Raw genomic sequence first — 45,203 nt, forward strand, 5'->3', positions numbered from 1 at the left:
GACTACGACCGCGTCGTCCTCGAAGAGCGTCTCGTCGGCGAGGAGTTCACCGTCCAGGCGTTCGTCGCGAACGGCCAACTGCGCGTCACGCCGGCGGTGCAGGACCACAAGCGCGCCTACGAGGGCGACGAAGGGCCGAACACCGGCGGGATGGGGAGCTATTCGGACTCCAGCCTCCACCTCCCGTTCATGGACGAGGATGACTACATGGACGCCGTCGACGTGCTCCGGGCGACCGTCGACGCGCTTGAGGGCTACAAAGGTGTTCTCTACGGCCAGTTCATGCTCACCGAGACCGGGCCGCGGGTCGTGGAGTTCAACGCCCGTTTCGGCGACCCCGAGGCGATGAACACGCTGCCGGTGCTCAACACAGACTTCCTCGACGTACTGACCGCCGCACGCGACGAGGAGCCGCTGCCACAACTCTCTTTCCGCCCGATGGCGACCGTCTGCAAGTACGCCGTCCCGGACGGCTACCCGACCGATCCCGACGCCGGTGCGAAGGTGACCATCGACGACGACGTCATCGCGGAAGTCGTGCAGGACCACCGCGAGCAGTCCGGCGACGACGCGGAGACGGCCCCGGAGGCGCTGCTGTTTTACGCCAGCGTCGACGACCGCGAGGACGGCATCTACACGACCACGTCGCGCTCCTACGCCGTCGTCGGCCTGGCCGAAACGATTGGCGACGCAGAGGCCATCGCTGAGGCATCACTCCAACGGGCCGGCACGGAGGGGCTTCGGGTCCGCCACGACATCGGCACGGCCGACCTCGTCCAGCAGCGTATCGACCATATGAACGACATCCGCGGCGGCGCGGACTGAGCGCGTGGTGGCAGCGTCACCGGTCACGCGGCGGCGACCCCCCGGGCGGTGAGCGCCGGTGGCGCTGACCACTGTCGATGTCCGGTCGTCGCTGAACGTCCTCGGTGCCATTTTGCAGTGGTTGGCCGTCCCGCTGACGATTCCTGTTCTGGTCGCCGTCATCTACGGGGAGTCACCAGCCCCGTATCTGGCCACGATAGCGATTACGCTGGGCGTCGGTACGGCGCTCGCTCGCCTCCAGCGCGACCGCATCGAGGACCGCGAGGCGTTTCTGATTGTCTCGCTGACGTGGCTGTCCATCGCTGTCGTCGGCGCGATACCGCTGTACATCGAGGGGACGGGCGTGTTCGCCAGCCCGGTCAACGCCCTGTTCGAGGGGATGAGCGGCATCACCACCACGGGCGCGACGGTCATCCGGGACTTCGACATCCACTCGCAGGCACTGCTGATGTGGCGGCAGGTGCTCCAGTGGCTCGGCGGGCTGGGCGTCCTCCTCCTTGCGACAGCAGTGCTCTCGCGGCTCTCGGTTGCCGGCGCACAGCTCATGGAGACCGAGACGCGGACGGAGAACGTCACGAAGCTCACCCCCGATATCGGCGACACCGCGCGCATCCTCGGCCTGCTGTACCTGGGCCTGACAGCCGCCGCAGCGGCGATTCTATTCGCGCTGAGTGCGAGCGGCCTCGCGCCGGAGATGACGCTTTTCGACGCAGTCGCCCACGCCTTCACGGCCATCGCGACGGCCGGCTTCTCCCCGCGGGCCGAGAGCATCGGCGCGTTCTCGCCGGCCGTCCAGTGGGCGGTGACGCTGTTCATGATTGTCGGCGCGACGAACTTCATCCTGCTGTACGCACTGGTTCGGGGCAATACCGACCGTCTGCGCAACAGCGAGGAGTTCCACTTCTACCTGGGGATTCTCGGGGTCGGTACTCTGCTCATCGGCGGCCTGCTCGTGCTCGACCAGGGATTCACCGGCGGCGTCGGGGCGACGGTTCGCCACGCTGTCTTCCAGACCGCTGCGATAATCACGACGACGGGCTACGCCTCGACAGATTTCAACACCTGGTCGGCCGGCGCGAAGAACGTCCTCTTCGTGATGATGTTCATCGGCGGGATGGCCGGGAGCACCACCTGCTCTATCAAGACGCTACGCTGGCTCATCGTCACCAAGTCTTTCTGGCGGGACCTGAACGTCTCGGCCCACCGTTGGAGTGTCCGCCCGGTCCGACTGGGACGGGAAATCGTCGATGAGGACACCGTCCGCGACGTGTATGCGTACACGCTGGTCGCGCTGGTGTTTTTTATACTCGGTACTGTCCTGCTCGTGGCCGACGGCGAGCGGGCGGGCGCACCGATAACTGAGTTCGAGGCGCTCAGCGCCGCCGCGTCGATGTTCTTCAACATCGGGCCGGCGTTCGGACAGGCCGGCCCCTACGGGACCTACGAGGGCTTTGCCCGGTCGAGCAAGGTGCTGATGATACTGCTGATGTGGGTCGGCCGAATCGAAATCGTCCCCGTGCTGGTACTGCTGACGCCGACGTTCTGGACGCGGTGACTGCCGGCGAGCCGACGGGTTTGATTACCGCGGCCCCGTACACGACGGACGTGAGTGGTCCACGACACGACGGTCTGACCCAGCACCCGACGCCCGGTCCGCACAACTCCCTGTTCCCGTGGCCGGACGCCAAACACCCGCTCCGGGTGATGGTCAACTACGTCGTCATCCTCGTCTGTCGCATCTCGCCGAGCCTCCGGCTGAAGAACTGGCTGCTCTCGCGGCTCGGTGTTACCGTCGGCGACGGCGTCGCCTGGGGTCTGGAGTCGACGCCAGACGTGTTCTGGCCGGAACTCATCACTGTCGAAGACCACGCCATCATCGGCTACGACGCGACGCTGCTGTGTCACGAGTTCCTGCAGGACGAGTACCGCACCGGTGAGGTCGTCGTCGGAGAACGGGCGATGATCGGGGCGGGCGCAATCGTCCTTCCCGGCGTCGAGATTGGGGCGGGCGCACAGGTTGCGGCGAATTCGCTCGTAGCAGACGATGTGCCCCCAGAAACGACCGTCGCCGGCGTCCCGGCCGAACCGCTCGGCGAGGACGACGCGGCGACTGACGGAACGTAACTCCGCTTAGCTCCGGATACGGACGATGCCTGTATTGAACACACGCTTGTTCGGGATGATGTACTCCTCGCCGTCGCTCTCGATACGCGTGACGAGGATATCCACCTCCTGAACGATGCCGCTCTGGTCGCCGATGACGATCTCGTCGCCGATGCTGTATGGCTCTGTCAGCAAGAGGTAGAGACCGGCCGCACCGGCCTGCAGGATGTCTTTCAGCGCCAGCCCGCAGACGAACACCAGCCCGAACGCGTACGCTCCGAGGAGAATGAGCAGGGCGAGGGTCTCGACGCCCAGTTGCCCGAGCGCGATGAGCACTGCCAGATAGAAGATGCTGTACTTGACGAGTTCGGGTAGCACCGTCGCCTCCGGCATCTTGACGCTGCGCAGTCGCTCGGAGACGACGAGCTTGGCCTTATCGCCCGCAATGAGGCCGATGATAACGGCGAACAGGGCGATAAACAGGTCGGGGAGGAACGAGGTGAAGCGAGCCCAGTACAGTTCCGGGTCGGTCAGTTGTGCGATGTTGAGGACGGCGGTGACCGTCGTGATGTAGATGAACAGCGCCGCAAGGTTCGAGACGATGCCGACAGTCGACGTTCCGAGCCCCCTTGCCGTCCGCTCGAATGGTGTGCCCTCCACCGCTTCCGGCACACCGAGTTCGCGCATGAACCGGCGGGACGAGCGCCAGACGAGATAGCCGAGAACGATGCCTACCGCCAGTACCACGAGCGAAAAGACGAACGTCCCCTGGGGCGAGAACACCTGCCGGATGATCGTGGCCCAGTCGAAACCAAACTGCATCCTCAGTACTCCTCGGGGTCGATTTCGAGGACCAGTTCCCCGCCCTTGAACGCCCGTACGAGCCCGTCGCTCTCCGAGAGAACGATAGCCGTCGCCATGGTGTCACGGGTGACCGCGCCGGCCGCCATGTGCCGAGCGCCGAGTCCCTTGGGGATGTCGACCCCTTCCGCGGAGGGTTCGAGGTACCGATACGCGGAGACGATCTTGCCGGCGTCCGAGATGACGAAGGCGCCGTCGAGCCGCGAGAACTCCTTGAGCATCACGTTGACGATGGGGTCGCCGACGTGGACGTGCGATTTCTCGAAGGGGTTGTACGACAGCGGCCGGGACTTGTTCATCACCTTCCCGGCGTCGCCGACGACGAACAGGGCGCCGACGGGCTTGCCCTTCTGGCCTTTCTTCCCCAGTTCGATGGCGACCTCGAAGACGTCGCGGACGACGCTCGCGTCCGCTCTGGAGTTGACGAACATGTCGTACACGCCGGAGGGCGAGAAGTCGTTGGTCTGGACCCGCACGAGCGTGTTCTCGGCCCCATCAAGCACCTCTGTCACGCAGAGCACCTCGTCGCCCTCGTCGACGATGCCCTGCTCCAGTGCGCCCTCGATACCAAAGCGGAGACGGCCTTCGAGGTCAGTGAAATCAATCGGTAGTTCGACGAACGGCTCCGCATCGAGGGTGTTCTCCGGGCCGACGACGACGATTTCCTCGTCAACGTCGTCGAACTCCTCGAAGAACGACGCGTTCGGGGAAAACAGGAACACGGCGTCGACGTCTGCGACCAGGTCTCCGAGCAGGTCGCGCAACTCGTTCATTATCAGAACGACGCTGTCTGTCGAAAAAAAGGTTGCGGGCAGTCAGCCACGCGTCCGACGGTGGGGCACCGCGTCAGATATCCTTCGAGGGTACTGCCAGCAGACGGTCGAACGCGCCGCTCTCTCCGTGGCAGTGGCAGTACGTGCCAACGGTGTTGTATTCCGTGAGCCCGTCGTGTTCGCCGTCGATGCCGTCGCCCCGAACCATGTCGAAGGCGAACGACGCGTCGCTGCCGAGGGTCGCAGCGGAGTAGTGGAACTCGTGTCCGCGGAGTCGTTTCCCGGCGGCAGCCGTAACGGTGTCTGACTGCGCCGCTAGCTCTACGTGGTCGAGCGCCTGATACCGGTCCTGCATCTCGATTTCTGCTGGGAGGACGCAAGCCATCTCGTAGGTGTCGCCGTCGGTCGTCGTCAGCGACTCCGACAGCGCCATCAGGCCGCCGCACTCGCCGTAGACCGGGACGCCGTCGGCGGCACGACGGGCTATCTCGTCGAGTGTGCCGCCGGTTTCGAGCGACTCTCCGTGGAGTTCCGGATAGCCGCCGGGCAGATATATCGCGTCGGCGTCGGGCACCGAGTCACCGGCGACCGGGGAGAACGGCTCGACGGCCGCCTCGGACCGCAGCCGTTCGAGCACCGAGGGATAAGTGAAACAGAACGCGCTGTCCTGTGCGACGGCGACGCGGCGGTCGGCCGCCGAACCGTCACTCTTCGTCTCCGCAGCTGCGACTTCCGGTGGCTCCCGTGCCACGTCGACCAGCTGTTCGATATCGATGGTCTCCGCCGCCGTCGAGAGCGCGTCGCGGTCGAGCCCGGCCTCCGAGCCCATGTGTAGCCCGAGATGGCGGTCCGGAATATCTAGGTCCGACATCGGCGGAATCCGACCGAAGTAGGTGAGGCCCTCGGGGAGCGCGTCCCTGATGCCGTCGGCGTGTCGGCCGCCGTGGGCGCGCTGTGCGAGGATGCCAGCCACCTCGATGTCGACACCGATGCGGTCGGCGTACTGCGCGAACCCCAGCGCCGTCGCGGCGACGCTCTCCATGCCGGCTTTCGCATCGACGACCAGAACGACCGGGAGGTCCAGCCCCTCGGCGACCGCTGCCGTCGACGTCTTGCTCCCGTCGTAGAGGCCCATCACGCCCTCCACGACGCAGATGTCGCCCGCGCCGCGCCAGTAGGTCCGGCGCATCCCGTCCTCGCCCGCGAGCCAGGGGTCGAGCGTTCGCGAGGGCGTGTCGACGAGCGCCTCGTGGTGGCTCGGGTCGATGAAGTCCGGGCCGGCCTTGGCCGGCTGGGACTGATACCCGGCGTCTTCGAGCGCTGTCAGGGTCGCCAGCGTGGCAACGGTCTTGCCGACGCCGGAGCTCGTACCGGCGAGGACGACCCCCTCCATCGTCACGTTCCCTCCTCGGCCGTCGCTGTGGGCGCGTCGCCGATCAGGTCGTCGTAGATGGCCGCGAAGCGGTCGCGAACCTCCGCCATCGGGATGCCGGCGCGGTCGGCGAGCGCCAGCGCGCCGCCCATGCCGACCCCCTCCTTGGCCTCGCCGGCCACGAACCGCTCCATCGCGACGTGATCGCTCTGGTCGAAGCCGGGGTCCGTTACTGTCAGGTCGAGGTCGAGTCGGTCAGCCGACGCCCGCACGTCGGCGCTGTCGTCGTCGGCCACGTAGCTCGTCGTCGCGAGTCCAAGCGGTCCCTCGTAGCCGCCGTGGCGGACCAGCGCGGCGACGGCGACGCACTGACTGCCGCCGGCAAGCGTTACGGCGGTATCGCTCTCGACGGCTCCGGCGGTCAGCCCAGCGAGCGTTGCCAGGACGGGGTCACCCATCCGGCGGACGGCCCGCTTCGGTTCGTTTGCGGCGTCGCCCGGTGACAGCGAACTGGCCTGCAGGCCCTCGGCGACCAGTTTCTCCTTCTGTTCGGTCGGGTTCTCCGGCAGCGACGAGGAGACCATTCCCGGTTCGCCCAGCGCTCGAAAGACCCCGAGGGCTGTCGTCGTCCCGCCGGGAATGGTTTCGCCCAGATACAGTTCGTCGGCCGGGAGTGCCTGCCCGAGCTGTCGGGCGGCCGCGAACGCCCCGTGGGCCGTCGACACCGGGTCCTGCTCCGCGATGTCCTTTCCCGGGCGTGCGCCGACGGAGACTGTCGGCGCGCCCGTTTTCTCGGCCAGTCCGCCGTCGACCACAGTGACGTCAAATCCCAGGACGTCCCGGACGGCTCGTGTCACCAGCGCCGGCGTCGGACAGCCGCTGGGACTGACCGGTGTCACGTCCGTCCGAACTGGCGTGCCGTAGGTCACTAACTCCGCGTCTGCCGCGGGCGTTACCGACATCAGTTCGGGGTCGGCTCCGGCGGCGCTAATCCCCGCCCGACCCGCGGTTTCGGTCGTTCCTGCGACGAGCGCAAAGCGTGTTCCGCCACCGGGTGAAGTCATTGTAGTTGTATTATCACAAGTCAACTTTAATATCTTGGTGCTGGGGCGGCGCATGATTTATACCGCACGGCCGCGGTTCCCCGAACATGGACGATTTTGACGAACTCCTCTCGTCGTTGACCCCGCGCGAGGACAACGAGGCGATCGCTTCCTACCAGAACACGACGGCTGTGGCCTGTCCATCCTGTGAAGAACCGTTCGACGATATGGTCGTCTGCAAGCAGGAGTTCACCTCCCTCAATCTCGATTTCGAGATGGACCTCTGTACGACTATCAACGACGGGAACGTCGTGTTGTTTACCCACAAGTAACTGCCGGGACAAGTGTCATCCCGTTGGTTCTCCGCCAATTCTCTACGCAGTAGTGTGGAATCCGGCAACAGCATCCCACCCTGATATCAACTATGATAATTGCAGCAATGGCTTTTTATACATCTCCCCCCATCTCTCACAATAGGCACCACACTGGTGCCGCACCACCCCACCCCCCACCCCCACATTCCTTACCTTTCCACTTCTGGTGAGGCGTCGGCTTCCACACCGACGGTTTTCGTACCCGATAGCTCATAGTCACCCCCACTACGGTAGTTCCAGGCAGCTCAACTGTCAGATCCGACTTGCCAGTGTGGCACACACGGCGCCGGCTACTCCGCTCACGACGAACCGACGGAAAATGGAAGGGGCGGGAGTCGAACCACGCGGAGCCCTTTGCGGGGTAACCACCAACCGATTCTGGCATGTTGGTCGGTAGCGCTCTACCACTGAGCCACCCTTCCAAGCTATCTATAATACGCTCCTGACAACCAAGTAAGTGATGATTCCGGGTGTTTCCGCGAGCCGACGCCTCCCGCTGGCTGCGCTTGCGCCGGTCTCCATGTCCCCAGCAGCGGCTTCCGGACGGATCGGGTTTCGCGTACGTCACTGTGTCCTGTTGGGGTAACAACAACTTATTTTGCGTTGGCCGGCGACACCCGTGTCTGTGAGCTACACGAAAGTCAACTACACCGACGTGGAACCGGTCGCCGATGCGATGCACTTCCTCCGGGACCCGCTGGACTGTGAGCAGGTCGGCGTCACTGTGCTGGACTGTGACCCCGGCTGGACCGGCAAACCGCACGACCACGCCGACGAGGGCCACGAGGAGGTGTACGTCCTTATCGAGGGAGAAGCGACTGTCGAGGTTGACGGCGAAGATGTGGCCCTCGCTGCTGGCGATGCGATCAGTCTCCCGCCGGAAGCGGAGCGAACGATTCACAACGGCGACACAGAGAGCACGTTCGTCCTCGTCGGCGCACCCTGAAACTCGCAGAAACAGATATCGTCGCCGGTGGTCAGGTCGTCAGTACGACCGGACTTTCGGCTCGTAGGTCTCCTCGTCGCCTTCGAGGATGACGGGCTTGTAGTAGAGTTCGGGGGTACCCTCGTTCCAGGCGAGCATCGTGTGCTTGATCCACTCGTCGTCCTTGCGTTCTTGGTGCTCCGCACGCCAGTGTGCGCCACGGAACTCCTCGCGTGCGAGCGCGCCGAGCGTGATGGCCTCTGCCACGTCGAGGATGTTGCGGGTCTCGATAGTGTGGATGAGGTCCGTGTTGTAGGTCCGGGACGGGTCTTCGACGGCGACGTTCTCGTACTCCTTGCGCGCCGTCCGGAGGTCCTGAAGGGCCTTCTCCAGACCCGCTTCGGTCCGGAACACGTTGACGTTCTCGGTCATCGTCTCCTGCACGTCCGCGCGGACCTCGGCGTGGTTGATGCCGTCGGATTCGATGAGGTTCTCGACGCGCTGGCGCTCCTGCTCGACGGTGCTTTCGAGGACCGCCTTTGGCTCGACAGCCGCCCCGTCGGCGGCGACGTCGTCGCTGCTGGCGTCGATTGCGCCGGGTTCGACCGGCGGCTCCACGTCGCCGGGCTCGCTCTTGGCGGAGGGGCCGGTCTGGATCTCGGCGGTCTTCATGTCCTTGCCGGCGGCGTGGTGGCCGGCGCGGGCTCCGAACACGAGCAGTTCCGGCAGGGCGTTACCCCCGAGCCGGTTCGCGCCGTGTAGCGAGACACACGCCGTCTCGCCGGCCGCGTAGAGGCCGTCGATGCACGTCTCGCCGTTCTCGTCGCACTCGATGCCGCCCATGGCGTAGTGCTGGCCGGGCTTGACCGGCATCGGCTCGTCGAGGCCGTCGACGCCCTCGAAGTCCTCCGCGAGGTGGAGGATGTTCTCCAGGCGGTCGAGAATGCGTTCCTCCCCGAGGTGGCGCATGTCGAGGTCGACGTACTCGTCTTCGACCCCGCGGCCCTCGTTGACCTCGGTCAATTCGGCACGGGCGACCACGTCACGGGAGGCCAGTTCCCCCTCGTTGTTGGCGTAGCCGTGCTCGAACATGAACCGCTCCTCGTCGTCGTTGTAGAGGATCCCACCCTCGCCGCGGACCCCTTCGGAGATGAGGACGCCCGTCGATGGCAGCGTGGTCGGGTGGAACTGGATCATCTCCATGTCCTCCATCGGGACGCCGGCGCGGTAGGCCATCGCACAGCCGTCGCCGGTGTTGGCGACGGCGTTCGTGGTGTGGTCGAAGGCCTGGCCCAGTCCGCCGGTTGCGAGAATCACGCCGTTGTTCGCGCGGAAGCCCTGAATCTCGCCGGACTTGATGTCGTAGGCGACACAGCCGTGACAGACGCGGTCCTCGGGGTCGTCGTGGTCAGTGACCGCGAGCTGGGTCACGTACCACTCGTCGTACACCTCGATGCCGCGCTTGACCGCCTGCTCGTACATCGTGTGCAGCAGGTGGTGACCGGTCTCGGCACCGGCGTACGTCGTCCGCGGATAGGAGAGGCCACCGAACGGCCGCTGGGAGACGCGGCCGTCGTCCTCGCGGGAGAAGGGCATCCCCCAGTGTTCGAGCTGGATGACCTCTTCCGGGGCGTCCTTGGCGAAGGTGTCGATGGCAGGGGCGTCGCCGAGATAGTCTGACCCCTTCATCGTGTCGTACGCGTGGAGGTCCCAGGAGTCCCCTTCCTGAAGGGCGGCGTTGATTCCACCCTCCGCGGCACCAGTGTGGCTCCGAACTGGATGGAGCTTGGTCACGAGGGCCACATCTGCACCCTCTTCGTCCGCTGCAATAGCCGCCCTGAGGCCAGCGCCACCCGCGCCGACCACGATGACATCGTGTTCGTACATTGTGAGAGTGTCTCTTGGCGTGGTTTCGGCTTAGGATTAGCCAAACTTAAGCCTCCCTGTTGCGTTACCGAGTATGGCTCCACTAGTGGGTTGCATCTCGCTCCTGATATCGGGACGTCTTGTCAGGGAGACTGCATTCTTGACCTATCCAATGGAATTATATCACGCGCTGTGAATACTTAGGAACCAACTACTGATACTAGACCCGACGGATAGTCCCACTACGGGCGCTGACCCGTCTCAAACCTGATGCCAGACCAGTATCTCACGTCAACTGATGACTTCGAAGCGGTGTTAGCCGAGGCACCATCAGTACTGACAGTTACTGATGGCGAACTGATAATACGGTTTGTGAGCCCAGCGATCGAACGCGTGTTAGGGTACGATATGGAGTCGCTCGTCGGCACGAACTGGCTGGATCTCGTCCACCCGGAGGACACGGATCGCGTTCTTGCCACGCTTGCGGGCGAACGGGACGACGACGGGGCCGAGTACCGGTTCCGGAACGCCGATGGCGACTGGGTCTGGCTCGAAACCATCGTCTCATCGGACACCGAGACAGACCGCGATTGCCTGGTGTTCACCTCCCGCGACGTCAGCGACCGACCGCGCTTCGAGGCCCGGTTTCACCAGTTCGTCACCCACACCTCCGACGTGCTCACTGTGTTCGACGAGCAAGGCAATGTCGAGTACATCAGTCCGTCCGTGGAACGCGTCCTCGGCTACGACCAAGACGAAATGCAGGACTCGGACCTCTTCGAGTACGTGCATCCGGACGACCTCTCGAACGCCCTCACCGAGTTCGGCCAGATGATAGACGACCCGGGGTATATCGCCGTCATCGAACACCGCTATCGCCACGCAGACGGCGACTGGATCTGGGCGGAGTCCCGCGGCCAGCAGGTCGAGAGCGGCCCGCTGGAAGACCACGTCGTCGTGACGACTCGCGACATCTCCGAGCGGAAACAGCGCGAACAGGAACTCGAGCGACAGAACCAGCGCCTCGAGCGGTTCTCGGACGCGATTAGTCACGACCTACGGAACCCGCTGGACGTCCTCGATGGCTCGCTCGAACTCGCGCGTGAGACAGGGGAAGACGCGCACTTCGAGCGCGCCGAACGGAGCATCGACCGGATGTACACGCTCATCGACGACTTGCTCGTGCTCGCCAAACAGGGCGTCGACCCGGAGGAGATCGAGACAGTCGACCTCAGCACCCTCTCGCAACGGGCCTGGTCGATGGTCGACACACAGGACGCGACGCTGGAAACTGAGGCCGCCGACAGCATCAAAGCCGACGAGGGGGCGATGCTGGAACTACTCGAGAACCTCTTTCGGAACGCTATCGAACACGGTGGCGACGACGTGACTGTCACTGTCGGGACGGAATCGTGGGGGTTCTACGTCACGGACGACGGGACGGGCTTTTCCGACGGCACCGCGGACCTGTTCGAACCCGGCTACTCGACGGCCGATGAGGGGACCGGATTCGGCCTCTGCATCGTCGAACAGATCGTCGACGCACACAACTGGGAGGTCATCGCGACTGACAGCGAAAGCGGCGGTGCGCGATTCGAGTTCATCTGCCGCGATAGCTGAACTGAGTTCTGCGCTCGTGCCTGTGATTCCCTCCAAAACCCATCTCACCCAGTTCCGCGCGCGGGTATAGACCGCTGTAGCTATTCGGCTCGACTCACATTCGCTGCCGCTGTCGGACTCCGAACGCGAACCTGAAAACTAGCCAGTCGAATCGCGTTACCAAAACTTCAGGTTGTTCTTGACCGCTTCCCGCTTGAGCTCCTGGATATGTTCGGTTAGCGGGATGTCCTTCGGACACACTTCGGTACAGGAGAACTGGGTCTGGCAGCGCCAGACGCCGTGTTCCTGTTCGATGATGCGCAGGCGCTCCTGCTTGCGGTTCTCGCCCTCGCGCTCGTCCATCGCGAAGCGGTAGGCCTTGTTGATGGCGGCGGGGCCGAGGTACTCGTTGTCGCCGGCGGCGATGTTACACGAGGACATGCACGCACCACACCAGATACACCGCGTGGACATCTTGACCTTCTCGCGGTTCTCCCGGGTCTGGCGCTGCTCTTCGAGCTTGTCGTCGGGCGTCTCGTCGGCGTCGAAGTACGGCTCAACGGCCTCCATCTGGTCGTAGAAGTGCTCCATGTCGACGACGAGGTCCTTCACGACCTCCTGGTGGGGCAGCGGCTCGATGCGGATGGGGTCGTCAAGCTCCGATATCTGCGTCTTACAGCCGAGGCGCTGTCGCCCGTTGACGAACAGCGCGTCCGAGCCACAGACGGCCTGCCGGCAGGAGTGTCGGAAGGTCAGCGAGGAGTCGTAGTGGTCCCGCGCGTAGATGAGCGCATCGAGGATGGTCATCCCCTTGTGGAACGGCACGCGGAAGTCGTCGAAGCGAGGTTCCTGCTTCCCCTCGACTTCGGGGTCGTAACGGAACACTTTCAGCGTAATCGTGTCCTCGTCGTCGAGCGTCTCCTCTTCGACTTCCCGCTGGGCCTGCTCCTGTGCCTGTCGTTCGTCTCGCTGTGCGCGCCGACGGTCGCCCGGGGATTCGACCTCGGGCTCTGTCTCTTCGTCGGCCTCCGTCTCGGTCTCCTGTTGTTCGATTTGCGTACTCATAGTTCAGACGAGGGTTGTCATGGCCAGCGACACGCGGGTCCCCTGCACGATGAGCAGGATGCCGGCGATGCCGAGCAGGTACTTGACTGCGTTCTTCCGGGAGCCGGTGAGCCCCTGGTTGACCAGCGCGTTGTACACGCCGTTGACGCCGTGGAACGTGGCGGTGACGAGGAACAGCCACATCGTGATGAGATACCAGGGTCGGTTCATTCGGGCCTGCGTACCCAGGAAGGTGAGGTCGGCGGCGTGGTTCACGAAGTGCAACAGCATGAAGTGGAACGCGAGCACGCCGACGAGGAACACTGCCGTCAGCCGCTGGAACAGCCAGCGACGCCCGCCACGGTCGAAGGAGGAGTAGTGTTCAGCCATCAGGCTAGCTTCCCCCCGAGGAACGTCGGCACGCTGGCGACGACGATAGCGCCCGTCAACAGGAGCGACGCGTAGAAGCTCTTGTCTTGCGATTCCAGCCCCACACCCAGGTCAACCATCAGCAATCGGATGCCGTTGAGGATGTGGAAGACGGCGACGGCCAGCAGACCGACTTCGAGGAACCGGACGATAAGCAGCGATTCGAGGCCGCTGATCGTGCTGGTGTAGAGGTCGCTGCCTGCCTGCGCGCTCGCCGGATCGACGCCGACTGCAGTGCTCAGCACCGCGATGTGGGTGAACAGGTAGCCCACGAGTACCCAGCCGGTGAACTTGTGGAAGATCCAGGCCCACATCCCGGCCGTGAACTCCCGCCACCGTCCGAAGTCCTCGACGGTGCCGCGATTGTAAGACTGACTCATACACTGGGGGGTTAGTCCGGGGACAGATAGTAGTTTCTACAGCGGACGCGTATCGCCGGAATCCCGCCCGAAGACGTTCGTCAATTGACTACTCCACAGTTACCAATCGTCGTCGTCCAATCGTCGGTTCCACTCGATAGCCCGCTGTGTCCGGTCGTCAAGTCGGACCAGATGGCAGAGGGGGTTGCCGGGGTACACCAGTGGGTTCTCGAGGATGCCGACCAACAGGCCGGTAAACGGCGCACGCATCAGCGTGTTCTCCGTCTTGAACGGGTTCGTGATCGTACATATCACGTCGTCTTCGTACACCAGGTCGCCGCGGTCGTAGTGCATCTCTACCAGGCCGCCCGAGTCCGCACGGATCCAGGTTTTCTCGCCGCTGTCGTCGATGACTGTCCGCCAGCCCGGCCACCGGACCGTATCAGAGTCTCGGAGGCCGAACTCCGCGAGCACCGACCGAACGCTCTCCAGGGCCGAGTCGATGAGCGGCCGCTGGAAACGGTGGGCTTCGCCCATCTCTATCGTGATCGTCGGGACGCCCGCATCGCTCAGCTCCCGTCGGAGCGACCCCGACGGACCCTCCGAGGAGATGATGACGTTCGACGAGAAGGCGTTCGCGACCCGCGCGACCTCGGGGTCGTCCATGTTCGCCCGGACGTGGAGCATGTTCGTCCGCCCGCGCGTGGACGTGTGGAAGTCGAGGCCCACGTCACACGGGGCCAGGAAGTTCCGGAAGATCTCGTGGGCCATCCGTTTCGCGCTCGTCGATTCGGGGTCGCCGGGGAACGAACGGTTCAGGTCCCGGTCGTAGATCGGCAGATATCGCTCCTGTGCCAGAAACGCTGGGACGTTCAGCACCGGCAGACAGATCAGCGTCCCCGCGAGTCCGTCGTGGTTCCATTCGTGGGCCACCTCCCGGACGACCTCGATACCGTTGAGTTCGTCGCCGTGTGCAGCCGCGGTGAGAAACACTGTCGGACCGGGCCGCTTGCCGTTGACGATGGTAACCGGCATCCGGACGGCGTCCCCCAGATACGTCTCGCTGACCGTGTAGCGAACGTTGCGGGTTTCCCCCGGCTTGACGCGGCCGCCGTCGAAGGTGAACGGCTTGGCCTCTTCCATGCCATCACAACGAGAGTCGGCGGCTAAAACCCCTCCGGGACAAGCGAGTATCCGTACATCTATACTGTGCCCGACAGAAGACGACAGCATGAGCGACCAGGATATCACAGTTGGCGTTCTCAGCCTCCACTCCAGCAAGGAGTCGAAGGCCATCCTGAACGCGGTCGACGAGATGGGCTACGACACGGAGTGGCTTCGCACCGAAAACACCGCGATCAGCGTTACCGACGGCGAGATGACACTCGAACCCAATGTCGACGTGGTCGCGAACCGTCTGTTGCTCTCCAGCAACGAACACCCCGCGGAAGGGATCGGGCTCGGGATGACTATCAGTCGGCTCGCACCGACGTTGAACGAACCGATGGCGGCGACGACGGCCCTGCACAAGTTCGCCAGCGCCGCCGCGCTGGCCGACGCCGGCGTCCCGGTCCCGGACGCGCTGCTCGCCCTGTCGAGCGACCTGCTGAACGAGGAGCGGGACCGGTTCGGTGACCGCGCAGTGTACAAGACGGCCATTGGTACCCACGGCGGCGGGACGTGGATGGTCGATCTGGAAAACCAGGTCAACGCACAGGTCGGCGGCCGCTACGCCTTCTTACAGGAGTACATGGAACACGACGAGAAGCGCCACCACGACCTCCGCGTGTACGTCGTCGGTGACCAGATCGTCGGCGCGATGAACCGCTACGCGCCCGAAGGCGAGTGGCGGACGAACGTCGCGCTCGGCGGCGAGGTCGAAGACATGACCGGCGAACTCCCGGAGCGCGTCAGGGAGATCGCGCTCGATTCGGTCGACGCTATCGGACTGGACTACGCCGGCGTCGATATCGTCCAGAGCGACGACGGCTACTACGTGCTCGAAGTGAACCCCACCGCCGGGTTCCGCGGGCTGTTCAAGGCCAGCGGCGTCAGTCCCGCCCCCTACATCGCTCAGCTCGCTATCGAGCGGGCCGGCGGAAGTGTCGACGAGGAAACCGTCGAACGGCTCTCCGACCGGCTCGACGACTCAAAGCCCGCGTGCACGCCGAAGAAGCCACAGCCGAAAGCACAGGAGAACGTCGTCGTCGGCTACATCGAGGAAGTCGTCGTCACCGGAACGCAGGGGACCAAGTCCGTCCTCGCGAAGTCAGACACCGGCGCGACCCGGACCAGTATCGACGCCAAGCTCGCCGCGGAAATCGGAACGGGGCCGATTCTCGACATCGTGAAGATCAAATCCGGGAGTCTCAAGTCCGGTCGGTCACGCCCGGTCGTCGACCTCGTCGTCGGCGTCGGCGGGACCCAGCACACCGTCACGGCCAGCGTCGAAGACCGCGGGCACATGGACTACCCGCTGTTGCTGGGTCGGGACATCCTCAAGCACTACCAGGTCGACGTGAACCGCCGCGCGGACGACGAATCGGAAGTGGACACCGAGGAAGAGGAACAGAGCGAAGAGTAGCGACGAGCCGGTACCAGCTTCCGAACCGGCTCAGTCCTCACTCACTTCCGCGACGCTCTCGGCGATGTCCTCGCTGGCCCGCCACAGATACAGGCTCGCGTAACTGCGGTACGGCGACCAGCGCTCGGCGTACTCCCGCATCTCCGCGCGGCTGTACCCGTCGCCGACGACGGCCTCGAATCCCTTGCGGATGCCGAGGTCGCCGACCGGGAACACGTCCTCGCGGCCGAAGGCAAACAGGAGTTGCATGTTCGCGGTCCAGTCGCCGACGCCCGTGATGGCGGTCAGTTCCTCGTGGATTTCCTCGTCGGCGGCGTCCTCGAACGTTTCCAGCGAGTAGCCGTGTTCCAGAAACGCGTCGGCGACCTCGTTGACGTAGCGGGTCTTCTGTCTGGAGAGGCCGGCGTCCCGGAGGAGGTCGTTGTCAGCATCCCTGATGCCCTCGGGCGTCACGGTGACGGCGTCGAACAGCCGGTCCCGCGTCGCGGCGGCAGACGCCATCGACACCTGCTGGCGGAGAATCGAGACGACGAGCCGTTCGAACAGGTCCGACGACGGGTCGAGCGTGAGTTCGCCGTGTGTCTCGACCAGCGGCCCGATGTCTGGGTCCGCACGTAACGCCTCGTGTGGCGAGTCACTCATTGCGCTGTGATACTGGCTCGACCGAAAAGAACGTGTCTGTCGCCGTCAGCCGTCGGCGATGATCGGGTCGGGCGGTGGTGAGGCGACACCAGCCGCGCCGACTGGCTCCGCCGGGTTGCCGACGACTGTCGTGTCCGGGGCCACGTCGTCGACGACGACAGCGCCAGCGCCGACGGAGGCGTTCTCGCCGACGGTTATCGGCCCCATTATCGAGGCGTCGGCACCGACGGTCGCGCCGTCCTCGACGGTCGGGTGGCGCTTCTCCCGGCGCATGGACGTGCCGCCAAGGGTCACGCCGTGGTACAGGAGCACGTCGTCGCCGATCTCGGCTGTCTCGCCGACGACGATGCCCATTCCGTGGTCGATGAACACGCGGTCGCCGATCTCCGCGGCGGGGTGGATTTCGACGCCGGTCAGGAACCGCGCGACGTGGGAGACGAGCCTGGCGAGCAGCGTCCGGTCGTTCGTCCAGAGCCAGTGAGCGACGCGATAGGCCCAGATGGCGTGCAGGCCGGGGTACGTGAGTGCGACCTCCACGGCGCTCGTCGCCGCGGGGTCCTTTGCGAGTGCTGTACGGATATCCGCTTTCAGTCGGTCGAACATTAGTGTAGTGTGGGTGGTGTCGTCTGTAGACGGGACGGCTGGCCGGGCCGAAGCACTGGACATTAGAATCGACAACAGCGACGGGAGAAGCGGTGACTGCCTGTGGTTCGAAGCGGGCGAGCAACGTGGCGTGAAGTTCGGTCGCCCATGATTACCACAACTACGACGCTCGATAGCTTAAAAAGCAGTGGTTCGACCAGCAATTAAAGAAAGCAGCGGGAGGTCCACAGGCCACTAATCGGTGACCGAGGCAAAAATCATGCAGTTTCGAGGCGGAGCCTCCGGCCTCAAGGAGTGAGCGAAGCGAACGAGTAGGCCGGAGAGGAAGCCGACAACCCGGACACAGACCACGGACTGTTGCCGTCTGTTCTCCCCAACGCTGATAAAACACCGAGCACACGTCTGAGCCATGGAAGTGCGGCGCACTGTTTCAGTCAAACTCGACGTGGACAGCAACGACGCCGCACTTCTCCGCGAAACCGTCGATGAATTTCTGTGGGCCGCCAACTACGTCGTAGACCACGCATGGCAGGGCGAATACAAAACGACGAGCAAGGCCCAGTTGCAGGCAGAAACCTACGACGACGTGCGTGAGCAAACACGATTGCACGCGAATCTCGTCCAGAACGCTCGCAACAAGGCCGCCGACGCCGTACAGAGCGCCGTCGCCCGCTGGAAGCAGGGCGAGTACGCGGAAAACCGCACTTCACGAGTCCGACCGTGGTGTACGACAAACGGTGCGCGACATTCCACGACGAGTACGTGTCGCTGGCGACCGTTGAGGGCCGTATCGAAGTCGAGTACCTCCTTCCCGCCGCCGACCGCGACACACCACACAGTCGGTATCTCGACAGCGACGACTACCAAGTGACGGGCGCAGAACTGCACCACAGAGACGGCCAGTGGTTCCTTCATCTCCGTACAAAGGCGGAGGTGGAGTCTGACACGCCGAAACAGGCGACGACCGGGAACAGGACAGTCCTCGGCGTTGACCTCGGCGTGAACCAACTCGCTGTTACTTCGACAGGGACGTTCTGGAGCGGCCACGAGTTCGACCACTGGAGGCGCGAGTACGAGGAGCGGCGTGGCTCGCTCCAGCAGTGTGGCACGCGGGCCGCTCACGAGAATATCCAGTCGGTCGGAGGGAAGGAAACGGGCCGGTTCAAACTGATGCTCCACCGGATTGCCAACGGTATCATCGAAGAAGCCGCCGAGAACGGGTGTACGATCATCGCCTTCGAGGAGTTGAGCGGCATCCGTGACCGACTCCCCGAAGCGTCGTGGGGCCACAAGTGGGCGTTCGAGCGGTTGTACGAGTACGTCAAATACAAATCCGAGTTGCACGGCATTGATGTGGCAGTGGTAGACCCGGAAAACACGTCACGTCGTTGCTCACACTGCGGGTTCACCCACCCGGACAACCGCGACAGCGAGGCGTTCGTGTGCCTGAAATGCGGCTACGAGAACCACGCCGACTACAATGCGGCAAAAAACATCGGTTTGCGGTATCTCCGTCGTAACCAAACTGGGGACGGTGGAGGCGCACCCGTAGGCGTGCGCTTGAATCGCGGGACATTGAACGCGAACGGAGAGTATGAGACTCCTGCCGGAGATTCCGGCCAGAGCGGGAGTCCACGCGGAAGCCCCACCCTCAACGAAGCGAGGTCGTCAGACCGAGCGAAGTAGGGTGGGGTAGTTTACGTCATGCCCTTCCCGAGCAGTTCTCGGGCGATGATGTTCTTCTGGATCTCGGTCGTTCCCTCGTAGATCTGGGTGATCTTGGCGTCGCGGTAGAAGCGCTCGACGTCAAAGTCGTTGACGTAGCCAGCGCCACCGTGGATCTGGACGGCCTCGTCGGCCGTCTCGACGGCGACGCGAGAGGCCTTTTCCTTGGCCATCGAGGCCAACTCGGTGAGCCGGTCGGCGTCGTTGTCGACGCTCCAGGCGGACTTGTGGGTGAGCTGCCGTGCCGCCTCGATTTCGGTGAACATCTCGGCGAGTTTGTGCTGGATGGCCTGGAACTCCGAGATGGACTGGCCGAACTGCTCGCGGTCCTGGGCGTACTCCAGGGCACGCTCGGCGGCCCCGCGGGCGATACCGACACCCTGTGCGGCCACGCCGGTCCGGGTCTCGTCGAAGAACTGCATTATCTGGAGGAAGCCGGCCCCGCGCGTGCCGACGAGGTTGTCCTCGGGGACGCGCACGTCGTTGAGGATGAGTTCTGCCGTGTCCGACGCACGGATGCCGAGCTTCCCCGTAATCTTCTCTGCCTCGAACCCGTCGCGGTCGGATTCGACGAGAATCTGGGAGAAGCCGTTGTACCGCCCCTCCGCGTCGGGGTCGGTCTCACAGAGGACGACGAAGTAGTCGCCGGCCGAGCCGTTGGTGATCCACATCTTGTTGCCGTTGATGACCCACTCGTCGCCCTCCTTGCGCGCCTGTGTCGACACCGACGACACGTCCGAGCCGGTGTCGGGTTCGGAGATGGCCGCGCCCATGATGGCGTCGCCCGTGGCGACGGGCTCTAAGTACTCCTCTTTCTGGGCCTCTGAGCCGAACCCGATGAGGGCGTCAGCACCGAACGCGGCCGACTGGATGCTCAGACCGATACCGGGGTCGGCTGCGAACAGCTCCTCGGCGATGATAGCGTTGGTCAGCGTGTCGTAGCCTGCGCCACCGTACTCCATCGGGATGTTCGCGCCTGTCAGCCCCATCTCAGCGGCCTTCTCGACGATCTCTCGAGGGAACTTCTCTTCCGTGTCGTACTCGGTCGCGACGGGCTTGATTTCGTTTTCCGCGAACCGGGCGATCTCGTCCTGTATCTGTCGCTGCTCTTCTGTCAGTTCGAAGTCCATATGTGGTGTGTTGACGTGAAATGCATTAATGGTTTGTAATCCGAAATAAACTTGAGAGTGGTTTTCTAATGAGAGAAACGTTGAAGCCTCGGCCGGCAGTGGAACGATATGTCATGGATTTCGAGGATATTGACACTATCGCCGTGCTCGGTGCCGGGAACATGGGCCATGGAATCACCGAAGTGGCCGCCATCGCAGGCTACGACGTGCGGATGCGGGACATCAAAGACGAGTTCGTCGAGGACGGCTACGACAACATCGAATGGTCGCTGAACAAGCTGGCCGAGCGAGACCAGCTCACGCAAGACGAGGCCGACGCGGCACTGGACCGCGTGACGCCGCTTGTCGACGTCGAGGAAGCGGTCAGCGACGTCGACGTGGTCATCGAGGCCGTGCCGGAGAAAATGGAGATCAAGAAGGACGTGTACACGGAGGTCGAAGAACACGCGCCCGAGGACGCTATCTTCGCCACGAACACGTCCAGCCTCTCCATCACGGAGCTGTCGGAAGTGACCGAGCGCCCCGAGCAGTTCTGTGGGATGCACTTCTTCAATCCGCCGGTCCGGATGCAGCTGGTTGAGGTCATCTCCGGCGCACACTCCAGCGACGAGACGCTGGACGCCATCGGGGCGCTCGCCGAAGACTTCGACAAAACGCCGGTCCGCGTCCGCAAGGACTCACCGGGGTTCATCGTCAACCGCATCCTCGTCCCGCTGATGAACGAGGCCGCGTGGCTCGTCCACGGCGAGGAAGCGACCATCGCCGAGGTGGACTCGACGACGAAGTTCGACATGGGCCTGCCGATGGGGTCGTTCGAGCTCTCCGACCAGGTGGGTAACGACGTCGGCCTCCACGTCCTCGAATATATGCACGAAGTGCTGGGCGAGCCCTACGCCCCGTGTCCCCTGCTCGAGGAAAAAGTCGAGAACGAGGAACTCGGGAAGAAGACCGGCAAAGGCTTCTACGACTACGAGAACGGCGGCGTCGACATTCCGACCGACGCCGGCCGCGAAGACGTCGAGCACCGCCTCGTCGCCGTGATGGCAAACGAGGTCGGGAAGCTCGTCGAGAACGACGTGGCCCCGGTTGCGGACATCGATCAGGCCGTCCAGCTCGGCGGCGGCTTCCCGGACGGTCCCGCGAAGATAGCCGACAAGACTGGTCTGGAGACGCTTGTCGACACACTTGAAGAAACCCACGAGAAGGCCGGCGCGGAGCGCTATGCTGTCTCTGACGGCCTCCGAGAGGCCGCGGCGGAAGGTGGCTTCTACGGCAGCGAAGACGAGGGCGACGCCGAGTTCGATAATGTCACCGTCGAATACCCCGGTGATATGGTCGGTCACATCGAACTCGACCGCCCACACCGGATGAACACCGTCAGCCCTGAGCTGATGGACGACCTCGCCGACGCCGTCGACCTGCTCGAAGACGACGACGAGGTGCGTGCCATTCTGCTAACTGGGGCCGGCGACAAGGCGTTCTCCGCCGGGGCAGACGTGCAGGCGATGGCCTCGAACGCGACGCCGCTGGACGCCATCGAACTCTCCCGCAAGGGCCAGCAGACCTTCGGGAAGCTCGAAGAGTGCTCGATGCCGGTCGTCGCCGGGATCGATGGCTACGCGCTGGGCGGCGGGATGGAACTGGCGACCTGTGCCGACCTCCGCGTGGCCTCGGAGCGCTCCGAACTGGGCCAGCCCGAACACAACCTCGGCCTCCTGCCGGGCTGGGGCGGCACGCAGCGCCTCGCCCGCATCGTCGGCGAGGGCCGCGCCAAGGAGATTATCTTCACGGGCGACCGCTACGACGCCGACGAGATGGCCGAATACGGCTTCATCAACGAGGTCGTCGACAACGACGCCCTCCACGAGCACGCACTCGAACTGGCCAAAGACATGGCCGCCGGCCCGCCGGTCGCACAGAAACTCACCAAGCGCGCGATGCTCGCCGGCCGCGACGACATCGATGCCGGCCTCGAAGTCGAATCACAGGCTTTCGGTCATCTCATCGGGACCGACGACGTGATGGAGGGCATCAACGCGTTCATGGGTGACGGGGAGCCGAACTTCGAAGGGAAGTAAGCGCGCAGACCGTCGGCCGTTTTTACTGCTGGGACTACTCTACCTGCTGGCCGGTCGCTCCGCCGCCGACCTCTGTTTCGTCGAGCCGGATGATGTCGTCGGACTGGGCCATGCCGGTCGTCATCAGCAGGCGGATGGCCGCCCGGACACTGAGTTCGGACTCGTAGGTCTGACTCTCGGGAACCATCACGAGCATCCCCTGCGTGGGATTGGGACTTCCGGGGATGAACACACTCGACGCGCTCTCGCCGGCCGCTTCGGAAACGTCTGTGGGGCTCGTCCCTGTTTTCAGACCCAACTGGTAGACGCCTTCGCGGGGATACTCCACGTACACGACGGACTCGAAGTCCGACTGCCGATTGACCACAGAGGTGGTCATCTGTCGAATGCTTCCGTAAATTGTCCGGACGACGGGTACGAACGTGACTAGCTGCCCCGTCTTCCCGAAGAGGTGCTGGCCGACGCTCCGTTGGGCGAGGTATCCGAGAACCGTAATGAGTGCGACGATAACCGAGAGCGTCAGCAGTTGTGCGAGCAGAACGTTGTTCGCCGTCACCGTTGCCAGCCGCGTCCCGCGGATGAGCGGGTCAAGGAATCCACCGACCCACCCCAGGATGATACGGACGATGGCGATGGTTGCCACGAGCGGCCCGACGAGAACGAGCCCAGCCAGAAAGTTGCTCTTGATGAACGAATTGAGGGTCATATCAGGGGAACAGTCGGTCGGCCGAATAAAGTGTGATGGCACCTGTCACCACACCGGGGTATCTCTGTGAGTGGTACGCATCCACAGGTAGCGTCTATTTCGATGGGGTTAAATTGGTGCACCCGGAACGCAAGAGTACGCTCGGTTGGTGTAGTCCGGCCAATCATCTTGGCCTTTCGAGCCGAGGACCAGGGTTCAAATCCCTGACCGAGCACATTACTGTCGTAAACAAACCAGTGAGCGGCTGCTGTGCCCGCTGTTCGACGCGTCAATATTCTGACCGGCCCGTACGTAGCCGCGAATTCAACCTCCGAGCTTCGCAGTGTCGCCGCTCTGTGTATTAATATTTGACAATTATATAGATAAAAGAACACATATTTATATATGTATATAAAGCCAGTAGTATATGAAACGGCGAACATACGTACGTACGATCGGAAGCAGCATCGCTGCACTCAGCCTCGCAGGATGTAGTGGGAGCGACGGGGGAGACGGAGACGGCGGAGACGGAACCAGTGAATCGACGCCAACGCCGGAACCAACGTATGAAGTAGATCAGGAGGCACCGGCACGGCTGAAACTGCTCTCCGTGAATGGGCCAAAGGAGGTCGCGTTCGGTGACACCATCGAGGGTGACGTGACTGCCGTCAACGTCGGTGGTGAGCCGATATCCGGGAATGCAACCATAGAGTTCGTCCATTCGGAAGCAGCTGACACTGAGCCACAGACAGTCACAGTCAACGCTGACGGACTGGCGTCCGGCGAAGAAGTCTCGCATAGCTATCGTGTCGACGCCGAGTACGCCGGCGCGTGGGCGTTTGAACCGTCGTCGGACTTCTACGCCGTCGACGATACGGTCACGTCAACCGTGTCGGTCCTCCCGAAGCAGGGGAGTACTGGGGAAACTATTGAACTCGCGAGTGGCGTTCAGGCCACAGTGTCTGATATGTCCTACGAACAGATGATCGCCTACGAACTGCCCTCTGGCGAACGGGCTTTGGGCGATAACACCGTCCATGCCATTCGCGAAACGGTCTCAGATAATATCCTCCTGATTCTGAGCGTGACGTTCGAGAACGGAACTGGTGAGGCGAAGACGGTGTCGAAAGACGACTTTGTCGTTCCCGAATCGAGCTTCGTGAGCGAGTCGGCCGCAGGTCGTGACGGAACGAACGCAGCCGGGGAGAACATCAACCCAGGGCAGACCTACAGCGGCCATCTGATTTACGCCGTCCCGAAGGCCAAGATCGACGACCTCACGTTCGGCATAAATCTCGCAGAAGGGAGTGCAGTCGCTGATATCGAAATCCCGCTTCAGTCACCCGGTGGCTTCCCCGAGTTCGAACTGGCGAACATCGACGTTCCGCCGGAGGACGTCACGGGCGATGAAGCGATAGTCGAGATGGAGGTCGAGAACGTGGGCGACAGCGCAGGGATGTTCCAGTCCATCTTCGAGTTCAAGACGCCCGAGGAACCAGGCATACTTGCCGGCTATTCCGCAGATACGTGGTACATTGACTCTGATGGCCCCTACACGCAGCGGATTCCCGTTGGGGAAACCAGAACCATCGAACTGGTGACGGAACCGGACGCGGACAGGCGGTGGGACTACCGGACGACGCCATTCGGGGCGGAGTGGACGTTCGAGGCCGTGGAATAGGTGTAGATACGGTTTTCCCCACGACCGAAGCAGCGTGACTTCTCGCTAATCCGCCTCCCGAACGAGTCAACAGCGGTAGGTATTTTTCGGGTCCGAGCAACGGACCGACCATGCAAGCAGTCGTACTCGCGGCAGGCCAGGGGACGCGTATGCGGCCGTTGACAGACCACACACCGAAGCCGATGCTCCCGGTCGCGGACCGGCCGCTGGTGGCACACACCGCCGACACGGCAATCCAGGCGGGGGCCGACGAACTCATCTTCGTCGTCGGCTACGAGGCCGAGGCGGTCCGCTCGTACTTCGGCGACGAGTACAACGGCGTCCCGGTCAGCTTCGCCGTTCAGGAGGAGCAACTGGGGACCGCCGACGCGGTGGCCGCTGCGAGGGAGCACCTCGACGGCCCCTTCGCAGTCCTCAACGGCGACAACCTCTACGACGCTGCGAGTCTCAGCGGCCTCTTCGACGCCGCGCCGTCGGTCGCCGCCTATCGCGTCGACGATCCGACGAGCTACGGCGTGCTGTCGACCGAGGGCGACACCATCACCGGCATCGTCGAGAAACCGGCCGACCCGCCGACGGACCTGGCCAACGCCGGGGCGTACGTCTTCCCGGCGGAAGCGCGGGACTGGCTAGACGTGCCGCTCAGCGACCGCGGGGAGCGTGAAATAACGGACGTGCTCGCGAAAGTCATCGAGGAATCGACGGTCACCGCCGTCGAGGTCGACCGCTGGCTGGATGTGGGCCGTCCCTGGGAACTGCTTGCGGCCAACGAGTGGAAACTGGGCCAACTGGACCGCCGACTCGACGGCGAGGTGCGGGGCGACGCCGACCTGCGTGGCGAAGTCGTCGTCGAGGAGGGCGCAGTCGTCGAACCCGGCGTCGTCATCGAGGGACCGGCGCTGGTCCGTTCGGGCGCACACGTCGGCCCGAACGCCTACGTCCGCGGGGCAACCCTGCTGGGGGAGGATTCCCACGTCGGCCACGGCGTCGAACTCAAGAACACGGTGTTGATGGCCGATTCGAACGTGCCCCACGTCTCCTATGTCGGTGACAGCGTCATCGGCCGTGAGGTCAACTTCGGCGCGGGAACGCAGGTGGCGAACCTCCGCCACGACGGCGACCCGGTCCGGATGACGGTGAAAGGCGACCGCGTCTCGACGGGGCGGCGGAAGTTCGGCGTCGTCGCGGGAGACGGCGCGAAAACGGCCATCAACACCAGTCTGAACGCCGGCGTCGTCCTCTCGTCGGGCGCGACGACTATCCCCGGCGAATCCGTCACGCGAGACCGATAGCGGGCATCTTCTATCGAGCGTCTGTTTGCGGTAACTACGTGTAGCTAGCCTTCTGTAACCGATTCGACATTCGTGTACGTTCGTGACGTTCAGTGCAAGTATGTGGGATTAAGTGGCGTGAAAGACACTCTCAACTAAGATGGTCGACCCGACATCAGATCACCACGAGAATATCGACGAGGACGAGGCACCGGAGTGTGCTACCTGCGGCGACGCTATCGCTAACGAAGTGACACACCGCGTCATCACATGGATAGAAGACGGCAGCGTCGAAACCGCCCACTTTTGCAACGAGGACTGCCGACTAGAGTGGCAGTAACACGTCTGTTCTAACTGTCTTCCGGACGGTGTACCGCTTTCCGGGTGCGCACCCCCGACTCCGGCCGTTCGGGTGCATCCCTTCGCTGGCAAACTCGCACGCTCTTTTCAGTCCACCTGCGCATCGATGTGGTGGACTGCGTCTGGTGAGAGGAGTCGCCCCGTGGGTAGTTCGACCCAGCCGTTTGCGAGGACGCGAACCGCTCCCTCGTGCAGGACTGTCTCTTGCTCGATATCGGCGTACACGATGGCGCTCTCGTACTCTTTGACGAACTGCTCCACGGCATCACCCCAGGCTGGTTCCGTCGAGACGACCATGTGATGGCTATCTCGCTCTCATGACAAAGCTTTGGTGCGACAGGTTGCCACTCGTCGCCCCTTCTTCCAAAACCGTTGACGGAATCAACTCCGACAAACCAATTGAGTGTTAACATCCTGCACATATTTGGGCTGGCCTAGTGAACACTGCGGTATGACATGACTGCGGGCAATCACTCTGACTGGCGGACGGCCGAGGAAGCGCACACTGATGACGTCATCGGCGACGACACGCTGGGCGAAATGTTTGCCGCAAGCGCGGTCCGGAACGCCGACACGACCGCCCAACTGTACAAGGGTGGCGTCTACGATCGGTCACTGACTGACGACGTGATACCGGCGGCTCCTGACGGCGACTACGCCGAGATCAGCTACGAGCGGATGCATCACCTGGTCAAATACTTGGCCGCAGGGTTCCGTGACCTCGGTGTCGGCCCGGACGCCCGGGTCGGTATTCTGGCCGACACGCGGATGGAGTGGGCGCTGAGCGACTTTGCCGTTCTGTCTGCGGGCGGGGTGGTGACGACCGTGTACACGGATTCCTCGCCGAAACAGGTGCAGTATCTCCTCTCGGACCCGGAGGCGAGCGCCGTCGTCGTGGAGAACGCCGAGATGCTGGACCGTGTCCTGGCTATCGAGGACGACCTGTCGCTCTCGTTCATCGTCGTCATGGACGACACTGACGTGGACCGCGAGGACGTGTGCACACTCGAAACAGTGTACAGGCGCGGCGAGGAGACGTTCAGCGAGTCGGCGTACCAGTCCTGGCTGGACGACCGCGACCCCGACGATCTGGCGAGTCTGATCTACACCTCCGGGACGACGGGCCAGCCGAAAGGGGTCCAACTCACCCACCGCAACTTCCGAGCGAACGTCAATCAGGCCCGCAGGCGAATCGGGCCACGGCCCGACAAGTCTTCGGACCTGCCGACCGTCACCGCCGAGACGCGGTCGATAGCGTTCCTCCCCCTGGCGCACGTCTTCGAGCGCCTCGCGGGCCATTTCTTCATGTACGCCTCCGGCGCGGCTGTGAGCTACGCCGAAAGCCCGGATACGCTGGCCGACGACCTCCAGACTGTCGAGCCGATGACCGGACTGAGCGTCCCCAGAGTCTACGAGCGTATTTTCGACAATATGCGAACGCAGGCCACCGAGTCCCCGCTCAAAAAGCGGATTTTCGACTGGTCGATGGACGTGGCCCGCGACTACGCTCGGACTGACGACCCGGGACCGATACTCACTGCGAAACACTCGCTCGCTGACCGCCTCGTCTACAGCACTGTCAAAGAACGGCTCGGCGGGAACATCGAGTTCATGGTCAGCGGCGGCGGGAGCCTCTCGAAAACGCTCTGTGAGACGTTCCTCGGGATGGGACTGACGATACTCGAAGGGTACGGTCTCACTGAGACCTCACCGGTTCTGACGGTGAACCCGCCGGAGGACGTCCGTCCCGGAACCCTGGGTGCTCCGCTGACAGAGGTCGACGTTCACATCGATACCGGCGTCGTCGACGCCAGCGAGTTCGACGACGTCACTGGCGACGTGGGCGAACTACTCGTCGACGGCCCGAACGTCACGCAGGGGTACTGGAACGCGCCCGACGCGACGACGCGGGCCTTCACCGAAATCGACGGCACCCAGTGGTTCCGCACCGGCGACATCGTCGAACGGACCGACGACGACTTCCTCATCTATCACGACCGCCTCAAGGAACTGCTCGTCCTCTCGACGGGGAAAAACGTCGCGCCACAGCCCATCGAAGACCAGTTCGCGACGAGCGACCGGGTCGATCAGGTCATGGTCGTCGGCGACGACCAGAAGTTCGTCGGCGCGATAATCGTCCCGAACTTCGAGGAACTCCGCCGGTGGGCCGACCGCGAGGGCGTCGACCTCCCCGACGACCACGAAGCGCTGGTCGAGGACGAACGCGTCCACGCGTGGGTCCAGACTGCCGTCGACGCGGTCAACGAGGAACTCGAACGCGTCGAGCGGATCAAGTCGTTCGCGCTCGTCTCCCGGGAGTGGACCGCCGAGAACGACTTGCTCACGCCGTCGATGAAAAAGAAGCGCCGCAACATCCGCAGCGCGTACCGCGAGAAACTCGCAGAGATATACGGCGAGCAGCAGGTCGAGGTAGCCTGACTGATGGTCGCAAGTACTGCTGTCGCCGCCTCAGTCCGTGACGACCACGTCAACGGCCCGCTCGCGCGGACCATCACAGTCGACGAGCAGCACGGACTGCCACGTCCCCATATCGAGCCCTCCGTCGCGGACGGGAATCGTCTCGCTCGGCCCGACGAGCATCGCCCGGACGTGTGCGTCCGCGTTGCCGTCCAGTTCGTCGTGGTCCCATCCGCTGTCCGGGACGAGGTCGCCGAGTGCGTCACCGAGGTCGCCGAGTAGCCGCGGCTCGGCCTCGTTGACCGTGACGCCCGTGGTAGTGTGACGGACGAATACGGTGCAGGTCCCCTCGGCGTCTTCGGGAATCACGTCCCTGACTCGCTCGGTGATGTCGACTACCGAGAGCTGGTCGTCAGTCGCGACAGTGAACCGATTCGTTGGCATATCTCCGCCCACGAGCGGACGGGACTCAAGCGTACCGCTACGCTCAGCGTCGCAGGTCAGAAAACCCGTCCTCGTTCAAACTCCGCCCTTCAGGCAAGCCACTCGTCTGGCTTGGTGTTGTAGTCGATGTCAGTTGCTGTGAGGTGTTCGACCTCGGACCAGTCGACATCGGTGACAGTCACTTCGTCGCCGTCGTAGCGGATGCGCTTGCCGACCTCTTCTGGTTCGGGTTCGCGGTCGCGGCGCTTGGCGACCTCCACGTCGTGGTCGTCGAACTCCTTGACGATGGTCAGAAGGTTCACCGGGCGGCCCCAGAGTTCGAAGGTCCGCTTCAGGACTTCCTTGGCTTGGCCGATGTCGAGCATCACGCCGTTGTACTGGTGGGCCAACAGCAGTTCGTTTCGGTTCTGGTAGTTACCGTCCTCGACGACGACGGTTGGCTTCCCGAAGTTGGTGAACTGCAACATGAGCTTCTTCTTGACGTCTTCGTGGTCCGTCGAGGTCACCCGGTAGTCGCCCGAAGCATGGGTGTACTCGTAGGTGAAGTAGTCGTTGTCGTCGACGAACTCCTGAGTGAGGAACTCGTCGAGGAAGGTCACGTCGTTGTGGCTCTCGCGGATTTCCCGCATCCGCTCCCAGCCGCGGGTGTAATCCACGTCGTCGAGTGCGTCTTCGACGCTGTCGTACCGCGAGTCGTCGAACATGTAGCGGGCGGTCCGCTCCAGTTCCTCCTGCCCGACTCGGGAGACGAAGCCGCGGTACTGGGGTTTGACCAGCGAGTAGTGCCGCTGGGCCAGCCCCTCGTAGGTCAGGACTTTCCAGGGGTACTGTCCCACGTCGAACTCGCCGTCGCGGGCCGCCGCCAGCCCGTCGCTATCGACGCGGGGGTCCTCGGGGTCGAGGTCGTCGAGGTGGCCCGGAACGTCGGTGAGCCACGCCGGCGGTTCGAGGTGGTCTTGGACCGTCTCGTAGTCGACGCTCTCGTCGAAGTTCCGCCAGGTGATGCCCTCGACGCGGAGCAGGCGCTCGATGACCTCCCGGCGGTTCTCCGTGTTCTCGACGTACTCCCAGATCTCCAGGCCGAGGCTGTAGGGGTTGAGCCCGCCCGACCCCAGCACCTTCGACATGTGGTCGGAGTAGAGGATGAACTCGTCGTCGCCGGCGAACTGCTCGCCGGTCATCATCGTGGATTCCCAGTAGGAGTTGTGGTTGACGAAGCCAGCGGCAGCGTACCGATGCGTCTCCTCAACGGAGATATCATACACATCTCCGGTGCCGGTTTCGACATCGACAATTTCGTCTGTCCACGATTCAGTTTCGAACCAGGCGAGTTCATCGAGGTACGTCGACAGTTCCGTCGCTTTTGCCTCGTATCCGAACCCGATTTTGTCGGCGAAGGTGTTTGCCGACGCACCGGTGAGATGGACGTGATAGCAGCCGTCTGACTGCTCTCGCCGTCGGCTCAGAACTCCGAAGTTCGTCAGTAGTAACTGGATTGTTTTCGAGAGATCTTCGCTCTTTGTCGACAGGATCGCACCCTGCTCCCCGGCATACCCGTCGGCGTCGAACAATCCACGGATGAATTCAGCGACCACCTGTTTCGGCGACTGCAGAATCTGGTCTGGGACCGTTTTTTCAGCAGCTGCGACACCGGTCGGGAGGTCGAATTCCTCAGTGAGCAGGTCACGGAGATTCTTCGAATACGCGTAGACTCGCCACCGTGACTCCTGACGTTCGACTGTCGCCTCAATACCGAACAGTTCCGAGAGAAGCCCAGCGAACTCTTCCGCATGGGCCTGTTTACCGGACGTAAACCCGATATGGCGGGAATTTGACGGAACGTGTCCGTCTCCGATTAACAAACCGAGGAATCGCCCGAATGACTCATCAACGGTTTCAGGGATGCGGATCGACTCTCTGTTACTCAACCCAGCGTTACCGCCTTCTTCGTAGCCGTCGAGTGCGCGGTCGATGGCTTCAGCCTTCTCGGCGCTACCTGTACGGCGATATCGCATCACAGTCCAGACGGAGACACCCGCCTCATCAGCGACATCATTCAGCGACGTGTATTCCGAACAGGTCCACTCGATTGGGACGTTCGTCTCGGGCCACGTCCCGTTCCCGCCAGTGACGGCGATTTCATCGCCAGTCTCCAGTTCATCAAGTCTGACCCAGTCTCCATCGGGCTGACGCACACGGTGATTGTTCGACCCGGTCATCTCGAACCCACGACGTGTCTCTATTGTCACAGTATCATGGTCCGGGATGATATTAGAGTCGTACACATCGCGTGCTTGCTCACCATCAGAGACAGTGACATGGTCCGATACCACGTCCTCCATTGGAACTAACCCATCTGTCGTGAAAACCGGCGTCTCAGGGTCTACACAGGCCCAACCCTCGTTCATAACCTTCGTCATTTTCTGGGGGGCGAAGTAGTAGGCCTCCCGTCGGAGCAGTTCCAGGAGTTCCGTCTGCCAGTCTTCCAACTCCGTGGCACGCTCGGCGTCCTCGTCGTACTGCATCCCGTGTTTCCGGAGGAAGCCGAGCACGTCCTTCTCGGGTTCGACGGGGAACGTGACGTTCTCGTCGTCGTCACGCTGGGCGTCCAGCCACTCGTCGTCGAACACCTGCCGCTTGACCTCCTCGGAGAGGTCCAGATCCTCTAGCTGGTCGGTCACGTCGGCCCCCTCGATATCCTCGAACTCCTCGGGCACTGTTTCGACCGGGCTGTAGGGGACGTGCTGATCGATGTTGTCCTCCAGACAGAGAACGTGGTCGATGAACCGCTCGACCTCGGCCCGCTCGATGTCGGGGTCCTGCATGTACTCCTGAATGGTGTCGCCGTGGCGGGCGAGCATCCCGGCGGCATCGGGCCCGCGGCGGCGGTCCTCGCCGGATTCGTCGGTCGTCGTCCGGGAGGAGCCGTCGGTGAACATCCGGAACCACTCGTTGTTGGCGAAGAAGTCCGCGTGGGCCTCGACGTGGGTGATGACGGCCTTCTGGTCGGCCAGCGTGTTCGACTCCTGTAAGAACGCGTGGGCCGGGTCGTCGTTGTTGACGATTTCGAAGGCTTTGCCGCCGAGGAACTGGCCCTGCTTCTGCTGACGGTCGTACTGCATCCCCCAGCGCCAGTGCGGGTACCGCTGCTGGAACCCGCCGTAGGCGATGAGTTCGTTCATCTCGTCGTAGTCGACGATCCAGTAGTTCACCGGGTACGGTTTCAGCCCGAGCTTTCTGGCGAGATTGCCAGCCTCCTCGACGGGTTCGTCGAGGTCGTCGGCCACGCGCTGTTTCGCGAATCTGTCGTCGTTCATTGGTCCTCCGTACTGAGTATGTCGTAGATGGCATCGACCACGTCCTCCGGCGAGGAGACGTACGCGACCGCGACGTTGTCGGCGTCGCGGAAGTTGCGTTCGACCTCCTCGGCGTGGGTGGCGTTGATTGCGTTCCCGCTCGGCTGGGTCTCCACGTAGGCGTGGAGGTTCGCCGGGATCTGTTCCATCAGCGGGATGACTTTCTCCTCGGTGTCGTTCGAGGAGTTCTCGCTGTCGCCCGCCGCGAACACGTAGCGGTTCCACTCGCTCCAGGGGTACTCCTCCTCTAAGATCTCCGCCGCGAGTTCGTACGCGCTGGAGATGCGGGTGCCGCCGCCCGAGCGGATGCCGAAGAACTCGTCGCGCTCGACCTCCCAGGCGTCGGCGTCGTGGGCGATGTAGACGAACTCGGCGTTGTCGTACTTGCCCGTCAGGTACCAGTCAAGCGGCGTGAACGTCCGCTCGACGAGTTCCCGCTTCTTCTGGCGCATCGACCCGGAGACGTCCCGGATGTTCACGACGACGACGTTCTTCTCGCGCTCCTCGACGATCTCGGGGTAGCGGTAGCGCTCGTCCTCGCGGCGGAAGGGGATCTGGTCGACGCCCTCCCGGCGGATGCGCTGGGACGTCTCGACCTTCTCGACGTTGTCCTCCATCTCCTCGATGGAGTCCCAGACGCCTTTCTCGTCGTCGGGCAGTTCCTCGTAGGCGTCGTCGATCCACGCCTTCGAGACGGGCATATTCTGCTCGCGAGTCCACTCGTAGACGGTGGCAGGGCCCCAGCCGTCGACTTTGAGCGCCTCGCGGACGTAGTCCTCGTCGAAGTCCATCGCGAGCTTCCGCTTGAGCCCTTTCTTGAACAGCCGCTCGAAGTCGAGTGTCGAGGAGGGGCCGGTTCGGGTGATATCGGTAAAGTCGCCCTCCTTCTCCTCGATGACTTTCTTGCCCTTCGGTTCGAGGTCGAGCCCCAGTTGTTCGTCGAGTTCCTCGGCGAACTCCTCGGGGTCCATCTCGTAGTATTCGTGTTCGCCACCCTCTTCGCCGGGTTCGCCGTCCTCGTCACCGTCGCCGTCGCCGGGCTGGGGTTGTGGCTGGCCGACCGGGTCGCCCGGTTCGGCGCCTTCGCCCTGGCCGACGCCGCCCTGGTCGCGCTGGTCGTACTCGAACTCGGGCAGATCGACGATCTTGATCGGGATGCGGACCGAGTCCCCGCGTGACTGGCCGAGGTCGCCGTACTGGATGAACTCAGCGAGGTCCTGTCGGCGCTCCTCGCCCACGTCGCGGTACCGTTCGAGGTCGTCTTTCAGTCCCATCTGTAACTCACCTGGCTCATGACGTGCCGGCTCGTCAGCTCAGCCGACGCCTCAGTGTAGTCGAACATCTCGACCATGTTGTCCAGCGTCTTCGCCTTGAGGCGGGCCGTCTCAGTCCCGGACGGTGGGTTGTCCCACTGCCCGGGCTCGAAGTCCGCGTAGGTGCGCTGGATGTCGTCCCAGTCGTAGCTGCCGAGGACGGTGTTGATGACCGGAATCTCCTTGGGGTTCACGTCGCCGACGCGGAACTCCTCGTCGCGGCGCTGCCACGCGTGGCGGTTCAAGGCGGTGATAATCTTGTCCGTCCGGAACTGCTCGACGGCGTGGTCGGGCTCGTTGCCGTCGTAGTTCTTCTCGTCGAAGCGGCCCAGGTGCTCGATCTCGAACACCTTCATCTTCAGCGGGTCCGGGTCGACGAGTTCGCCCCGCTCGTTCTCGATCTGGTCGTCGGACTCCCAGGCGTAGACGTGCTCGATGTACTCCTCGACGGTCGCCTCGTCGACGCGCTTGTCCCGCATCATCGCGTCGAGCACGTCCTGTTCCTGCTGGCCGAAGATGTAGTTCTTGACGGTCACGACCCGTTCCTCGTACTCCGTGGCCTCGCCCGTCGAGAACACGGGGGCGTCTTCCAGCCCCTCGGCGACGGCGTTGAGCACGTCCCGGGGCATCAGGACGTGTTCGACCGGGAGGTCGGGATGGTGTCGGTCCTGTGGCTCGTGCAGCAGGTCGGCGACGATATCTCGGACGTAGGTGACCGGGATGCCGTGGTCGCCGTCCTCGGCGGTGGTCTCCAGGTCGTAGTCCTCGATGTCGACGCGCTCGTCGCCCTCCATCAGGTAGCCCCGGTCGAACAGCAGGGCCTTGTCGACGAGGTCCAGCCCGGTCGGGATTTCGGCGCTATCGAGCCGCGAGACGACGGCGTACAGCGCCGCGGACTCGATTGTGTGTGGGGCCAGCTCCTTGTCGGTCGCCGTCTCGACTTGGTCACGGACCGAGATGGTCAGGGGCTCCTGGATCCACGTCTCCAGTTCGTCCCAGGTCTCGGGGTCCCACACCTGCGTCTCGTTGGTCAGTTCCCGCCGCAGGAGCTGGGCTTCGAGCGAGAGGTTCGTCAGGTACGTGAACTCGTGTTTGTCCAGTCGCCGCTTGAGCGCCTTCAGCGGGTCCTGGCCCTCGCGGTCAGCGTGCTTGTTCAGCTGGGCCTCCAAGTCCGGGTTCGAGATGATGATGAGCTGCGTGTCCACGTCCATCCCGATTCCCTTGTCGAGTTTGACGTGGGACTCGTCGGGCACGTTCAGCAGCTTCTGGAGCAGGTCGGCGTGCTGGGCGGCGTCCTCGACGACGGTCAGCAGGCCGTTGCCCTGCGAGAGGACGCCGTCGTAGCTGAACGCCTGCGGGTTCTTCCGGCCCCGCGAATCGAGTTCGCGGAGCATCCCGTGCATCCACGAGCCGACGAGTCGCTCCTTTGGCGTCCCCTCGTCCTCGGAGTGGAGGATGCCGATGCCGTGGCCCACGTCGACGACAAAGTTCTTCACCCGGAGGTGGGACGGCTGAGTGACCGCCGAGAACAGGTCCGTCTCGCCCTGTCGGCGGTACTGCTCTTCGAGGAAGTCGTAGGCCTCGCGGGAGAACGGGTCGAGTTCGCCGTCGACGCGGATTGGGATGTGGTCGTCGAGGCGTTCATTGACCTCGGCGAGCAGGTCCGCACGGACGTCGTCGGGGAACACCGTCAGCGGGTGGGCCTGGACGGGACTCTCGTACCAGTCGTCCTCGTCCTCGACGGCTGCGTTCCCGTAGGTCATGCTGGTGGCGCTGCCGCCGGCCCCGGCGACGTTCCACTCGACGGTGTAGCGCCGGCCTTCGGGCGTCTTCGAGTACTCCCGAAGGCCGTTGATGAGACAGCGCTTCAGTTCGGATTTCCCCGTGGCTGTCGGCCCTTCGAGCCAGATGATCTTCTCGTCTTTGCCGCGACCCGCCGCGATAGAGCGGAGGTCGTCGACGAACGCGTTCAGGACCTCGGTGTTACCGAGGATGGCGTGCTCGCCGTCGTTGTACGGATCGTCGAAGAAGCGGTAGCGCTCCTTCTCCTCGCCTTCCTCGATGACCATCCGCGTGCCCGCCGCTTCGATGGCGTCGAGCAGGTACTTCGAGGCATGCGCCGCGACCTGGGGCGTTTCGAGGACGGTGTCGACGTACTCCGCGAGGCTCATCGGGGCCTCGTAGGCGGCGTCGAGTGACTCGTCCGCGCGGTCGATGTACTCCTCGCCGGTCATTACTCTTCCATCTCGCTTTTGGCGACCTCCGCGCCGGCGAACTCGAGGACTTCCTTGGCGCCCTCCTCGGAGTAGCCCTGCTCGATGAGGGCGTCAACCCACTGATTGCGCTCCTCGTCGTCCATCTCCGAGCTGGAGACCAGCGCGGAGAAGTTGATGTTGTGTTTCTTGTCTTCCCAGAGCTTGCGTTCGAGGGCGCGGCGCAGGCGGTCGTTGTCCTGTGGATTGAACGTGTCACCCTCGCGGGCGCGCCGGGACACCCAGTTCGACACTTCCTGCCGGAAGTCGTCCTTGCGGTCCTCGGGGAGGTTCAGTTTCTCCTCGACGGAGCGCAGGAACTGCTCGTCCGGCTCCTGTTCGCGGCCGGTGAGTTCGTCCTCGACGGTCGCGTCGTCGATGTAGGCCATGACGTGGTCCATGTACTTCTCGCCCTGACGCTGGATCTCGTCCATGTCGTAGGCCAGCGCGTGGCGCACGTCCTCGATGGCCCGCTCCTTGTACTCCTCGCGGACGAGTTCGAGGAAGCGGTAGTACTTGCTGAACGACTCCTCGTCGATGGAGCCGTGGTTTTCGAGGTTGCCTTCGAGGTGGTTGAACGTCGTCAGCGGCGAGAGGAAGTCCCGGCTCCGGTGCATCGAGTCCATGATGGCCTCGGCGATCTCGTCGCCGATGAACCGCGGGGAGACGCCGTCCATCCCCTCGCCGATGTCGGCCATCTTCTCGGCCTCCTCGCGGAGTTTCTTCACGTCGACGTCGTCGGCTTCGTCGATTTCGCCGTTGTAGGCCTTGGCCTTCTGGACGAGGTCGATGGACTCGTTGTCCGGCTCTTCGATACGGGTGAGGACGCCGAACAGGCCTGCCATCTCTAGCGTGTGGGGCTCGACCTGGATGTCCGGCAGGTCGGCGTTGCGCAGCATCTTCTCATAGATCTGAGCTTCGGCCGCGTACTGGAGGACGTACGGGAAGTCGATGCGCTTGGTCCGGTCGTTGAACGCCTCCATCTTCTCGTCACCCTTCTTGTCCCGGTACTCGGGCATGTTCGTCCGGCCGACGATGACCTGGTCGATGTCGATTCGGGGGTTGTTCTTGGGCTTGATTGTCTGTTCTTGACTGGCATGGAGGAAGTCATAGAGGAACTCCCGCTGGAGCTTCAGCAGCTCCTCACCGGAGAATATCCCGCGGTTGGCGTTACAGAACGCCCCGGAGTAATCGAACGCCCGCGGGTCGCTCTCGCCGTAGATGGCGATCTTCGAGTAGTTGACGTCGCCGGTGAGCTCCGTCTCGTCCTGGTTCTTCTTGTCTTTGGGCTCGAACGTCTCGATACCGCGGCGCTGGTTCTCGTCCGCGACGAAGCGGATTATCTCGATATGGTTCTCCAAGACCGATTGGAGGTCGTCGTCGTACTCGGCCAGCAGCCGGTCCATGTAGAACTCCGAGGCGGGGTCAAGCGACTGCTCGTTCCGGATGGTGTAAGGCGCATCGAGGGCCTCGTTGATGTCCTTGATGACCTTGTCCCGCTGCTCCTGTGGGAGGAGCACGAGCGGGTCCTGGTTCATCGGCGACCGGACCACGTCGTCGGCAGGGTCCTGGTCGTGGATGACGTCACAGAGGTTCGTCCAGCGGAAGGTGTACATCCGCCCATCGTCCCGGCTGGTGTAGTCCTCGAAGTAGCGCCGGACCTGGCGGTCGAAGTCAGATTTCCCCGACCCGACGGGGCCTAACAGGAGTTTGATACGCTTCTCGGGCCCGAGCCCGCGAGCGCCGGATTTGACTTTGTTGACGAACTCGTGGATAGCTTCGTGGATGACTCGCCCGTAGAAGGTGTTCTCACCGTCGTTGAGCGGATCCTTGCTCGCCAGTTCGTACTCGACGACGCCGGCCTCCTCGTCGTAGCTGGTACCGTAGTAGTCGAACATGTCCGCGACGCGCTGGTGGGCGTTGCGGGCGATCGTCGGTTCGTCGTACAACTGTTGCAGATACCAGTCGAACGTGTTCGTCTTCCGGAGGTCCGCCGGTATCGTGTCACGGTACTCCTTGCTCAACGCTTCGAGTGTCTCTTTGTTCTTGCTCATGCTATGTCAGAAGTTCGTCTCGCGAGCGCACGCGATCCAACGCCAGCTGTTGCGGGACGGTCCCGCTGCTTTGTGTGTCCAATCCTTCGTCGGCACTGTCCGCCGCATGCGTGCTCGCGTGCGGCCGTCGAATACCCCCTCACTGCGGGGAGACGCGTATGCCCTTCCATGACTGACCTGCCCGGCGGAACACGGGGACTGTTCCGACCCAATGTGGTAACCGGAAACAGTACGAAACTGTTTCCGATACTATTTATTGTACGAGTACTGGCCATATAAGAACTTTGTCCCCCTGCGGGTATACCGCCGACAAATTCCGACCCCGTGATAGACCGAACACGGGGATGGCGGGCCACAGGTATGTTAACGTGTATCATTAATCTTGAACTAAGTTTATATACTGTGTCAGTTGTCAACTGTTCACTCCAGTGAGTCGGACAACATTTAGCACTGAATTGATGTGAATCTGTTGCTGATTTGATTGGCGGATGGCAACGGGCTACATGGTAAGGCGGTTTGCCGAATTCATTTTGCCATCGTCCGAGTTGGTACGTCTATGGACAGGTCTGGACGACTTCGGGACGGACCAGCGGATTCTTGCCGATCCACACGAACCCTGTGGTATGGACCTGTCGGGCCTCCCCGAAGACTGGACGGTGTGGAACGAGACCGACGACAAACTCATCCTCGCGTACCGCCCGGACGTCTTCGACTCTAAGCAATTCCCAGCGCCGTGTCTGCCGACGATCTATCTCACGCGCGGCAAACGGACCCGACGCCCCGGCGCTGACCGGACCGGGGAGCGCTGGTACGTCACCTTCTATTTGGAACCCGATGTCGAACGCGACGCCGATTCCTACGAGCGCCGCGACGCTGCCGTCGAGGGTGCTGTCGATTTGGCAACTCGGTTTGCCGACGGCGAACTGGACTACCGCTCGCTGTATCAGGTACCCCGCGAGGCGTATCTGGACAAACTGGACGAACTGACCGGGCGGTCATGACGCTTTACCGTGGCGACACTCTATAGCCCAGTATGACTACTGTCACGCTCGTCGGGACGCGCCTCGCCGAGGTCGGCGAGGAATTCGTCTACCGCGGCGAAGCTAGCGGCTGTGAGGGGTGCCCGTATCGGGACCAATGCCTCAATTTGACGACGGGGAACCGCTACCGGATTACCAGCGTCAGACAGAGCGGCCAAACGCTAGACTGTGCTGTGCACCAAGATGGTGTTCGCGCTGTCGAGGTTGAGCCCGCACCGATTCAGGCGAACGTGCCCTCGAAGGGCGCGTATGCTGGAAGCAAGGCCTCGCTGATGGGTCCCTGTCCTCACACTGAGTGTCCGAGCCATCCCTACTGTGAGCCCGCCGGTGCTGACTTCGACGAGGAGTACCGGATTGACGAGATTATCGGCGACCCGCCCCATGACTACTGTATGCTAGATCGGGATTTGACGTTGGTGGAGTTGGAGGGCGAAGAGCAGTAGGCCGAGATATAGTTCTCCCGATCGAGCACTTCATCATCGCCCCTCCTATCGCAGCGTATGCGCTCATTCGAGACAGAGAGTTCCCGTCGCTCCAGCTAGTCGCCGTCGCGTTCTTCGGAAGCCAGTTCCCGGATCTGGTCGACAAGCCGCTGGCTCACGAACTGTATCTCATCCCGTCCGGGCGAGTGTTCATGCACTCGCTCCCGTTCGCAATCCCACTCTCGATTGCCGTCATCGCGTATGGAATCCGGACAGAGCGGATTAGACTGGCTGCAGCGTTCGTGTTCGCTTATCTCTCGCACCTGGTTGCCGATAATCAACAGCTTCTCCCGCCAGACTCACAGGTATCGCCGGACCTGCTGTGGCCGCTCCGGCCTCCCGTCGCTCGCTCGATAGTCCCACACTGGGCCGGTGCGGGGTCGGTGAATCTCCACATCTGGACCGCGTTTTCCGTTGTCGTTCTCGCACTGGCGGCGTACCTGCTGGTTGTGGATCCGAAAACCCAAGTTGAACTATGAAGTTGACGACAGCAGGGCCCCCGTCTCGCTTGGCCCGAACAGCGACCAGTCCGCATCGACGTCGTTAGCGAGCCCCTTCACAAACCCATTTTTCGAGAACAGTGCGAATTCGACATCTCGCGTGCTCGAATCTTAGGGAACGGAACACGTTTAGTGGAGTGCACGGTCTTCATCTCGGGGTCAAGTGGTTCGAGATGCGAAGCGTCTCGTCATCACGGGATATCTTCGATCTCCCGAACGCCCCCAAGAAACTCGGCCTGCTCCGCCTGTGAAGGCCATACCTTGGATAATGATTATTGTGATAATGATCAGGTCCTAGACGTTCGGCTGTATCCCACAAAGTATCCACAGTGAATTGTCTGGTCCGGCAAAGACTGAAGTCCACAGCTATGGTATCCGACACTATGTCGGAGCAGATGAACACCGTCGTCTCAGGTGACGAGTCGGAGATTCACGACGAGCCCCACATTCGGGACCGGCGAATCACCGTAAGCCACATTCATGCGCTGGTCGAGGAGCGCGGTCTCGACGCGCAGACGGTTGCGGACCGCTTTGATCTCACCGCCTCGGACGTCTACCACGCCCTGGCGTACTATCACGACCACCCCGAAGAAATGCGGGCAGTCGAAGAACGCCGTCGAGAGCTTCACGAAGCCGCAGAAGAAGATCCGAAAATCATCACCGGCCCCGAGGATCTACCGGAATCCTAGTCATGCAGGTGTCGTTTCTGCTTGACGAGAACATTTCGGCTCCGCTGGCTGACAAACTCGACAAAGCGGGCCACGATGTTGAGCGTGTTGTCGACGTGAGCGAGTTGGGCGAAGGCGTCGATGACAACACTATTCGCCGGTACGCCGTCGAAGAGGGCCGTCTCATCGTCACCAGCGACGACGACTTCGTCCAGATGCCGGCCGACTCACACAATGGCGTGTTCTACGTCCCTAACCAGTCGCTTCCCCCGCACGAACTCTACCTTATTATCCAACGCGTTATCGAAGCGTTCCCCAATCGGGAGGCTATGGAAACAGTGACGTACATTACCACCGACTGGCTGTAATTCCTGAGCGGGAGTGGGAGGTGAGTTATCCGTATCGATCGCTTCGGAATGTCTGAGAAGAATTCTATGACACGCTGCGTACTCAAGCAGAAAACCGAAGTCGAGATGTTCAAACAGCGGAACTGTCTCGGTAGCCGCGACATTCAAGAAGTCGTCTACCGAAGCTACATCGTGCAGGGTTGCGCTTGTGTTGGACACACTTCGCGCACCCTGCTGCTTCGTACGTGACGCTTTCTATGACAGGCTCCTAGTAGCATTCGTCGTGTCTTCTTCGTGGAGACTCCAAGCGATGAAGACGAATTTGCCGTCATGATTGGATCCTTCTTTTGTTGCCAGAACCTCCACTGATCCATTCTTTTTTATTTTGGGGACTTCTTTCTGGCGAACAACTGCATAAACAGGTGAATTGCTGGCATTGATATGCTTCTTGTGATTGTCAGCTGAGAATCCAACAAGTGGCCGATTTGCATAAAAACTCAGGCCAAAGAGTGGTGAAGCATTGCTAGCTTCACCTTCGATGTAGACGGGCGTGTCCGGTGGAACTTCAGAATTAATTACCATTCCTATTTCATTTTGCCCTGCAGCACTTCGTTTTCCGAGATCTGCTGGAGCAGCCAATGTAGTAGAGACGAGTATGGCCAAAATAATTGGGACGGCAACCGAGAAGACCCGAACTTCACTTTGTGTGAGGTATTGCTGGATCTTTGGCTGAAGAAAATCCCAAGCGCAGACAAGGATGGCCATCAAAATGAGAATTGCACCGACGGTCAATCCTGAAGGAGCGAAAGCGTTGGCCTTCCGGGGGAGAAATGCGAATTCGGTCAGACCGAATCGATGCGAAAAGAGGAGTGAAAGAGCCAATCCTCCCCAGACACTGACGATCGCTGCGAGTGAGCCGCGTGAAGCGGCTACTACAAGCCGGCTAACAAGAATTGCCCCCGGGAAGTACATTCCCATGATGTACCACGGGTGGTCACCGGTGAGCCGGAAGAACACAAGAATACACACTGCCCACCAAGCCACAAATAGCAACTGTTTCCACTCATCCCGTGTCCGATTCTTCACAGTTGCATAGACTAGTCCTAGCGATCCAGGCAGAAAGTACACCCATGGGTCAAAGAACATCGGAAGGTCACGGAGGTATGGGTATTTGTCGGGGCGTGAAGCACGTTGGAGGACCTGCTGAATAACTAATTCATAAATAAGTGTGTCTCCATACATAATATAGGCAAATGTGAGCCAACCAGCAATAGGTAGAGTGACGAAAGCGACGACATGCGCAAATTTCCGCGTAAAGAACCGCTGATACCCGATTAGACAGATAGGGATGACGACGAGAGCGTAGACTCCCGCTGCAAATCCTTTCACCATCAGTGCTCCGAGAGCACCGACAGCTACAAATGAATAGCCGCGATCATCCTCATTAATGAACGCTATCCAGACGCCGAAAATAAAGAGGGTCCCGAAGAATACCCATGCTGCGTCGGTAGTTGCCATCCGGCCACCGTTGGTACCTGCATATACGTACGGCGTCGTGAGCCAGATGACACCGGCGATTAGCCCGGTTCGCCGATCGAACAAATGCCGGCCAACAATATATGCGAGACCTCCCGTCATGATTGAGAAGGTAGCCGAAGGGAATCGAGCAGCAAATTCAGAGACACCGAAGATGGCCATTGAAACTGCGGTTAACCAAATGAATCCGGGAGGCTTCTCAAGGAATGGGATGTACGAAACGTCAATACCTTGGGTCGGCCAGTAGAGGTGAGGAGCGGCCCAGTTACCGTTCTGGAGTATATCTCGTGCGGCATATGCGTATAGTGCCTCGTCGTACGACATGAACGTCCACGTATCCAGTTTGAAATAGTAGAGATAAGCCCCAACTGCGAGAAGCGTTAGTAAATAAGCAGCATCAATATCATATAGTGGTGAAGTCACACGTACCCAAACTCGGCGGAGAGTATCTGTGGAGATGCTTGGTCCTGTTCTCTCAGTTGGATCCCCAAAACCGTCTGAGCGGGTTGCTTGTTGACCAGAATTTGATTTTGTACCCCCTTGCTCGACACCGTATTCATCGGGAGTCGTTTGCTCAGAATCGTCCGCTGATTCCTCTGAAGATTGTGGCCCTTTATTATCAAAGGAACTAGGATATTCCGTCAGGTCCAGGTTTGATGATTGATAAGTACTATCTTTGGAAGGGCTGGATTCTACCGACTCTGAGTCTGTTGACCGGGTGTCAAAATCTGCTGTCTTGACTACTTGTAAGAATTCTGTAATAGCGTCAGCCTCCTCGGAAGATATCTCGGGGTCAGGTGTGAACCCAGACTGTTTGTTGAGATACGATTTTGTTAAATTGACCGTCTCCTCACTGATCTCAACGCTTTTTGCAATGCGATCAATGTACTCGGAGATCGTCTCTTTGTTTGTTTTTGGGATTCCGGATGCATCCTGAATCACTTGGAGGTTGACCTCAGACATCGCCAACTGCCTCCGTAATGTCCCAAGTAAATAGACTCTCCGCCACATAGTTGAGTACCATCCCGACACCTATTCCAATGATATTGGCGATAGACGGCCAGAGATCTAGAGTAGCGACAGAGACGGAAAATTCAATTACATTCGTCAAGAGATAGAGTACCAAAAAAGCGATCAAGAGACCGACTAAGCGGACCATATGTGATTTTACCCACCGGCGAATGAACGCGACAGGACCAATTTCTCCTTTCTCTGCGAATGTCCATCGGTCATTTACCGCGAACATTGTTGATATTGAAGTCTCTGCTCCAAACGCTTTCGCTACGATTGGGCCGATGCCAAAAAATACTGTCAAAATACCTACAATAGCGGTTTCGATGGTTGCCCCAATCAAACCCACGGAGATGAACCGTCCAATCCGTCCCCGGTGAACAAGCGCATCAAGTCTCGATTTAGTCGTCATCATCACCACCGAGTTTCATCAACTTTGACTGGTCTGTCTTTGTCACCCCACGATGCCGAGGGCTCGTCGCGATCGCATCTGTCCGACGCTTGACATCGATAAGTGCAGTCGCTAGTTCGATTGATGTCGAGACCGGATCAACCGTTGAGTCGGGGTGATCTTCCCAGTCGACCGGTACCTCCGCGATCCCGTAACCAAGTGAGCCAGCGACGCTCACGAACTCTAGGTCCCATGCGAATCCGGGCTCGTAACAGTGGTGGCCGATGGCTTCCCACGCCTCAGCGTTGACAGCCTTGGCCCCGCATTGGTAGTCCCGGCACTGGGTTGGAAGTATCTTTTGTGCTGCGAATGCGAACGCATCTCCCAGGAACCGACGGACAATAGTCTGATGATCGACGATGTGCGAAGAGGGATGCCGTCGGGAGCCGATACTCACATCCACGGTCCCCTCGTTGATTTGGCGTACGATATCGTCAAGCGATTGTGCTGGGACTGATCCATCAGCGTCTACGAACGCGAGGATATCAGTATCAAGTGCATCAAACCCCTCCATTATCGCGCCGCCTTTCCCACGACGCTTTGTCGAGACGTTGATCTCGGCGATTTCTTCGAGACGGTCAACATGGTCTTGTCGAGGCGTATCGATCTCAATACGGATGATCTCCGGGTCGAGTGTTGTTTTGATTTCGTCGATATACGTCTCTAACGTCAAGATATCTGGATCGTAAGCCGGAATGATAATTCCGAACTCACTCATCGTTGAATCCCGTACAAGCCTGTCAACCAGACTCGTTTCTGTCCGAGGTCGGTTTTCACTCTTTTCGGCCCTCTCGACGTCTCCAGTCTAATATCTGTTTGAGAAGGCTTTTGCATGTCCTGATGAGTATGGGAAGTACCACCACGCATATAATCTTACCTACGCTCTTGCGTAGGAGATTGTTGATACTGCAGAGCGGTGGCTGTGGAGTCGAAGAGGACAAGGGCACCGCGTCAGCGGTGCCCGACACGAATGATTCCGCTAGATGTGTTTGGGTCGGA

General features: G+C 61.8%; 39 protein-coding genes, 2 tRNA genes and 2 pseudogenes (1 of these 43 only partly in view). 19 read left to right on the forward strand and 24 right to left on the reverse strand.

The window, feature by feature from the left end; genetic code table 11:
• The 3 genes in view from purD to VI234_RS15855 are tightly spaced (at most 58 nt apart) and all read left to right on the forward strand, a layout consistent with a single transcriptional unit that may run on beyond the window.
• Positions 1-825, forward strand: partial view of a phosphoribosylamine--glycine ligase gene (gene purD / locus VI234_RS15845; protein ID WP_008308910.1) — the 3' portion only. The gene continues 528 nt to the left of window position 1, outside the view; the window shows 825 of its 1,353 coding nt (coding positions 529-1,353); the start codon falls outside the window, past its left edge; it ends in the stop codon at positions 823-825.
• 58 nt (positions 826-883) lie between these two features.
• On the forward strand, positions 884-2,380 hold the full coding sequence (locus VI234_RS15850; RefSeq protein WP_336330560.1) for a TrkH family potassium uptake protein: 1,497 nt from the start codon (positions 884-886) through the stop codon (positions 2,378-2,380).
• A gap of 20 nt (positions 2,381-2,400) precedes the next feature.
• Positions 2,401-2,949: an acyltransferase gene (locus VI234_RS15855; protein ID WP_193363405.1), complete on the forward strand. Its 549-nt coding sequence runs from the start codon at positions 2,401-2,403 to the stop codon at positions 2,947-2,949.
• Positions 2,950-2,955: 6 nt separating this feature from the next.
• Here the strand turns inward: VI234_RS15855 and VI234_RS15860 are convergent, their stop codons facing one another.
• The 4 genes from VI234_RS15860 to VI234_RS15875 form a co-directional block, all read right to left on the reverse strand.
• Positions 2,956-3,750 (reverse strand): mechanosensitive ion channel domain-containing protein, encoded by a 795-nt coding sequence (locus VI234_RS15860; protein WP_008308916.1) that lies wholly within the window; start codon positions 3,748-3,750, stop codon positions 2,956-2,958.
• 2 nt (positions 3,751-3,752) lie between these two features.
• Positions 3,753-4,562 carry a diadenylate cyclase DacZ gene (gene dacZ / locus VI234_RS15865; RefSeq protein ID WP_004960990.1) on the reverse strand — a complete coding sequence of 270 codons (810 nt, stop codon included), beginning with the start codon at positions 4,560-4,562 and terminating at the stop codon, positions 3,753-3,755.
• Positions 4,563-4,635: 73 nt separating this feature from the next.
• Positions 4,636-5,955 carry a cobyrinic acid a,c-diamide synthase gene (locus tag VI234_RS15870; protein ID WP_336330561.1) on the reverse strand — a complete coding sequence of 440 codons (1,320 nt, stop codon included), beginning with the start codon at positions 5,953-5,955 and terminating at the stop codon, positions 4,636-4,638.
• A 2-nt stretch (positions 5,956-5,957) separates the two neighbouring features.
• The gene (locus VI234_RS15875; protein ID WP_336330562.1) at positions 5,958-6,998 is read right to left on the reverse strand and encodes a nicotinate-nucleotide--dimethylbenzimidazole phosphoribosyltransferase; all 1,041 of its coding nucleotides are present in this window, start codon (positions 6,996-6,998) and stop codon (positions 5,958-5,960) included.
• An 86-nt stretch (positions 6,999-7,084) separates the two neighbouring features.
• Between VI234_RS15875 and VI234_RS15880 the strand changes: the two genes are divergently transcribed.
• On the forward strand, positions 7,085-7,309 hold the full coding sequence (locus VI234_RS15880) for a DUF7385 family protein (RefSeq protein ID WP_004592515.1): 225 nt from the start codon (positions 7,085-7,087) through the stop codon (positions 7,307-7,309).
• A gap of 362 nt (positions 7,310-7,671) precedes the next feature.
• On the opposite strand, the gene VI234_RS15885 is transcribed toward VI234_RS15880, so the two are convergent.
• Positions 7,672-7,773 (reverse strand) — tRNA-OTHER (locus VI234_RS15885).
• Positions 7,774-7,976: 203 nt separating this feature from the next.
• Between VI234_RS15885 and VI234_RS15890 the strand changes: the two genes are divergently transcribed.
• Positions 7,977-8,297, forward strand: coding sequence for a cupin domain-containing protein (locus VI234_RS15890; RefSeq protein WP_008308924.1), 321 nt, complete (start codon positions 7,977-7,979; stop codon positions 8,295-8,297).
• A gap of 39 nt (positions 8,298-8,336) precedes the next feature.
• Here VI234_RS15890 and VI234_RS15895 read toward each other — a convergent pair whose 3' ends face one another.
• A complete protein-coding gene (locus VI234_RS15895) occupies positions 8,337-10,163 on the reverse strand; it encodes an FAD-binding protein (protein ID WP_336330563.1) in 1,827 nt (608 codons plus the stop codon).
• A gap of 249 nt (positions 10,164-10,412) precedes the next feature.
• On the opposite strand from VI234_RS15895, the gene VI234_RS15900 reads away from it, so the two are divergent.
• The gene (locus VI234_RS15900) at positions 10,413-11,762 is read left to right on the forward strand and encodes a PAS domain S-box protein (RefSeq protein ID WP_008308926.1); all 1,350 of its coding nucleotides are present in this window, start codon (positions 10,413-10,415) and stop codon (positions 11,760-11,762) included.
• A gap of 156 nt (positions 11,763-11,918) precedes the next feature.
• On the opposite strand, the gene VI234_RS15905 is transcribed toward VI234_RS15900, so the two are convergent.
• The 4 genes from VI234_RS15905 to VI234_RS15920 form a co-directional block, all read right to left on the reverse strand.
• Positions 11,919-12,806, reverse strand: coding sequence for a succinate dehydrogenase/fumarate reductase iron-sulfur subunit (locus VI234_RS15905; RefSeq protein ID WP_004592520.1), 888 nt, complete (start codon positions 12,804-12,806; stop codon positions 11,919-11,921).
• Between the two features lie 3 nt (positions 12,807-12,809).
• The gene (locus tag VI234_RS15910; protein WP_008308927.1) at positions 12,810-13,175 is read right to left on the reverse strand and encodes a succinate dehydrogenase hydrophobic membrane anchor subunit; all 366 of its coding nucleotides are present in this window, start codon (positions 13,173-13,175) and stop codon (positions 12,810-12,812) included.
• Complete coding sequence (gene sdhC, locus VI234_RS15915) at positions 13,175-13,594, reverse strand: succinate dehydrogenase, cytochrome b556 subunit (protein ID WP_008308928.1); 420 nt, start codon at positions 13,592-13,594, stop codon at positions 13,175-13,177. The genes VI234_RS15910 and sdhC overlap by 1 nt, the downstream gene beginning before the upstream one ends.
• Positions 13,595-13,693: 99 nt before the next feature.
• Positions 13,694-14,716, reverse strand: a complete 1,023-nt coding sequence (locus VI234_RS15920; protein WP_008308929.1) for a succinylglutamate desuccinylase/aspartoacylase family protein — start codon at positions 14,714-14,716, stop codon at positions 13,694-13,696.
• Between the two features lie 88 nt (positions 14,717-14,804).
• On the opposite strand from VI234_RS15920, the gene VI234_RS15925 reads away from it, so the two are divergent.
• Positions 14,805-16,157, forward strand: coding sequence for a RimK family alpha-L-glutamate ligase (locus VI234_RS15925; RefSeq protein WP_336330564.1), 1,353 nt, complete (start codon positions 14,805-14,807; stop codon positions 16,155-16,157).
• 30 nt (positions 16,158-16,187) lie between these two features.
• Here VI234_RS15925 and VI234_RS15930 read toward each other — a convergent pair whose 3' ends face one another.
• A complete protein-coding gene (locus tag VI234_RS15930; RefSeq protein WP_336330565.1) occupies positions 16,188-16,799 on the reverse strand; it encodes a DNA-3-methyladenine glycosylase family protein in 612 nt (203 codons plus the stop codon).
• 45 nt (positions 16,800-16,844) lie between these two features.
• Positions 16,845-17,402 (reverse strand): serine O-acetyltransferase, encoded by a 558-nt coding sequence (cysE, locus tag VI234_RS15935; protein ID WP_336330566.1) that lies wholly within the window; start codon positions 17,400-17,402, stop codon positions 16,845-16,847.
• Between the two features lie 409 nt (positions 17,403-17,811).
• Here cysE and VI234_RS15940 point away from each other — a divergent pair.
• A pseudogene (locus VI234_RS15940) lies at positions 17,812-19,088 on the forward strand (RNA-guided endonuclease InsQ/TnpB family protein).
• Between the two features lie 11 nt (positions 19,089-19,099).
• On the opposite strand, the gene VI234_RS15945 reads toward VI234_RS15940, so the two are convergent.
• Positions 19,100-20,257 (reverse strand): acyl-CoA dehydrogenase family protein, encoded by a 1,158-nt coding sequence (locus VI234_RS15945; RefSeq protein WP_336330567.1) that lies wholly within the window; start codon positions 20,255-20,257, stop codon positions 19,100-19,102.
• Positions 20,258-20,370: 113 nt separating this feature from the next.
• Between VI234_RS15945 and VI234_RS15950 the strand changes: the two genes are divergently transcribed.
• A complete protein-coding gene (locus VI234_RS15950; protein ID WP_336330568.1) occupies positions 20,371-22,335 on the forward strand; it encodes a 3-hydroxyacyl-CoA dehydrogenase/enoyl-CoA hydratase family protein in 1,965 nt (654 codons plus the stop codon).
• A gap of 34 nt (positions 22,336-22,369) precedes the next feature.
• On the opposite strand, the gene VI234_RS15955 is transcribed toward VI234_RS15950, so the two are convergent.
• On the reverse strand, positions 22,370-23,041 hold the full coding sequence (locus VI234_RS15955) for a DUF502 domain-containing protein (protein ID WP_008308939.1): 672 nt from the start codon (positions 23,039-23,041) through the stop codon (positions 22,370-22,372).
• A 139-nt stretch (positions 23,042-23,180) separates the two neighbouring features.
• Here VI234_RS15955 and VI234_RS15960 point away from each other — a divergent pair.
• The 4 genes from VI234_RS15960 (at position 23,181) to VI234_RS15975 (ending at position 26,312) form a co-directional block, all read left to right on the forward strand.
• Positions 23,181-23,255: transfer RNA gene (locus VI234_RS15960), tRNA-Glu, on the forward strand.
• 192 nt (positions 23,256-23,447) lie between these two features.
• The gene (locus VI234_RS15965) at positions 23,448-24,701 is read left to right on the forward strand and encodes a DUF4352 domain-containing protein (protein WP_336330569.1); all 1,254 of its coding nucleotides are present in this window, start codon (positions 23,448-23,450) and stop codon (positions 24,699-24,701) included.
• A 110-nt stretch (positions 24,702-24,811) separates the two neighbouring features.
• Positions 24,812-25,993 (forward strand): bifunctional sugar-1-phosphate nucleotidylyltransferase/acetyltransferase, encoded by a 1,182-nt coding sequence (gene glmU / locus VI234_RS15970; RefSeq protein WP_336330570.1) that lies wholly within the window; start codon positions 24,812-24,814, stop codon positions 25,991-25,993.
• 139 nt (positions 25,994-26,132) lie between these two features.
• Positions 26,133-26,312, forward strand: coding sequence for a DUF7576 family protein (locus VI234_RS15975; protein WP_008308944.1), 180 nt, complete (start codon positions 26,133-26,135; stop codon positions 26,310-26,312).
• Positions 26,313-26,419: 107 nt separating this feature from the next.
• Here VI234_RS15975 and VI234_RS15980 read toward each other — a convergent pair whose 3' ends face one another.
• A complete protein-coding gene (locus tag VI234_RS15980) occupies positions 26,420-26,629 on the reverse strand; it encodes a hypothetical protein (protein ID WP_008308946.1) in 210 nt (69 codons plus the stop codon).
• 159 nt (positions 26,630-26,788) lie between these two features.
• Here VI234_RS15980 and VI234_RS15985 point away from each other — a divergent pair, with 159 nt between their 5' ends.
• On the forward strand, positions 26,789-28,771 hold the full coding sequence (locus tag VI234_RS15985; protein WP_336330571.1) for an AMP-dependent synthetase/ligase: 1,983 nt from the start codon (positions 26,789-26,791) through the stop codon (positions 28,769-28,771).
• 30 nt (positions 28,772-28,801) lie between these two features.
• Here the strand turns inward: VI234_RS15985 and VI234_RS15990 are convergent, their stop codons facing one another.
• The 5 genes from VI234_RS15990 to VI234_RS16010 all read right to left on the reverse strand — a co-directional run bounded on the left by VI234_RS15990 (position 28,802) and on the right by VI234_RS16010 (position 38,169).
• Complete coding sequence (locus VI234_RS15990) at positions 28,802-29,194, reverse strand: secondary thiamine-phosphate synthase enzyme YjbQ (protein ID WP_008308949.1); 393 nt, start codon at positions 29,192-29,194, stop codon at positions 28,802-28,804.
• A gap of 89 nt (positions 29,195-29,283) precedes the next feature.
• Entirely contained in the window at positions 29,284-32,511 is a 3,228-nt protein-coding gene (locus VI234_RS15995; RefSeq protein ID WP_336330572.1) for a SpoVR family protein, read from the reverse strand.
• Positions 32,508-33,824, reverse strand: coding sequence for a YeaH/YhbH family protein (locus tag VI234_RS16000; RefSeq protein WP_336330573.1), 1,317 nt, complete (start codon positions 33,822-33,824; stop codon positions 32,508-32,510). The genes VI234_RS15995 and VI234_RS16000 overlap by 4 nt, the downstream gene beginning before the upstream one ends.
• The gene (locus tag VI234_RS16005; protein WP_008308954.1) at positions 33,815-36,097 is read right to left on the reverse strand and encodes a PrkA family serine protein kinase; all 2,283 of its coding nucleotides are present in this window, start codon (positions 36,095-36,097) and stop codon (positions 33,815-33,817) included. Before VI234_RS16005 ends, VI234_RS16000 begins: the two co-directional genes overlap by 10 nt.
• The gene (locus VI234_RS16010; RefSeq protein WP_336330574.1) at positions 36,097-38,169 is read right to left on the reverse strand and encodes a PrkA family serine protein kinase; all 2,073 of its coding nucleotides are present in this window, start codon (positions 38,167-38,169) and stop codon (positions 36,097-36,099) included. The genes VI234_RS16005 and VI234_RS16010 overlap by 1 nt, the downstream gene beginning before the upstream one ends.
• A 623-nt stretch (positions 38,170-38,792) precedes the next feature.
• Between VI234_RS16010 and VI234_RS16015 the strand changes: the two genes are divergently transcribed.
• From VI234_RS16015 to VI234_RS16035, 5 genes are all read left to right on the forward strand, one after another.
• Positions 38,793-39,170, forward strand: a complete 378-nt coding sequence (locus VI234_RS16015; RefSeq protein ID WP_336330575.1) for a DUF5820 family protein — start codon at positions 38,793-38,795, stop codon at positions 39,168-39,170.
• 32 nt (positions 39,171-39,202) lie between these two features.
• Complete coding sequence (locus tag VI234_RS16020) at positions 39,203-39,652, forward strand: UPF0179 family protein (RefSeq protein ID WP_336330576.1); 450 nt, start codon at positions 39,203-39,205, stop codon at positions 39,650-39,652.
• 8 nt (positions 39,653-39,660) lie between these two features.
• Positions 39,661-40,170 (forward strand): metal-dependent hydrolase, encoded by a 510-nt coding sequence (locus VI234_RS16025; RefSeq protein ID WP_442905028.1) that lies wholly within the window; start codon positions 39,661-39,663, stop codon positions 40,168-40,170.
• 404 nt (positions 40,171-40,574) lie between these two features.
• Positions 40,575-40,880 carry a DUF433 domain-containing protein gene (locus VI234_RS16030; RefSeq protein ID WP_336330577.1) on the forward strand — a complete coding sequence of 102 codons (306 nt, stop codon included), beginning with the start codon at positions 40,575-40,577 and terminating at the stop codon, positions 40,878-40,880.
• 2 nt (positions 40,881-40,882) lie between these two features.
• Positions 40,883-41,227: a DUF5615 family PIN-like protein gene (locus VI234_RS16035; protein ID WP_336330578.1), complete on the forward strand. Its 345-nt coding sequence runs from the start codon at positions 40,883-40,885 to the stop codon at positions 41,225-41,227.
• A gap of 78 nt (positions 41,228-41,305) precedes the next feature.
• Here the strand turns inward: VI234_RS16035 and VI234_RS16040 are convergent.
• The 4 genes and pseudogenes from VI234_RS16040 to VI234_RS16055 form a co-directional block, all read right to left on the reverse strand.
• A pseudogene (locus VI234_RS16040) lies at positions 41,306-41,425 on the reverse strand (IS5/IS1182 family transposase); the annotation flags it as partial.
• A gap of 36 nt (positions 41,426-41,461) precedes the next feature.
• Positions 41,462-43,705, reverse strand: coding sequence for a glycosyltransferase family 39 protein (locus VI234_RS16045; protein ID WP_336330579.1), 2,244 nt, complete (start codon positions 43,703-43,705; stop codon positions 41,462-41,464).
• Positions 43,698-44,165, reverse strand: coding sequence for a GtrA family protein (locus VI234_RS16050; protein ID WP_336330580.1), 468 nt, complete (start codon positions 44,163-44,165; stop codon positions 43,698-43,700). The genes VI234_RS16045 and VI234_RS16050 overlap by 8 nt, the downstream gene beginning before the upstream one ends.
• Positions 44,155-44,922, reverse strand: a complete 768-nt coding sequence (locus VI234_RS16055) for a glycosyltransferase (RefSeq protein ID WP_336330581.1) — start codon at positions 44,920-44,922, stop codon at positions 44,155-44,157. Before VI234_RS16055 ends, VI234_RS16050 begins: the two co-directional genes overlap by 11 nt.
• Positions 44,923-45,203 lie beyond the last annotated feature (281 nt).

Source organism: Haloarcula sp. CGMCC 1.2071 (assembly GCF_037078445.1).
Classification (GTDB): Archaea; Halobacteriota; Halobacteria; order Halobacteriales; family Haloarculaceae; genus Haloarcula; species Haloarcula amylolytica.

Bases quoted from the DNA above. Each gene is read 5' to 3' on its own strand.
- VI234_RS15860 (WP_008308916.1), bottom strand. From the start codon at position 3,750: ATGCAGTTTGGTTTCGACTGGGCCACGATCATCCGGCAGGTGTTCTCG.
- dacZ (WP_004960990.1), bottom strand. From the start codon at position 4,562: ATGAACGAGTTGCGCGACCTGCTCGGAGACCTGGTCGCAGACGTCGAC.
- VI234_RS15870 (WP_336330561.1), bottom strand. From the start codon at position 5,955: ATGGAGGGGGTCGTCCTCGCCGGTACGAGCTCCGGCGTCGGCAAGACC.
- VI234_RS15875 (WP_336330562.1), bottom strand. From the start codon at position 6,998: ATGACTTCACCCGGTGGCGGAACACGCTTTGCGCTCGTCGCAGGAACG.
- VI234_RS15880 (WP_004592515.1), top strand. From the start codon at position 7,085: ATGGACGATTTTGACGAACTCCTCTCGTCGTTGACCCCGCGCGAGGAC.
- VI234_RS15895 (WP_336330563.1), bottom strand. From the start codon at position 10,163: ATGTACGAACACGATGTCATCGTGGTCGGCGCGGGTGGCGCTGGCCTC.
- VI234_RS15900 (WP_008308926.1), top strand. From the start codon at position 10,413: ATGCCAGACCAGTATCTCACGTCAACTGATGACTTCGAAGCGGTGTTA.
- VI234_RS15905 (WP_004592520.1), bottom strand. From the start codon at position 12,806: ATGAGTACGCAAATCGAACAACAGGAGACCGAGACGGAGGCCGACGAA.
- VI234_RS15910 (WP_008308927.1), bottom strand. From the start codon at position 13,175: ATGGCTGAACACTACTCCTCCTTCGACCGTGGCGGGCGTCGCTGGCTG.
- sdhC (WP_008308928.1), bottom strand. From the start codon at position 13,594: ATGAGTCAGTCTTACAATCGCGGCACCGTCGAGGACTTCGGACGGTGG.
- VI234_RS15920 (WP_008308929.1), bottom strand. From the start codon at position 14,716: ATGGAAGAGGCCAAGCCGTTCACCTTCGACGGCGGCCGCGTCAAGCCG.
- VI234_RS15925 (WP_336330564.1), top strand. From the start codon at position 14,805: ATGAGCGACCAGGATATCACAGTTGGCGTTCTCAGCCTCCACTCCAGC.
- VI234_RS15930 (WP_336330565.1), bottom strand. From the start codon at position 16,799: ATGAGTGACTCGCCACACGAGGCGTTACGTGCGGACCCAGACATCGGG.
- cysE (WP_336330566.1), bottom strand. From the start codon at position 17,402: ATGTTCGACCGACTGAAAGCGGATATCCGTACAGCACTCGCAAAGGAC.
- VI234_RS15945 (WP_336330567.1), bottom strand. From the start codon at position 20,257: ATGGACTTCGAACTGACAGAAGAGCAGCGACAGATACAGGACGAGATC.
- VI234_RS15950 (WP_336330568.1), top strand. From the start codon at position 20,371: ATGGATTTCGAGGATATTGACACTATCGCCGTGCTCGGTGCCGGGAAC.
- VI234_RS15955 (WP_008308939.1), bottom strand. From the start codon at position 23,041: ATGACCCTCAATTCGTTCATCAAGAGCAACTTTCTGGCTGGGCTCGTT.
- VI234_RS15965 (WP_336330569.1), top strand. From the start codon at position 23,448: ATGAAACGGCGAACATACGTACGTACGATCGGAAGCAGCATCGCTGCA.
- glmU (WP_336330570.1), top strand. From the start codon at position 24,812: ATGCAAGCAGTCGTACTCGCGGCAGGCCAGGGGACGCGTATGCGGCCG.
- VI234_RS15975 (WP_008308944.1), top strand. From the start codon at position 26,133: ATGGTCGACCCGACATCAGATCACCACGAGAATATCGACGAGGACGAG.
- VI234_RS15980 (WP_008308946.1), bottom strand. From the start codon at position 26,629: ATGGTCGTCTCGACGGAACCAGCCTGGGGTGATGCCGTGGAGCAGTTC.
- VI234_RS15985 (WP_336330571.1), top strand. From the start codon at position 26,789: ATGACTGCGGGCAATCACTCTGACTGGCGGACGGCCGAGGAAGCGCAC.
- VI234_RS15990 (WP_008308949.1), bottom strand. From the start codon at position 29,194: ATGCCAACGAATCGGTTCACTGTCGCGACTGACGACCAGCTCTCGGTA.
- VI234_RS15995 (WP_336330572.1), bottom strand. From the start codon at position 32,511: ATGAACGACGACAGATTCGCGAAACAGCGCGTGGCCGACGACCTCGAC.
- VI234_RS16000 (WP_336330573.1), bottom strand. From the start codon at position 33,824: ATGGGACTGAAAGACGACCTCGAACGGTACCGCGACGTGGGCGAGGAG.
- VI234_RS16005 (WP_008308954.1), bottom strand. From the start codon at position 36,097: ATGACCGGCGAGGAGTACATCGACCGCGCGGACGAGTCACTCGACGCC.
- VI234_RS16010 (WP_336330574.1), bottom strand. From the start codon at position 38,169: ATGAGCAAGAACAAAGAGACACTCGAAGCGTTGAGCAAGGAGTACCGT.
- VI234_RS16015 (WP_336330575.1), top strand. From the start codon at position 38,793: ATGGACCTGTCGGGCCTCCCCGAAGACTGGACGGTGTGGAACGAGACC.
- VI234_RS16020 (WP_336330576.1), top strand. From the start codon at position 39,203: ATGACTACTGTCACGCTCGTCGGGACGCGCCTCGCCGAGGTCGGCGAG.
- VI234_RS16030 (WP_336330577.1), top strand. From the start codon at position 40,575: ATGTCGGAGCAGATGAACACCGTCGTCTCAGGTGACGAGTCGGAGATT.
- VI234_RS16035 (WP_336330578.1), top strand. From the start codon at position 40,883: ATGCAGGTGTCGTTTCTGCTTGACGAGAACATTTCGGCTCCGCTGGCT.
- VI234_RS16045 (WP_336330579.1), bottom strand. From the start codon at position 43,705: ATGTCTGAGGTCAACCTCCAAGTGATTCAGGATGCATCCGGAATCCCA.
- VI234_RS16050 (WP_336330580.1), bottom strand. From the start codon at position 44,165: ATGACGACTAAATCGAGACTTGATGCGCTTGTTCACCGGGGACGGATT.
- VI234_RS16055 (WP_336330581.1), bottom strand. From the start codon at position 44,922: ATGAGTGAGTTCGGAATTATCATTCCGGCTTACGATCCAGATATCTTG.